Source organism: Actinomadura soli, from assembly GCF_005889715.1.
Classification (GTDB): domain Bacteria; phylum Actinomycetota; class Actinomycetes; order Streptosporangiales; family Streptosporangiaceae; genus Spirillospora; species Spirillospora soli.
In genome coordinates, this window is the sequence record NZ_VCKW01000031.1 from 1 (window position 1) to 48,001 (window position 48,001).

General features: G+C 69.3%; 44 protein-coding genes and 4 pseudogenes. 20 read left to right on the forward strand and 28 right to left on the reverse strand.

The features are described from left to right. Positions 1-263: 263 nt before the first annotated feature. From ETD83_RS08510 to ETD83_RS45880, 3 genes and pseudogenes are all read left to right on the forward strand, one after another. The gene (locus tag ETD83_RS08510; RefSeq protein ID WP_138644519.1) at positions 264-785 is read left to right on the forward strand and encodes a hypothetical protein; all 522 of its coding nucleotides are present in this window, start codon (positions 264-266) and stop codon (positions 783-785) included. Positions 786-901: 116 nt separating this feature from the next. Then, positions 902-1,222 (forward strand): hypothetical protein, encoded by a 321-nt coding sequence (locus ETD83_RS08515; protein ID WP_138644520.1) that lies wholly within the window; start codon positions 902-904, stop codon positions 1,220-1,222. Between the two features lie 38 nt (positions 1,223-1,260). Continuing rightward, positions 1,261-1,317, forward strand: a pseudogene (locus tag ETD83_RS45880) (hypothetical protein); the annotation flags it as partial. Positions 1,318-1,376: 59 nt separating this feature from the next. Here the strand turns inward: ETD83_RS45880 and ETD83_RS45885 are convergent. Beyond that, positions 1,377-1,595, reverse strand: a pseudogene (locus tag ETD83_RS45885) (nitroreductase/quinone reductase family protein); the annotation flags it as partial. A 25-nt stretch (positions 1,596-1,620) separates the two neighbouring features. Then, positions 1,621-2,199 (reverse strand): dihydrofolate reductase family protein, encoded by a 579-nt coding sequence (locus tag ETD83_RS08525; RefSeq protein WP_138644521.1) that lies wholly within the window; start codon positions 2,197-2,199, stop codon positions 1,621-1,623. 656 nt (positions 2,200-2,855) lie between these two features. On the opposite strand from ETD83_RS08525, the gene ETD83_RS08530 reads away from it, so the two are divergent. After that, positions 2,856-3,293, forward strand: a complete 438-nt coding sequence (locus ETD83_RS08530) for a hypothetical protein (RefSeq protein WP_138644522.1) — start codon at positions 2,856-2,858, stop codon at positions 3,291-3,293. A gap of 217 nt (positions 3,294-3,510) precedes the next feature. Here ETD83_RS08530 and ETD83_RS45270 read toward each other — a convergent pair whose 3' ends face one another. Beyond that, positions 3,511-3,642: a hypothetical protein gene (locus tag ETD83_RS45270; protein WP_268920426.1), complete on the reverse strand. Its 132-nt coding sequence runs from the start codon at positions 3,640-3,642 to the stop codon at positions 3,511-3,513. Between the two features lie 545 nt (positions 3,643-4,187). Here ETD83_RS45270 and ETD83_RS08535 point away from each other — a divergent pair. The 4 genes from ETD83_RS08535 (at position 4,188) to ETD83_RS08550 (ending at position 9,059) form a co-directional block, all read left to right on the forward strand. Further along, positions 4,188-6,500 (forward strand): WD40/YVTN/BNR-like repeat-containing protein, encoded by a 2,313-nt coding sequence (locus ETD83_RS08535; protein WP_171064089.1) that lies wholly within the window; start codon positions 4,188-4,190, stop codon positions 6,498-6,500. Positions 6,501-6,749: 249 nt separating this feature from the next. Next, positions 6,750-7,205 carry a hypothetical protein gene (locus ETD83_RS08540; protein ID WP_138644524.1) on the forward strand — a complete coding sequence of 152 codons (456 nt, stop codon included), beginning with the start codon at positions 6,750-6,752 and terminating at the stop codon, positions 7,203-7,205. A gap of 269 nt (positions 7,206-7,474) precedes the next feature. After that, positions 7,475-7,837, forward strand: coding sequence for a YciI family protein (locus ETD83_RS08545; RefSeq protein ID WP_138644525.1), 363 nt, complete (start codon positions 7,475-7,477; stop codon positions 7,835-7,837). Between the two features lie 7 nt (positions 7,838-7,844). Then, complete coding sequence (locus ETD83_RS08550; RefSeq protein WP_205717556.1) at positions 7,845-9,059, forward strand: RNA polymerase sigma factor; 1,215 nt, start codon at positions 7,845-7,847, stop codon at positions 9,057-9,059. A 6-nt stretch (positions 9,060-9,065) separates the two neighbouring features. Here ETD83_RS08550 and ETD83_RS42310 read toward each other — a convergent pair whose 3' ends face one another. Beyond that, positions 9,066-9,227 (reverse strand): hypothetical protein, encoded by a 162-nt coding sequence (locus tag ETD83_RS42310; protein ID WP_171064090.1) that lies wholly within the window; start codon positions 9,225-9,227, stop codon positions 9,066-9,068. Positions 9,228-9,672: 445 nt separating this feature from the next. On the opposite strand from ETD83_RS42310, the gene ETD83_RS08555 reads away from it, so the two are divergent. Beyond that, positions 9,673-9,954 carry a GtrA family protein gene (locus tag ETD83_RS08555; protein WP_171064091.1) on the forward strand — a complete coding sequence of 94 codons (282 nt, stop codon included), beginning with the start codon at positions 9,673-9,675 and terminating at the stop codon, positions 9,952-9,954. A 151-nt stretch (positions 9,955-10,105) separates the two neighbouring features. Here the strand turns inward: ETD83_RS08555 and ETD83_RS08560 are convergent, their stop codons facing one another. The 16 genes from ETD83_RS08560 to ETD83_RS08645 form a co-directional block, all read right to left on the reverse strand. Further along, positions 10,106-11,134 carry an ATP-binding cassette domain-containing protein gene (locus tag ETD83_RS08560; protein WP_138644528.1) on the reverse strand — a complete coding sequence of 343 codons (1,029 nt, stop codon included), beginning with the start codon at positions 11,132-11,134 and terminating at the stop codon, positions 10,106-10,108. Then, positions 11,115-12,107: an ABC transporter ATP-binding protein gene (locus tag ETD83_RS08565; RefSeq protein ID WP_138644529.1), complete on the reverse strand. Its 993-nt coding sequence runs from the start codon at positions 12,105-12,107 to the stop codon at positions 11,115-11,117. Before ETD83_RS08565 ends, ETD83_RS08560 begins: the two co-directional genes overlap by 20 nt. Beyond that, positions 12,104-12,868 (reverse strand): ABC transporter permease, encoded by a 765-nt coding sequence (locus ETD83_RS08570; protein ID WP_205717557.1) that lies wholly within the window; start codon positions 12,866-12,868, stop codon positions 12,104-12,106. Before ETD83_RS08570 ends, ETD83_RS08565 begins: the two co-directional genes overlap by 4 nt. A 98-nt stretch (positions 12,869-12,966) precedes the next feature. Next, positions 12,967-14,067: an ABC transporter permease gene (locus tag ETD83_RS08575; RefSeq protein ID WP_171064092.1), complete on the reverse strand. Its 1,101-nt coding sequence runs from the start codon at positions 14,065-14,067 to the stop codon at positions 12,967-12,969. 10 nt (positions 14,068-14,077) lie between these two features. After that, a complete protein-coding gene (locus tag ETD83_RS08580) occupies positions 14,078-14,812 on the reverse strand; it encodes a GntR family transcriptional regulator (protein WP_138644531.1) in 735 nt (244 codons plus the stop codon). 255 nt (positions 14,813-15,067) lie between these two features. Further along, on the reverse strand, positions 15,068-15,850 hold the full coding sequence (locus ETD83_RS08585) for a putative hydro-lyase (protein ID WP_138644532.1): 783 nt from the start codon (positions 15,848-15,850) through the stop codon (positions 15,068-15,070). A 51-nt stretch (positions 15,851-15,901) separates the two neighbouring features. Beyond that, positions 15,902-16,645: a maleate cis-trans isomerase family protein gene (locus ETD83_RS08590; RefSeq protein ID WP_138644533.1), complete on the reverse strand. Its 744-nt coding sequence runs from the start codon at positions 16,643-16,645 to the stop codon at positions 15,902-15,904. A gap of 45 nt (positions 16,646-16,690) precedes the next feature. After that, positions 16,691-17,629 carry a hydroxymethylglutaryl-CoA lyase gene (locus ETD83_RS08595; protein WP_138644557.1) on the reverse strand — a complete coding sequence of 313 codons (939 nt, stop codon included), beginning with the start codon at positions 17,627-17,629 and terminating at the stop codon, positions 16,691-16,693. After that, positions 17,629-18,246: an isochorismatase family protein gene (locus ETD83_RS08600; RefSeq protein WP_138644534.1), complete on the reverse strand. Its 618-nt coding sequence runs from the start codon at positions 18,244-18,246 to the stop codon at positions 17,629-17,631. The genes ETD83_RS08595 and ETD83_RS08600 overlap by 1 nt, the downstream gene beginning before the upstream one ends. After that, entirely contained in the window at positions 18,243-19,448 is a 1,206-nt protein-coding gene (locus ETD83_RS08605) for a CaiB/BaiF CoA transferase family protein (protein WP_138644535.1), read from the reverse strand. The genes ETD83_RS08600 and ETD83_RS08605 overlap by 4 nt, the downstream gene beginning before the upstream one ends. A gap of 86 nt (positions 19,449-19,534) precedes the next feature. Next, positions 19,535-20,509 carry a quinone oxidoreductase family protein gene (locus ETD83_RS08610; protein WP_138644536.1) on the reverse strand — a complete coding sequence of 325 codons (975 nt, stop codon included), beginning with the start codon at positions 20,507-20,509 and terminating at the stop codon, positions 19,535-19,537. Beyond that, entirely contained in the window at positions 20,506-22,143 is a 1,638-nt protein-coding gene (locus ETD83_RS08615; protein WP_138644537.1) for an ABC transporter substrate-binding protein, read from the reverse strand. The genes ETD83_RS08610 and ETD83_RS08615 overlap by 4 nt, the downstream gene beginning before the upstream one ends. Before the next feature lie 51 nt (positions 22,144-22,194). Continuing rightward, a complete protein-coding gene (locus ETD83_RS08620; protein WP_138644538.1) occupies positions 22,195-22,578 on the reverse strand; it encodes a cupin domain-containing protein in 384 nt (127 codons plus the stop codon). 28 nt (positions 22,579-22,606) lie between these two features. Further along, positions 22,607-23,785: an NAD(P)/FAD-dependent oxidoreductase gene (locus tag ETD83_RS08625; protein WP_138644539.1), complete on the reverse strand. Its 1,179-nt coding sequence runs from the start codon at positions 23,783-23,785 to the stop codon at positions 22,607-22,609. A gap of 1,515 nt (positions 23,786-25,300) precedes the next feature. Next, positions 25,301-25,972: a response regulator gene (locus tag ETD83_RS08640; protein ID WP_138644540.1), complete on the reverse strand. Its 672-nt coding sequence runs from the start codon at positions 25,970-25,972 to the stop codon at positions 25,301-25,303. Then, the gene (locus ETD83_RS08645) at positions 25,969-27,105 is read right to left on the reverse strand and encodes a sensor histidine kinase (protein ID WP_138644541.1); all 1,137 of its coding nucleotides are present in this window, start codon (positions 27,103-27,105) and stop codon (positions 25,969-25,971) included. Before ETD83_RS08645 ends, ETD83_RS08640 begins: the two co-directional genes overlap by 4 nt. A gap of 143 nt (positions 27,106-27,248) precedes the next feature. On the opposite strand from ETD83_RS08645, the gene ETD83_RS08650 reads away from it, so the two are divergent. From ETD83_RS08650 to ETD83_RS46290, 3 genes and pseudogenes are all read left to right on the forward strand, one after another. Continuing rightward, positions 27,249-28,361, forward strand: coding sequence for a serine hydrolase domain-containing protein (locus tag ETD83_RS08650; RefSeq protein WP_138644558.1), 1,113 nt, complete (start codon positions 27,249-27,251; stop codon positions 28,359-28,361). Next, positions 28,361-29,977 carry an alpha/beta hydrolase gene (locus ETD83_RS08655; RefSeq protein WP_138644542.1) on the forward strand — a complete coding sequence of 539 codons (1,617 nt, stop codon included), beginning with the start codon at positions 28,361-28,363 and terminating at the stop codon, positions 29,975-29,977. Before ETD83_RS08650 ends, ETD83_RS08655 begins: the two co-directional genes overlap by 1 nt. A gap of 87 nt (positions 29,978-30,064) precedes the next feature. Next, positions 30,065-30,256 (forward strand): annotated as a pseudogene (locus ETD83_RS46290) (IS256 family transposase); the annotation flags it as partial. 134 nt (positions 30,257-30,390) lie between these two features. Here ETD83_RS46290 and ETD83_RS08660 read toward each other — a convergent pair. The 3 genes from ETD83_RS08660 to ETD83_RS08670 form a co-directional block, all read right to left on the reverse strand. Continuing rightward, a complete protein-coding gene (locus ETD83_RS08660; protein WP_138644543.1) occupies positions 30,391-30,807 on the reverse strand; it encodes a YybH family protein in 417 nt (138 codons plus the stop codon). An 83-nt stretch (positions 30,808-30,890) separates the two neighbouring features. Beyond that, entirely contained in the window at positions 30,891-31,886 is a 996-nt protein-coding gene (locus tag ETD83_RS08665) for a sigma-70 family RNA polymerase sigma factor (RefSeq protein WP_138644544.1), read from the reverse strand. A gap of 441 nt (positions 31,887-32,327) precedes the next feature. Next, positions 32,328-32,483: a helix-turn-helix domain-containing protein gene (locus ETD83_RS08670; RefSeq protein WP_205717558.1), complete on the reverse strand. Its 156-nt coding sequence runs from the start codon at positions 32,481-32,483 to the stop codon at positions 32,328-32,330. A gap of 175 nt (positions 32,484-32,658) precedes the next feature. Between ETD83_RS08670 and ETD83_RS08675 the strand changes: the two genes are divergently transcribed. The 5 genes and pseudogenes from ETD83_RS08675 to ETD83_RS08695 all read left to right on the forward strand — a co-directional run bounded on the left by ETD83_RS08675 (position 32,659) and on the right by ETD83_RS08695 (position 37,927). Further along, positions 32,659-32,865 (forward strand): hypothetical protein, encoded by a 207-nt coding sequence (locus ETD83_RS08675; RefSeq protein ID WP_230420767.1) that lies wholly within the window; start codon positions 32,659-32,661, stop codon positions 32,863-32,865. Positions 32,866-32,976: 111 nt separating this feature from the next. Further along, a pseudogene (locus tag ETD83_RS46295) lies at positions 32,977-33,440 on the forward strand (transposase); the annotation flags it as partial. Between the two features lie 333 nt (positions 33,441-33,773). Continuing rightward, positions 33,774-35,984, forward strand: a complete 2,211-nt coding sequence (locus tag ETD83_RS08685; RefSeq protein WP_138644545.1) for an MMPL family transporter — start codon at positions 33,774-33,776, stop codon at positions 35,982-35,984. Positions 35,985-36,089: 105 nt separating this feature from the next. After that, positions 36,090-37,247, forward strand: coding sequence for a sensor histidine kinase (locus ETD83_RS08690; RefSeq protein WP_138644546.1), 1,158 nt, complete (start codon positions 36,090-36,092; stop codon positions 37,245-37,247). Between the two features lie 8 nt (positions 37,248-37,255). After that, positions 37,256-37,927: a response regulator transcription factor gene (locus tag ETD83_RS08695; RefSeq protein ID WP_138644547.1), complete on the forward strand. Its 672-nt coding sequence runs from the start codon at positions 37,256-37,258 to the stop codon at positions 37,925-37,927. Between the two features lie 253 nt (positions 37,928-38,180). Here ETD83_RS08695 and ETD83_RS08700 read toward each other — a convergent pair whose 3' ends face one another. Beyond that, positions 38,181-38,897: an FAD binding domain-containing protein gene (locus tag ETD83_RS08700; protein ID WP_138644548.1), complete on the reverse strand. Its 717-nt coding sequence runs from the start codon at positions 38,895-38,897 to the stop codon at positions 38,181-38,183. 8 nt (positions 38,898-38,905) lie between these two features. Further along, positions 38,906-39,436 (reverse strand): SDR family NAD(P)-dependent oxidoreductase, encoded by a 531-nt coding sequence (locus ETD83_RS08705; RefSeq protein WP_138644549.1) that lies wholly within the window; start codon positions 39,434-39,436, stop codon positions 38,906-38,908. Positions 39,437-39,546: 110 nt separating this feature from the next. Between ETD83_RS08705 and ETD83_RS08715 the strand changes: the two genes are divergently transcribed. Further along, positions 39,547-40,875, forward strand: a complete 1,329-nt coding sequence (locus ETD83_RS08715; RefSeq protein ID WP_138644550.1) for an FAD-dependent oxidoreductase — start codon at positions 39,547-39,549, stop codon at positions 40,873-40,875. Positions 40,876-41,012: 137 nt separating this feature from the next. On the opposite strand, the gene ETD83_RS08720 is transcribed toward ETD83_RS08715, so the two are convergent. Then, complete coding sequence (locus tag ETD83_RS08720; protein ID WP_138644551.1) at positions 41,013-41,252, reverse strand: hypothetical protein; 240 nt, start codon at positions 41,250-41,252, stop codon at positions 41,013-41,015. 173 nt (positions 41,253-41,425) lie between these two features. Here ETD83_RS08720 and ETD83_RS08725 point away from each other — a divergent pair, with 173 nt between their 5' ends. Continuing rightward, entirely contained in the window at positions 41,426-42,706 is a 1,281-nt protein-coding gene (locus ETD83_RS08725) for a sensor histidine kinase (protein ID WP_138644552.1), read from the forward strand. Continuing rightward, the gene (locus ETD83_RS08730; RefSeq protein ID WP_138644553.1) at positions 42,694-43,350 is read left to right on the forward strand and encodes a response regulator; all 657 of its coding nucleotides are present in this window, start codon (positions 42,694-42,696) and stop codon (positions 43,348-43,350) included. The genes ETD83_RS08725 and ETD83_RS08730 overlap by 13 nt, the downstream gene beginning before the upstream one ends. 128 nt (positions 43,351-43,478) lie before the next feature. Here ETD83_RS08730 and ETD83_RS08735 read toward each other — a convergent pair whose 3' ends face one another. Further along, complete coding sequence (locus ETD83_RS08735) at positions 43,479-45,665, reverse strand: GDSL-type esterase/lipase family protein (protein ID WP_138644554.1); 2,187 nt, start codon at positions 45,663-45,665, stop codon at positions 43,479-43,481. A 359-nt stretch (positions 45,666-46,024) separates the two neighbouring features. After that, the gene (gene rox / locus ETD83_RS08740) at positions 46,025-47,449 is read right to left on the reverse strand and encodes a rifampin monooxygenase (RefSeq protein WP_205717562.1); all 1,425 of its coding nucleotides are present in this window, start codon (positions 47,447-47,449) and stop codon (positions 46,025-46,027) included. Positions 47,450-48,001: the final 552 nt, after the last annotated feature.

Here is a 48,001-nt window from a genome sequence, read left to right on the forward strand (position 1 = left end):
GTCGCGGGCGGCGGTCGCCGATATGTCACTCGGCCAATCCTTGCACTGTGTGACTGACTAGATACTTTCCGCATCCATCTTCGGAGCGTAGTGTTTCGATCACAATGCGACACGCCCGGTCGTGTCTGTGAAGGGGGAAGGCACCGATGCCGAGAAACGTGCGGAAGACCGCGCTGGTTTGGGCGCGGGCAGGGGCCGTGATGTCCACCGTGGGGCTGTGCGCCGCCGTGGCGGCACCGGCGAGCGCTCTAGCGGAACGGGGGGTGGTGACCGCCGCGCCGGTCCGCGCGCCGGAACGCCACTGCGTGGTGCCAGTGTCCGATCGTGAGGCGCGATGTTTCACCAGTTTCCGGAGGGCGCTCGCCGAAGCCACGACCGGGCGGATCACCGATGCCCCCGGCAACGCCGCGGCCGCGGCGGCTGATCGCGCGCTCGAACGTCGCATCAACACGCTGGCCGCCGAGCGGCAGCGCGGCGATGCTCCCCGGGAGGGGTACGTCCTGTCGATCGAGTACCAACACGAGAACTTCGGCGGCTCCTCGGTCATCTTCACGGGGTTCCAGGGATGCGACGGGATCGACAACGGCACCATCGAGTTCGAATTCGCCGACCTGGCCCCGATCGGATGGAACGACACGATCTCCTCGTTCAGGACCTACAGCAACTGCCGGGTGAGCCACTTCGAGCACCCGCACTTCGTCACCCCGCGGACCCTGTTCCAAACGACTCTGAGCTACATCGGTAGCCTGATGAACGACAGGGCCTCCTCCCTCCAATGGACCTGACCCGCGAGACCGTCGGCCGGCGGCCATCTCACGGGTCAGGTTGCCGAGGGCCCCCGACCCAGGCAGCCTGGGCAATGCGCGCACACCGCCCCCCGCAGCCAGGCCAAGGTGAGCCGGTGGGTACGTTCGTCGAGGTGGACAAGGTGCCGGACCATCGCGCCATGCTGCTGGCCGTTGGCGATCTGCAGGTTCTCGGCCAGAGTATCGACGACCAGCAGCCCACGGCCGTGCTCGGCAGTGCCGGCGGCATCCGCCCGCACCTTCTCCAGCATGGCCGCATCAATCCGCGGCTGGCGTCGAGCACCTCGATCCGGCAGCGCGGATCGCGCCTGTTCCTGCCGTCCGCGATGTTCGACCAGGTCGCCTCCGGGATCGCCGACATGGCCAAGGCCACCCGGCCGCTACGCGGCCTCGACCCGGCGAGCACCCTGGCCTAGTCGTCTCCAGGGAGCAGTTCGACCGCGTCAACGGCTACATCGCGAAAGGGCAGGAAGCGGGCGCCGAACTGGTCGCCGGTGGGGTCACGACCGGCGGCGACAAAGGCTGGCTCGTCGCACCCACCCTGTTCGCCAGCACGAACGACGACCTCTCGACGGTGACCCGGGGATGGGCCTTGAGGTTGTGGTACCAGGCCGGATGGGTGGGCGAGCCCCCGCTCGAGGCGATGAGGACGATGCCGCCGTCCGGCCGGGGTGAGCAGGCCAGCGGCGTGACCCGCTCGATCCCCGACCGGGCCCCGATGTGGTGCGGGAGAAGTATCGGCGTGCCCGTCAGCGAGCCGCCGACGCGTCCCGCGTTCGCCCGAACTCCTCGATGACCCTGGCGTTGAGGTCGTTCACCTGGCCGAACCGTAGATGAGGCTCACCAGGCCGTCCGGCAACTGCTCGACCTTCAGGAGTTCCAGTCCGTGCCGCTGCTGCGTCCCCGGGAAGAGGGCCGTTCCCTGCCCGGCGATGAGCGGGTAGACGATGAGGCGGAGTTCGTCCACCAGCCCGGCGTCGATCAGGCTGGCGGTGAGCTGAGCGCCGCCCATCAGGTAGATGTCCTTGCCGGGCTGTTCCTTGAGCGCGGCGATCTCGTCGAGGCCGCGCAGGAACGAGGTGTTCGGCCACTGCGCGGACTCCATGGTGCTCGACAGCACGTAGTGCGGGGTCCGCGCGGCGAAGCGCGCCCACTCCAGTTCACCCGGTGTGGGCGGCTGGCCGGTGATCCAGTGGTCCCCCTCGGGCTCGTTCTGGATCGCGGTCCAGTACGACTCGTAGCCCTCGTACATCCTCGCGCCGAGCAGGCACGCGTCCACCTGGGCGGTCAGATCGTAGTCCTCGGACCAGGCCGCCACCCAGTCCGCGTAGCCTTCCGGGCCTTCCGTCTTGCCGTCGACGGAGATCTTCATCGCTGCGATGAGCTTGCGCATGTCACGCCTCCCGGCGTTCGTTGGTAGGTCGCCCCACCGACGAACGGGCGCCGGCGAAATCGACAGCCCACCGGAGAGACTGCAACGTGCCCCAAGCTCAGCCAGCCGGCAACGCCACCGAGGAGTACCTGATCACCGCGTGGCCTGGTGTGATGAACCAGACCAGGTGATCAAACAGGAGAGCCTCCAGGGGGCGCGCATCCGCCAGTACCGTCAGAAGCACGACACAAAGGCCGCCGGAGACAGGAGCTGACCGGCCGGCCCTCCAGGAGCCCCTCGACATACCGGCGGTGCGCTCGCAACCCCGAGCCGCTCCCCCGAACCTCCCGGGCAAAGCCTCGTCCCCGCAGCCCTGGACGGCGCCGGATGAGGCCGGCCGGCTCGTGTTCGGGCGGCTGAGCCCGCGGGAGCTCCATGCGCTCGGCCTGCTGGCGACGGTACTTTACGCCTCAGTCAACTTCGCTGCTGGCCGCGTCCGTGGTCGGGGGGGCGAGCCCGCGGCACGCCCGTTATCTTCTTCGCGTCCCCGGTGATCGGGGATCTTGGTCACCAGGCCGGGCATGACTGATTGCCCCTGTCGTTGATGATCCGGGGGGTGTGGTCACCCGGTCTTGGTGGCGTGGATGGACCGCTGATAGGGACCCCATAGGGACACGTTGTCCGGCAGTCCCTGGCCGCAGCGGCTGGCGCCCCTGGCCGCGCTGTCGATCCAGCAGGTCAAGGAGACCGACGACGCTTTCCTGCTGCCGTGGGCGGGCCGTCCCTGGACCGGGCCCGCGACGCGGGCGGCCGGCGGAACCCTCCTCTACCTCGCCCTCATCGCGCTGTTCAGCCTCGGTCTAGCCGCCGCCCTACGCGACACCGCCACAGCTCTTTCGACCGTCTTGGCGCTGCTCTACATGCCCGGGATCCTCACCCGGTTCATCGCCGACGAACGCTGGAACACGCTGGTGGACAGGTACGCGCCCATGTCCGCCGGACTCGCCGTCCAGAGCACCGCCGGCCCGTCCGCCCAGTCCATCGGCCCATGGGCCGGCCTGGGCGTCCTCGCCGCGTATGCCACCGCCGCGATGGCCGCCGTTGGTGCTGATTGACCTGCCTCTCCTGGCATGCCGGGACCGGTCCATCACATCAGTTTTATCGGGTGTACGTCTTCGGTTCCCGATGGCACTCCTCGGCACCTGGCCGGCAGAGCCACTCAAAGACGAGGTCGTCGCGCCAGACGCGCATCTGCACGTCATTGCCCACCGCGCCACAAACCCTCAAAGGAGGCATTCACAAGGCTCTCTTGTCATGGCGGCTGGCGGCCGCTCAAAACTGTTTGAGTTTGCTGGTGCAGCGCTCGACGACGTTGCGGTCCTTGTAACCGCGTGAGTCGGAGCGTTGTTCCTGGGACGGGATCCAGGCGGTGCCGCGTTGGCCGGTGCCGGTGAGGACCACCATGGCCAGGCCGCCTTCATGCCGGAGATGTGCTCCAGGGCGAGCTGGGCGAACTCATCTTCGGGGCGGGCGGCGGCGTGCGGGGCGATGGTGGCGGTGACGATCTGCCTGGTCCGGTTGAACTCCGTACCCTGCACGGGCAATCTCGTGGGTGATCCAGTCGGCCGGGTTCACCGGAAACTGGTAGCCGTCCCACCGCCCAGCTCCCCGGCCCCGTCGGTCCGGGCACCCAAGTCATCGGCCCCTTGTCGCGGCCAGACGAGCGCCCGAATGACGGGACACGTATCTCCTCGCCACGCTTGCCACGCGGACGGTCCATGGCACTACGTCGAACCCGGAAACCGGAATGGCGGATATGGGCATGGCCGTGCCGTCACGCGCGCGGGCGTCGTCCTGAACGGCGAGGTCATGGGGTGAAAGGCGGCGAGGAAGAGACTCACCCGCGATTGACCGGCTTAGGCCGGGCGCCCTGTGCTATTTACTCGGTTCGCGGCCTGGGATACGAGAGGGGGCGGAAATGATCAATGCCGATCCCCCGGAGGTACGGGATGCCGCGCTCTCCGCTCCGGCCAAGGCGCGCGACCCGCGTCCTGGCACTCATCGTGATCCTGGCTCCGGTGGCCGTCCTGGCCGCCGTGCCGGCCGACGCGAACACCGCGACGCCAGCCGCACCGCCACGGCCGCGGGGGCCGATGGCTCCGGGAGAGTTCAAGGCCCGGCAGGACACCTCCGGCGGTCTCGGGCTGCCGGAGCGCGCGCTGGTCAGGGCTTCGGAAGCGGCCGCGAAGGGGCCGAGGCTGCCGGTCGACTGGCGCTCCGAGGGGCCCACCAACATCGGCGGCCGGGTCACCGGGATCGCCGTCGATCCCAACCGGCGTGACACCGTCTACGTCGGCGCCGCCAGTGGCGGGGTCTGGAAGAGCACGGACCGGGCCGCCACCTTGAGCTCCGTGTGGCCGCGGCGCAACCCGCAGGCCATCGGCGCGATGGCGGCCGGCTCCGATGGGGCGATCTACGCCGGGACCGGCGAGGCCAACCCCGGAGGCGGCTCCATCACCTACGAGGGCGACGGCGTCTACAAGTCGACCGACGGCGGGCGCTCGTGGAAGCGGCTCGGCCTGCAGAACTCCGCCACCATCTCGCTGATCGCCGTCGACCCGGACAACCCGCGGCGGATCTTCGTGGCCGCGACCGGGTCGCTGTTCCGGCCGGGCGGCGAGCGCGGCGTCTACCGCTCGGAGGACGGCGGCCGTACCTGGACGCTGGTGCTGGCCGGGACCAACGACACCACCGGCGCCAACAGCGTGGTGATCGACCCGGGGAATCCGCAGCGCGTGTGGGCGTCGATGTGGGACCGCCAGAGGGAGCCCGAGCTGCGGCGCTACGGCGGCGTCGGCTCCGGGCTGTTCCGCTCCGACGACGGCGGGAGCACCTGGCGGCGGCTGGAGAACATCGTCACGCCGACGCCCGGCGACGACATCGGACTGCGGTCCGACCCGCGGCTCGGGCGCATCGGCATCGGCGTGGCGCCCGGCGATCCGGACCGAGTGTACGTGCTGACCTCTACGTTCAGCCAGTTCGGTGACGTGAAGGGATTCTATGTCTCCGACGACGGCGGGGGCTCGTTCAGGACCGGCACGCTGCCGGTCAGCGACGTCCCCTTCTGGTGGACCGGCCACCTCTGGGTGGACCCCGCGGACCGCGACCACCTCTACATGCCCTCGGCCAACCTGCGCGAGTCGGTCGACGCCGGGCGGACGTGGAAGGTCAACCAAGGCATGCACGTCGACCACCACGCGATGGTCTGGGACGCGAAGGTGCCCGGACGGGTGTACGAGGGCAACGACGGCGGCGTCTACCGTTCCGACGCCAATGGCGCCACGCAGACATGGATCAAGGCGGCCAACGAGCCGTACACCCAGTTCTACAGCGTGACCGTCAGCGCGCAGGACGTCACCCGGATGGCAGGCGGCACCCAGGACAACGGCTCGGTGCGCACCTGGAACGGCCCGCGCTGGAACGGGTTCCTCGGCGGCGACGGTGAGGCCAACGTCATCCACCCGCACAACCACGACATCCTCTACAGCTGTTACCAGTTCGGCGCCTGCTTCCGCTCGGACGACGCCGGCGACACCCTCACCGAGTTGCGCGGCGCGGTGGCCGACCGCTTCAACTGGTTCAGCCCGATCGAGCTGCACCCGGCCGATCCGAGCGTCGTCTACTTCGGCGGCGACCGGCTCAACCGGTCCGCCAACGGGCTCGACTTCACCCCGATCAGCCCCGACCTCACCGGCGGCCCCGGCCGCGACGAGGTGTACCCGTTCGGCACCCTCACCACCGTGGCCGCCGCCAAGACCGCCCCCGGCACCGTCGTCGTCGGCTCTGACGACGGCCGCATCTCCCTCACCCGCGACGACGGCGCCCACTGGTCGCTGGAACTGAAGGACCAGCCCTGGGTCACCCGAGTCGAAATCGATCCGCGGAACGCCCGCCGGATGTTCGCCACCCTTTCCGGCTACCGGGCCAGCGGCACCGGCGGGCACGTCCTGTACTCCGATGACGGCGGCGACACCTGGCGCGACATCAGCGGCAACCTCCCCGGGGCACCGGTGAACGACATCGTCATCGGCCCGCACGGGATACTGCTGATCGCCACCGATGCCGGCGTCTACGCCGGGCCGCCGTCCGGCCGCTTCTGGTTCCGCCTCGGCGACCTCCCGCTGGCCGCGGTCACCGACATCGAATTCCAGGCGTCCTCCAGCCACCTCATCGCCGCCACTTTCGGCCGCGGCATCTACAGCACCCGAATTCCGCGCGAACTGGCCAGCAGCGTCCATGCCGCCGGCCGTCAGACGCCGTAAGGCCGCCGTGAGCAAGCGGCACAGGGGTTTCCACCGGCCGCAGGACACACTCACCGAGACACTGACCACAGGGTCCGGGCATTGGGCCCACGGCAATCACGGTGCAGGCAATCACGTTCGCGGCCCCCACTTGGGACGGCTGAGGAGCCGGGTGGACCAGACGGTGGCCGAGGCGGTGCGGGAGACCATCGGGGACGCCAGGAGCGATGCGGGCGAGCATCTGCGCCTCGCGTGGAACGCGGCCTAGGGGTGCAGCCGGACACGACGCGGGCCTACAGCGAGGCGATCAAGGGCGTCGAAGCGATCGCCATCCCGGCGGCTCTTCCCAAGGACAAGACGGCGACCCTTGGGATTGCTCAATCATCTGAAGGACACCGCGGCACGGTGGACGGTTTCCATCGACGGCCGGGACGGCCAGCCGGCTTCACCACCGCGGTGATCGCCATGATCGACCTGCTGTGGTCGGGGCAGCGCGACCGCCACGCTGGCCCGGAGATGAAGGTCGTCTCCCCGGAATCTGCCCGGAGGGCCGTGCACACGGCGGCCACCCTGGTGCAGTGGTTCACCAACGGTCACGTCCACAAGAAGAGTGACCTTTGGGCAAGCTGGAGCGGGGGAAGAGTCAGGCGCCGCCACCGAGCAGGTCGGCGATCGCGGATCGTGTTGCGGACGAGGTCGCGCCTCGACCGGCGAGCGCCGCACTGATGGCGATGCTGCCGAGGCGGCGTAGCCTGAGGCTGAGCACGGCCGGGCACGTCGAACCGTTCTGCATCGGCCGGGGTGGGTGGTCCGGGAAGTGAGTGGCCGCCGTTCTCCAGCCGTCGTGGACGCTTCGCCGGGACTGCTGATCGAGACTCGCGACCATGCCGGGCGACCGCTGGGAAGGTAATTCTGGTCCGGACGTCCATAACAGCGTGGCGGCTTCGACCAGGAGCCGCGCCCCGGATGGGGTCGCCGGACGGAGAGGACGCGGCATGAAATACATGATCATGATGTTCGGCGGGGTCGGCGAGACGCTTGCGAACCGGTCTCCGGCGTGGATCAGCGGCATGCAGAAGCTCATGATGGAGATCGATGGCGAGCTTCGGGAGAACGGCGAACTGGTGGCCAGCGACGCGCTCGTCGACCCGTCCCAGGCGACCACGGTGCGCTTCCGCAACGGCGCGCCGCTGCCGACCGATGGGCCGTTCGCCGAGGTGAAGGAGTCCCTTGCGGGCTTTTGGATCGTCGACGTGAGCGAGGAGCGGGCCGTCGAGATCGCATCGCGGGCGGTCGCCTACATCGAGTTCCCGATGGAGATCCGCCGCCTCATGGACCACCAGCCGGACCACTCGTGACCGAGTGGTGAACGAGGAGTCCGTCGGGGACCTGCTGCGCGAACTCGCGCCGCGGGTCCTCGGCACGCTGGTGCGCCGGCACGGGCAGTTCGATGCGTGTGAGGACGCGGTGCAGGAGGCGTTGCTCGCGGCAGCCCAGCGCTGGCCGGTCGACGGCGTGCCGGATCGGCCGCACGCATGGCTGCTGACTGTCGCGACCCGGACGCTGGTCGACTTCTGGCGCCGCGACAGTGCCCGGCGACGACGCGAACTGGAAGCCTCCGCGCTCAAGCCGACCGGGACGGCGGAGACGACGGACGTCGACGACACGCTCGTCCTGCTGTTCCTGTGCTGCCACCCCGACCTGACACCCTCGTCCCAGCTCGCCCTGACGCTGCGCGCCGTCGGCGGGCTCACCACCGCCGAGATCGCCGCCGCGTTCCTGATGCCAGAGGCGGCGATCGCGAAGCGGATCGTCCGGGCCAAGCAGCGCATCCGCGCGTCGGGAGCCCGGTTCGAGCTGCCCGCTGCACAACAGCGGCAGGCGCGGCTCGACGTCGTCCTCCACGTGATCTACCTGGTCTTCAACGAGGGCTACACCGCCAGCGCCGGACCCGTCCTGCACCGCACCGACCTCACCGTTGAGGCGATCCGGCTGGCCCGCCTGCTGCACCGGCTGCTGCCCGCCGAGGGCGAGGTCGCCGGGCTCCTGGCGCTGTTGCTGCTCATCGACGCGCGTCGAGCCGCCCGCACCGACGCCGCCGGCGCGATCGTGCCCCTCGCCGAGCAGCGACGCGACCTGTGGGACGCCTCCGCGATCGCCGAGGGTGCCGCGCTGGTGAATCGGACGTTGGGGACCGGGCCGGTCGGGCCGTACCAGATCCAGGCCGCCATCGCCGCTTTGCACGACGAGGCCGCGACCGCCGACGCCACCGACTGGCCGCAGATCCTCGCCCTTTACGACGTCCTCGACCACGTCGCGCCCGGCCCGCTCGTCACACTGAGCCGTGCCGTCGCCCTCGCGATGGTGCACGGCCCCAGCGCCGGGCTGGCACTCCTCGGCACACTCGACGGCGACGACCGGATGGCACACACCCACCGCCTCGAAGCGGTCCGCGCCCACCTGCTCGACCAGGCCGGCGACGTGGCCGCGGCCCGCGAAAGCTACCTGCGCGCGGCCCGGATGACCGCGAGCCGTCCCGAACGCGACTACCTCACGCTGCGCGCCGCCCGTCTCGCCTGAGCACACCTACCGGCACCCACACCCGTTCACCGCCATCGCCGACCCGTTCCTGGCCTGCGCGGACCGGTACCGAGCGACCAGTTCCATGCCCGGCCGGCCCGCGGTGTGGTTGAGCATCGCCCGCTGGGGCGTCTCGGTGACGGTGACGCGTTCGCGTAGGTCCAGCACCCATCACACACCACTCTGGAGGAGCCGCCGCTCAGCGCCGACGCCCCAGAACTCGTACTCGCTCGACAAATCCACAGGCCGGCCCGCCAGCGGGGGTGACGTTCTCTGTGCGGCACAGCGGGCCAGTGCCCGCCTAGTGGTGTTGCTGCTTCCCGTCGCGGACGCATTGCTCCACACTAAAATTCGCTGATCGGCATCCCGGTCGTCGGACTAGGCCTTGTTTACGTTCTGCTCACCGGGCTGACGCTAGTGAACTCGTCGACCGCGCCCCGGTGACCGGATCAGGTAGTCAGACGACCTCCGATGCTCAACTCTCGTTGGGTGACCGATCTTCGGGAAGCAGTGCCCGCATCATGGCGATGGAGTCCTTGATGATGTTGCGAGCAGCGGTTGTTGCGTTTGATGATTTGCCGCCGCCGTTGTCGCGGCCGGAGCGGATGTGCCCGTGGGTACGGGACCCGTCAGGACGGTGACGTTCACCTGCAAGCGCCTGAAGACCTGGCGGGACCGCGCGAGAACGGGGCTGGCCCGTGAGTATCTCTTGTTCTTCGTTTTCAACGTGGTCGGCATCGCTATCTCGCTGCTGGTCATCCGCTTCGTCACTATGCGCTCGGACGAACGATCCCCCAGCTACAACGCCCCCGTTATCGGCGCGGGTCTGGCCACCCTCTTCCGATTCACCTGCTACCAGAAATGGGTATTTGTATCGAAGCAGTGGGCCGGATAGCGGCGCCCCACGGCGGGCCCACCGGCACCGCCGCCTATCTCGGCGTGCCGGGCCAGTGGTCATACGGCCGGGTCCTCTTGGTCAACGGAGGCGCGGCCCCGATTCGAAACCGGATTCCGTCCGGATCGCCACGGTGGTCATGGGCCTTGTCCTAGCGCTCTTGACGGTCGGGTGGCGGGCAGGTCGGGTCTGCGCCACTGCGCGGGACATCATCAGGGGCCGGGGCGAGTTCGTCATGTCGGACGCACCGCACCTGTCGCAACATCTTGGTATCGCCGACCGGAGACAGGGACAAGTCGGTACCTGAGCACTCCTCCGCGACGTGGACACAACGTGCGCGGAACACGCAACCCGGCTCGTTCAGGTCCACGCCCGGCCGAGCCGGTGCGCTCTGCAGCGGCGCCGGCGCCTCGCGCGGATCCACGCTGAGGAAGCCGGACATCAGCAGCCTCGTGTAGGGGTCACGCGGATCGGACGTGATCGCGGCGACTGGGCCGACCTCGCGGAACTCGCCGCGGTACATGACCGCCACATCGTCGGCGATCTCTCGAACGGTGGCCAGATCGTGCGAGATGTACAGGTAGGCCAGACCGTGCCGCTCTTGCACCTGGGAAAGCACGTCGAGCACCTGTGCCTGGACCGACAGGTCCAGGGATGAGGTGGGTTCGTCGAGCACCACGAAACTGGGGTTGGTGATCAGAGCACGGGCGATGCCGATCCGCTGTTGCTGGCCGCCGCTGAGCCCTTGCGGATAGCGATCGCCGTAGTCGACCAGTCCCACTTCGTCGAGCACGTCACGCACGCGTTGCCGCCGTTGGTCCTTGGTCAGCCCACGCTCGTGGATGACGAGCGGTTCGGCGACGATGTCAGCCACTCGCATCCGCGGATTGAGGGACTCGAACGGCTCCTGAAAGACGATCTGCATCTCGCGACGCTGCGCGCGGACCCGGTGCGGCGGCAGCGAGAGCACATCGACGTCTCCCAGATGGACCCGGCCGGCGTCGGCGTCGACGAGTCGAAGCACGAGCCTGCCCACCGTCGACTTCCCCGAGCCGCTCTCGCCGATCAGCGCCAGGGTCTTGCCACGTTCGATGGTGAACGACACGCCCCCCACCGCCCGGACCGGCTCGCCACCGGCGTGGAAGGTCTTGGTCAGGTTCTCAACCCGCAGGTGCGCCATGGGTCGCCTCCTCAATTTCCACGAAGTGGCAGCGGACCCGCCGGTCCCCGCCCAGGCTCGACACGGTGGGCGGCGGCTCGACGCTGCACAGCGTTTCGGCTCTGCTGCACCTGGGCGCGAACTGGCAGCCGCGCGCCGGCTCGAACCGCGCGGGGGGCCCGCCCGGTGGGAGCGTCTCGCCGCGCCCGCCGCCCGGCACCGACGCGAGCAGACCGCGGGTGTAGGGGTGCTCCGGGTGCGTGAAGACCTCGGCGACCTTCCCGCTCTCCACGACACTGCCGGAGTACATGACGATGACCGAGTCGCAGAACTGCGCGACCACGCCCAGGTCGTGGGTGACGAGGATCATCGAGCGGTTCCCGAGACGGACGACATCGCGCATCAGCTCGAGAACCTGTCGCTGGATCGTCACGTCGAGGGCGGTGGTCGGCTCGTCCGAGATGAGCAACCGCGGGTCGAGGATCGTAGCCATCGCGATCACGACGCGCTGGGCCATGCCGCCACTGAGCTGGTGGGCGTAGCCGTGCAGGACCCGGTCCGGTTCGTGGATCCCGGTGCGAAGCAGTGCTTCGCGCGCCATGGACGCACACTCGGCCTTGCCCAGGCCGCCACGGTGCGCCCTGATCAAGGTCCGGAACTGCTTTGCGATCGGCAACACGGGGTTGAGCAGCCCGAAGGGGTTCTGGGCGACGAAGCCGATCTGGTCACCGCGGATCGCACGCAGCGAGGCCGGGCGCTGGGCGAACAGGTCGACCCCGTCGAACAGCGCGGAGCCGCCGGTGACCCGGCCTCCTCGGGGCAGCAGACCGATGAGGGACCGGACGGTCGTCGATTTTCCGCATCCGCTCTCTCCCACCACACCTAGGATCTCGCCCTCGCCAAGCGAGAAGGACACATCTTCCACCACGTGCAGGTCGCCGCGCGGCGTGTCGATGTTGACCGAGAGGTTGCTCGCCTCAAGCAGGACCGTCATCGCTGCGCCTCCTGTAGACCGCGGCCGATCGCATTGAAGGCGCTGACGGCGACGACGACCGCCAGCCCCGGGAACAGCACGACCCACCACTGTCCCGTACTGATCTGCTGTGAGCCGCTCTGGATCATGAGCCCCCAGGTGGGGTCGGGCGGTGAGACGCCGACGCCCAGGAAGCTCAGCGCCGCCACGACGACGATCGCCTGCGCCGCCGCGAGCGCCGTCTGCGCGATCATGATCTCGGTGACGTTCGGGAGAATGTGGCGGAACAGCACCCTGCTACGGGACGCGCCGATCGCATGGGCCGCCTCAACGAAACGACGACTGCGCAGCACCAGCGCCTCCGTGCGGACAAGCCGGATCATCCGTGGCGCGTTGATGATGATGATGGCGATGACGACGTTCTGGAGATCGTTGCCCGTCAGCGTTACCAGGGCCACGGCCAAGATGACGAGAGGAAAGGCCTGGAACAGGTCGAGCGCGCGCATGACCCAGTCGGCCAGGCGCGTGGGAAAGCTGACCAGCAGCCCGATCGGAGCCCCGATGAGGAGGGACACCAACGCCCCGCCCAGAGCCAGGGGAACGTCCCTGGAGGCGGACGCGATCGTGCGGGAAAAGACGTCGAGCCCATCGCGGTCCGTCCCGAAGATGTGGTCCCAGCTCGGAGGCCGCAACACGCTCAGGGCGTCCGGTCTCACCGGGTCGTGAGGCAATGGCGCGAAGAGCGAGGCCAGCAGCAGACCCAGGAGGACCAGCGAACCCACGATGACCGGAGCCGAAGTCCAGATGGGGAGCCCTCGGCGTCTGGGCCGTCTCATCCGCGACGGCTGGTGGTCAAGGACGCGCGGGACGGCCTCGGGAATCATCGGTCGTCCCTCACTCTCGGGTCCAGCAGTGTGGACGCGACGTCACATGCCAGGTAGGCAAGGATGGTCAGCGCGCCGGCGGCCAGGATGAAGCCTTGGATCACGGGCGCGTCCAGCTTGAGGATGCCGTCCAGGGCCCACGCGCCTGCGCCCTGCCACGAGAAGAGCCTGTCGAGGATGGATGCTCCTCCGATCAGAGTGCCGAAGAGGATCGCCACATAGGTGAGCAGCGCGCCCCGGACGTCGAGCACGGCGTAGCGGAGGACGTCACGCTCCCGCAGTCCGCAGGCTCGCGCGAACTCGACCTGCGGTGCTCGCAACGCCTTGCTCAACAACGACTCCGTGAGCCGGGCCATAAAGGCGCCGTACACGAGTCCCAAGGTGACGACCGGCAGGACCAAGTGCTGCACATGGCTTGCGAACAGGCCGGCGCGACCCGCGAGCAACGTGTCGACCAGCATGAAACCGGTCTTGGGGGCCACGCTCTCATCTGCCAGCCCCAGCTGCCCCACCGGCGACGGCACCCAGCCGAGCTTGAAGAAGACGAGGTAGATGAGCAAGAGCCCAAGAAGGAAGTCGGGGGCGGACTGCAGCACCGAGGTCAGCCAGTTGGACAGCCGCGCCGCAAACCCCCGGGCCCGATAGGCCATCAGCGTCCCCAGACCGAGTCCGATGCCGCTGGCGAGCGCCAGGCCCAGCACGATCAGCTCCAGGGTTGCCGGCATGCGGTGCCTGAGCTCGGTCGCAACGCTTTGTCCGCTGAAGTACGACTTGCCGAGGTCTCCGCGCACCGTGTCGCCCAGGTAGTCCAGGTACCGCTCGGCGAGGGGGCGGTCCAGACCCAGTTGGGTGGAGATCCTCTGAACCTCGGCGTGCGTCGCTCCCGACCCTGCGATGGCAACCGCGGGGTTCCCGGGGATGAGCTCGATGAGGCCGAAGCTCAGGGTCACCAAGATGAACAGCGAGGGCGGCAGGATCAGCAGGCGCCTGACGATCAACCTCAGCGCCCAGCGCGAACGCGGCGTGCGCGCCTGCTGGCCCGAGGTCTGCGGCGGGGCGGCTGCCACCTGTTCGCGGAGTCCGTCAACGCTGGTCACGGGTACTCCCTCACTCGCCGGGGCTTTGCTCGACACCGTTGCTCGCCGTGGTCGGCGATATCGGGGACTCGACTGCCGATCTGGACGGTGCGCCCGTCGCATCGGCAGGGAGCCGGCTTTCGGCGTACCGGTTGAGCAGCCAATTTCCTGCGGACAGGACATGTGTGCTCATCGCCGCCTCGGCCCAGGCTGTGCTGCCTGAGGCGAGAGCGGCCACCAGCTCCCGGTGCTGTGTCATGGTGTGCGCCATCCGCTCCGGGTTGTAGCTACGGAAGGTCCGTGCCACGACCGGGACCTGGATGAGCCCGGCGAGCAAGCCGGGCACGACCGGGTCTCCCGATGCCTCCCTGATCGCCGTGTGGAATTCGTCGTTGAGCGCGGTCACGCTCGCCAGGTCCCGGTGCTGGGCCGCCTCCATCGCGTCGCACAGTGCGCTCAGGTGCCGGACCTCGTCTTTGGTGATCCGCGGTGCCGCAAGCCGTGCGGCGTAGCCCTCGAGGAGCGCTCGGGCGGAGAAGAGCGATCTCAGCTCGTCGTCGCTCCAGGTCCGCACCCACGACCCCCGGTTGGGGGCCGTTTCGATCAGTCCCTCGGAAGCGATACGACGCAGCGCCTCACGCACAGGTGTGCGGCTGACGCCCAAGGAGGCGGCCAGTTCCTCCTCGCCCAGCTTGGCGCCCGGGGGCAGAACGCCGCTGATGATCTGCTCTCGGAGAGTCTCGTAGACGAGGTCTACAGCTGCCATGACGTCAACTCCTCGGGACCTGGGCGCAGACCCGGGCGGGCCGGGCCGGCGCACCTCCGCGAACGGGTGCACCCTGGGGGGATCGCCGTGCGGGGCATTGGTTTAGCTCCACATTCATTATCTCATGTTGTATGCAATCAGAGGTCATGGACAGGCACTGCGCTGCGTTTCTTGGCGAGATCTGGCGCTACTGCATGCAACTCGACGGCAGGCTCGCCGAACATGTACTCCTGCGCAGCCGGCTGCCCATCATCTTCAGATGCGTTGACTGGTGACGAACATGTGACCGGCGTAGTGGGTGATCATCAACTCTGCACACGACTCGATCGCCGCCTGCTGCGGAGTGATCCCGCACCCCCAGAACACCGGGACGTCCCCCGGCGCCAAGTGGACGACATCTCCCCACTGCGGTTGTGCGAGATCATGGATCCCCAACTGCTCGGGCGCGCCGATGTGGACCGGTCCCCCATGGACTTCCGGGTGCGCGGTAGTGATCTCCACCGCCTTCTCCACGAGGCCCGCGGGAATCGGTTGCATCGAGACCACCATCTTTCCGCGGAACTTCCCGGCGGGCACGCACTCGATGTTGCTGAGGAACACCGAGCCGTTGACTCCCTGCTCAAGGTGCCGCGCCGGGAGGCCCTCCGCCACGAGAAGGTGCTCGAACGAGTAGCTGCACCCGATCAGGAAGGCGACCATGTCGTCGGTCCACAGGCCGACGATGTCCGTGGGGGTGTCGACGAGTTGCCCGGATCGGTAGACGGCGTACCTCGGCAGGTCGGTGCGGAGGTCGGCGCCCGGGGCGGTCAGCTTGGGCTCCGGGTCTCCGGGGTCGGTCACCTCCAGGATCGGACAGGGCCGAGGGTTGCGCTGGGCGAACCTCATGAAGTCGAAGGCGTCCCGCTTCGGGAGGATGGCCAGATTGGCCTGGACGTACCCGGGACAGATGCCGCCGGTGTTGGTGACGCGTTCGTTGAGCCTGTTGGCCGACCAGGCCTCCTCCGGCAGCGAGGGGGCGCTGGGGAGCGCTGCTGTCATGGGTCCTCCTGTGGGCGTGGGTAGGGACGGTGGAAAGTGCGGTCGACCGGCTCAGTGGTCGCGGAGCAGCGTGCCGAAGCCGTCGAACTGATCGTTGAACCCGTTGGACCGCAGCGCCTGCCAGAGGGTGGCCGCGTTGATCGCCACGACGGGGACACCGAGCCACCTCTCGGCGTACGGCGCCAGACGCAGCATCGAAAGGTTCGTGCCGACCTGGACCACGGCGTCGATGCCGTCCATGTCGAAGGACTTCATCGCTGCGATCAGCTCGTCCTCGGTCACGGCCGCGATGGCGGTGGCACTCGGGCACTTGAGCCCCTTCACCGCGACCACGTCGAATCCGGACTCGGTGTAGAACCGCTCGACCTCCGCGTCGGCGATGGGCTGGTACGGCGTGACGCAGGCGATCCGCCGCACCCCGAGGGTCTTCAGGGCGTGGCACGTGGCGGTGGCACCCGTGGTCACCGCCAGCCCCGAAGCGGCACGGACGGCGTCCTCGAACTGCTGGTTCCCCTCCACGCCACCCCAGAACGTCTCGGCCGACATCCCCATGACGAGGTGGTCCGGCTGGGCCGTCATGACGTCGCGGATAGCGGTGTTGATCGAGGCGCGGATCTGGACCAGCAACCCCTCGAAGTCCTGGTCGGACGCGAGCGCCGGCTGCTCGATGTACATCCGGCCGGCGTGGAAGGTGACTCCGCGGGGCGAGACCGCGTTGTAGTCGTGCTCCACGACCGTGTTGGTCGACGGGACGATCACGCCGAACTTGGCCCGATGGCCGACGGCATCCGGCATGCCTGCTCCTCTCCTGGAGATTGTTAACGGAAGGACGAGCCGGGTTCACCCGGCTTGCGGCATGCACCAGTCGTCCGAGCCTGGTTGCGGAAAGGGACCCGCTTTTACCAAAGCGCTCGCGCGGGAGCTGCCAAGGTTCGCTAGAAGCCACCGTGCGGACTCCAGGGCCGATGTCAGGTCGATGCCGGTGCGCACGCCCATCCGGTCGAGCATGTAGACCAGGTCCTCAGTCGCGACGTTGCCGGTCGCGGCCGGCGCGAAGGGACAGCCTCCGGTCCCGCCCAGGCTCGCGTCGAGGACCTCGACACCGGCCTCCAACCCCGCGATCGAGTTCGCCGTGGCGGTGTTCCTGGTGTCGTGCAGGTGCAGGCGGTGGGTGACGTCGTCGCCCAGGACATCGCGCGCCAGACGGACCCGGGCCGAGACCTGTCCGGGGACGGCGCACCCGATCGTGTCGGCGAGCGCCACCTCGTCCGCATGAGCACCTGCGATCTTCGCCAGCACGTGCTCCAGCCGCGCCTCGGACACGTCTCCCTCGAACGGGCACCCGAAGGCCGCGGCGATCGTGATGGTCGTGAAGAGGCCTGCCCGCCGCGCGGTGTCCACCAGCCGTACGGCGTTCCGCGCAGCCTCGCTCGTGTCGACGCCTTGGTTGCGGCGGCAGAAGGTGTCCGTCGCCACGACGACGATGTTGACTTCGTCGGCGCCGGCGGCGACGGCTCGCTCCACCCCGCGGTCGTTCATCGCCAGGGCGGCGTAGCTGACGCCCGGCTCCCGCCGCAGGCCGGCGAAGACGGCATCGGCGTCGGCCAGCTGGGGCACCCGCGCCGGGTTGACGAAGCTGCTGACCTCTACGCGCCGGGCGCCCATGGCGACAGCGCGGTGGACCAAGGCCACCTTCCCCGCCGTTGACAACTGCGTCTGCTCATTCTGCAGGCCGTCCCGAGGCGACACCTCGAGGATCGTCGCACGGTCGATGACCATCACCCACCCACTTGTCCGAGGTAGTCCAGAACGGCCGAAGATGACACCACTTCGCCGTACTTGGCCTGGATGTCGCTCAGCGCCGCCTGGTGCGGCGCCGTGGCCCGGTCGGCAACGCCGTCTTCCACGACCAGGGGCACGAGTCCGGAGGAGACGGCGTCGACGGCGGTGGCCCGGACACACCCGCTGGTGCTGACACCCAAGATCACCACGGTGTCACAGCCGAGGACGCGCAGCGTCGTGCCGAGCGAGGTGCCGAAGAACGCACTCGCGTATTGCTTGACCACGACGAGCTCGTCGCCCAGAGGCGCCACGGCGTCGACGATCGCGCCGGCGGCCGCACCGGGGCTGAACTGGCGCAGCGCCGGGACCTTGGCGACGAACAGCCCTCCGTCCGCAGCGCCGGGCCCGTATTCGACCCGGGTGTGGATGACAGGTACGCCGTTCGCACGAGCCGAGTCGAGCACCGCACGGGCCGTTTCGAGAACCGGCGAGACCGGGAGACAAAAGGCGTTCCCCGGCTCGAAGTACGCGCGAACCATGTCGATCCCGAGCACGACCGGCGACCGCCCTGGCTGAAGTCGGCCGCCGAAGCCCGCCACCACGTCATCCGTCATATGATCCCGGCTTCCCGGAGCTTCCCGATCTCCGGAGCGGACAGGCCGAGCTCGCTCCCCCACACGTCCAGGTTGTGCTGCCCCAGCTCCGGCCCGATGGAACGAACGGTCCCGGGACTCCCCGAGAGGAGCGGCACGACGCTCTGCATCGCGAACTCACCGAAGTCAGGGTGCATGAGGGTGACGATCGACTTCCGAGCCACGAACTGCGGGTCGGCCAACATCTCCTGTGCCCGGTAGATCCGACCGGCCGGGACACCACCATCGTGCAGCTTGTCGAGCAGTTCGCCGGCACCGAACCGCAGCGTCCATGCGCTGATGATCTCGTCGAGCACGTCCATGTGAGCGCCTCGGGCGGCGTGAGTGCTGAACCGTGCGTCGGTGGCGAGATCGTCGCGACCCATGCACGCGGCCAGGCGCCTGAACACCGTGTCCTGGTTGGCGGCGATCAGGATGGACTGATCATCGGCGGTCGGGTAGACGTTGCTGGGCGACACGTTCGGCAGGACCGAGCCGGTGCGCTCGCGTTGGTAGCCTCCGACCTGCCACTCCGGCACCAACGACTCCATCATGGCGAGCACCGCTTCGTAGATGGCCGCGTCGACCACCTGTCCACGCCCGGTCGTGTCTCGCGCCCGCAGCGCTACGAGGGTCCCGATGCACGCGAATACCGCGGCAAGGCCGTCGCCGAGCGAGATGCCCGTGCGCGCGGGCGGGTGATCCGGGTCGCCGGTCGTGTAGCGGATACCGCCCATCGCCTCGCCGATCGACCCGTAGCCCGCCCGGGCGGCGTACGGACCGGTCTGCCCGAACCCGGTCACCCGGGTGATCACCAGGCCGGGGTTGATCTCCCACAGCCGCTCCGGTGAGAGCCCCCACTTCTCCAGCGTGCCAGGGCGGAAGTTCTCGATGAGCACGTCGGCGTCGTGCAACAGTTTCCGGACCAGCTCCTGGCCCTCGGCCACGCGCAGATTGGCGGTGACTGAGCGCTTGTTGCGGGCTACCACCGGCCACCACAGCGACTTGCCGTAGGGCCGCTCCCTGCCCCATTGGCGCATGGGATCACCGTGCTTCGGGTCCTCGACCTTGATGACGTCGGCACCGAAGTCGCCGAGAAGCTGCCCGCAGAACGGGCCGGCTAGGAGCTGTCCGAGCTCGATGACTCGGAGGCCCTCCAATGGCAGCGGCGAGGAGTGGGTCACGTGGTGTCCTTTCGGTGGCCGGGCCGGGCCGGGCCGGGCGGCAGGTCACGCGCTCGGCACGAGCGCCTGTGGTGCCGCCGCGGGTCTCAGCGGGTGGAGTCGTGCGGAATGAGCAGCAGCTTGCCGATGGTCGACCTGGACTCCAGGTCTCTGTGGGCCTGAGCGGCCTCGTCGAGCGAGTACCGGCGCGCGATGTTCACCCGCAGCCGGCCGCGGGCGATCCAGTCGAACAGGTCCCCCGTCCGCGCGTCACGCTCTCCGGGACGGCTCGTGTACTCCATGACGGTCGGCCTGGTCACGTAGAGGGAACCCTGGGCGTTGAGTCGCTGCAGGTCCAAGGGCTCTGGGAGTCCACCTGCGGCGCCGTAGACCACGAGCGTCCCGCGCGGGCGCAGCGCGTCCAGGCTCCGGCTCGCCGTGGCCGCACCGATCCCGTCGTACGCCGCAGCGACACCGCGTTCGGTGTTCTTCCGCACACCGTCGAGGAAGTCGTCGTAGTCGTAGACGAAGGTGGCTCCAGCGTCGGTTGCGGCCTGCGCCTTGCTGTTGCTGGACGCCGTCGCGTGGACGACGCCGCCACGCATACACGCCATCTGCGTCAGCATCTGCCCGACACCTCCTGCGGCAGCATGGACCAGCACGGGGTCGTCCTTTCCGATCGGGTAGACGGACGTTGCCAGCGCGTGGGCGGTGAGTCCCTGAAGGAGGACGCCCGCTGCCAGCTCGGGATCCGTGCCCGTGGGCAGGGGGATGAGTTCGCTCTCGGCGAGGAGGCAGTACTCGGCGTAGCTGGCCTTGCCTCCGATCCACCCCACGAGCTGGCCGGTCGAGAAGGCGGTCACGTCGTGCCCGGTCTGCACGACCTCCCCTGCCCCCTCCAGCCCGAGACCTTGGCTCACGTCCTTCGGGTAGAGGCCGGTCCGGTGGTAGACGTCGATGTAGTTGACGCCTGCGGCGAGGACTCGGACCAGCACCTCCCCGGGGCCGGCCTCCGGCACGGGCACGTCACGCACCTGCAGGACCTCCGGCCCTCCGTCCTTGTCGGCCACGACTGCTCTCATGGTCGGCCGTCGTTCTTCAGTCGGTAGACCATGGGCGCCCCGTTGGGTGCGTTCATGAAGCCGCTGACCGAGCTCTGCATCGCGTAGATGAAACGGTTGTCGGTCAGATAGACCTGCGGGACCGTCTCGTCGACGACCTTGGCCACCTGACCCATTACCTGTTCGCGCCGGGTCGGGTCCACGGTCTGCTGAAGGCTCGTGACGGCCGCCTCGTAGGCGGCGTTCTTGTATCCGAAGGTCTTGATCCCTCGCTCGGAGTTGTAGAGCGCCGCGGAATAGAAGGGGTCGGCGATCGCCGGCGCCTCGTTATAGAGGATGGCCTGGTACGTCCCCTTGTAGTAGGCGTCGCTGAACTGCGTGGCGCCGGCGACCACGTCGATGTTGGCGGTGATGCCGACGTCGGCCAGCATCCCCTTCAACTGGACCGCGAGAGACTCGGCGTACGCACCGGGCCGGCTCGGCGAGACCAGGATCTTGAAGCTGAGGTTGCCATGGCCCGAGTCGTTCAACAGCTGCTTGGCCCGACCGGGGTCGTAGTCGAAGCTGGGCGCGTCGGTGCCGGACTTGAAGTAGAACGAGCCGAGGCCCTGGTCCGCCGGAGTCGCGTAACCGCCGTAGACGCCGGAGCTGAGCTTCTGACGGTCGATCGCCTTCGAGATCGCCAGGCGGACGTCCTGGTTGGCGAAGGGCGCGAACGACTCGTTGAGCATCAGGGTGTCACGGTTGGCGGACACGCAGTTCTGCACCTGGACCGGCCCCCTCTGCGACTTGAGGGACTTGTACTGGTCGAAGGTGAGCTTCTCCGCGTAGTCCGCCCCGCCGGTCTTGAGGAGCTGGAACCTCGTGCTCGGGTCGGGCACGCTCTTGAAGATCAGCTTGTTGTAGTGACCCAGAGCCTTCGGGTCCCAGTAGGCGGAGTTGCGTTCGTAGACCACCTCGCTTCCGGGGCCGAATGACTTCAGCTTCCAGGGACCGAACGAGGCCACGTTCGTCTTGAGCCACTCCGTCGCCCACGGGTCCTTTGTGGTCGCATGCTTCTTCGCTTCCCGGGAGTCGATGATGGCCAGCTGGGGAAAGGTGAAGATGACCGCATCGAGGGCCGTGTGACGATCCAGGCTGATGGCGACGGTGCGGTCGTCAACCGCCGTGAAGGCGTTCTTGGTCTTGACCGCCGCGGCCGAGGAGAGGACGAAACGGGCATTGCTAGCCAGTTCCTGAGCACGTTGGAGACTCCACACCACGTCCTCTGCGGTCAGTTTGTTGCCGTGGGTGGAGACGGCGTCGTCGCGCAGCGTCAACACAAGCCGGTTGCCGTCGTAGGTCCACGATTTCGCCAGGTGCGGACGCACGCCGTCCGAAGATGTCAGGCGGTCACACCCGTTGGACCCGGTCTTGGAAGGGTCGTACTCGACGAGCGTGGATCCCCACTCAACGCCCATGTAACGGCTGGCGTCACCCTCGAAGGTCTTCCAGATGTCCAGGCTGGACGGGACCCCCGCGGCCGCCCACATGAAGGTCCTGTCGGCTGACGCCGACTTCCCTCCGGACCCGCCACCTCCACACGCGCCCAGGGCGAGTGTCAGGGTGATCACGGACCCCAGGAACAGGTTTGATCTACGGGAGAACTTCGACATGTCGTGCTACCTCTCGCTGATGTTCCGAGGCGGGACGTTGTGGAGCCGGGATCAGACCCAGGTCTTCCTGGGCGGAGACTTGATCTCCAGATGGACCGAGTCCTCGAGGGCCACACTCGAGTGGGGAACACCCGGGTAGTGGATCCACGAGTCGCCGGCATTGGCGACGAAGGACTCGCCATCGATCTCGATCTCCATCCGCCCGCTCAGCAGCAGGGCGATGCTTTCGTGGTCGTCGTGGGTGTGCCGCTGGTCCACGTTGCCCTTGGCCTTGTGCACCTCGATGAGGACCATGTCGCGGCCGGCGACGAGGATCCTGGCCGCGAGCCCGTCAGGCCGCTCGACGCCCTCGAGGGCACCGATCTGTTCCAGTGAGTTGCTGTCCTTGGGAATGAAGGTCGCCGTCGTCGGGGTCAGGCTGCGTGCGGTGTCCACAGGGTGTCGTCCTTCTGCAGAGAGCAGGTCAGAGCACTGCCGGGGTGAATCGGGCCGGGGACAGGGTCTCCGGCCCGTCGATCAGGTCGGTCGAGCCACGGAGCATCAGGTCCGCGATGAGCTTTCCGGTGCCGGCGGACAGATGGATGCCCTTGCGTCCGTGGCCGGTCGACATGAACACGTTGCTGTAGGTGGGGATCCGACCGATCATGGGCATGAGGTCGGGCGACATCGGCCGGACCCCGCTGAGGTCGCGCACGATCTCGGCGTCCTTGAGGAACGGGAATCGCTCGATGCCCACCCGCATGAGCATTTCGGTGTCCTCAGGGATGGGTTCGCTGTCCTTCAGCGGGCGGATGTAGTCGATCGGCGCCTTGAGACCACCGCCGGGGGCCGGGTCCGGTGTCGCACCCAGCAGAAAGAGGCCGTTGGGATATTGCATGACGACGACTCGCTCGATGATGTGGTGCTTGAGCTGCACGCCCGGGACCTTGAGGATGTGCAGTTGGCCCTTGAGGCTGCATATCGGCATCGGGAAACCGGTCCAGATGGACGCAAGGGGGGTCCAGTTCCCCATCGCGAGCACGACGTCGTCGCACGGTAGGTGCGTGCCGTCGCTCAGTTGGACCCCGGTGGCCCGGTCACCGCGAATGTCGAGGCCCTGGACCGGGCTGTACAACAGCCTGGCCCCTCGCTTCTGGGCGGCTCGTGTGTAGAGGTTGGCGAGCCGCAGCCCGTCGATCTGCACCACCGACTCCGCGAAGTAGCCGCCCCTTACCTCCGGACTGATCAACGGTTCCTTCTTGAGGACCTCCTCGCCGGTCAGCCACTCTCGCGCCTCGATGCCGGTTCCGAACGCGGTGGGCGCTTCCCCGTGAAGAGCCTTCAGGCGAGCAGCACCTTCATCGGTGAACGAAATCGTCAGATCAGGTTTGTCGTTGAACCAGTCCTGCGAGTCAGCGACCTCCGCCAAGTTCTCGCGGTGCTCATGGATGAGACGGACGCTCTCGACCCCGAGCGCGAGGTGGGCCCCGGGTACGAAGTCGCCGCCGAACGTGTTGAAGAAGCCGGGCCCGTGCCCCGACGAACCTGCGGCGATCGCCGTCGCTTCGACGAGCGTGACGTCGACGCCCTCCAGCGACAGGAAGTAGGACACGGCCGCGCCCACCACTCCACCACCGACCACGACTACCTGAGACTCCGACACCCTGTGCCCACCTCTCCGCTATCACTCATCACTCGGCGCTCGATCCGCGCACGATCTGTTCCGCCCTCCGCTCAGGAAGGACGAGGACTCTGGCTGCCCACTCCGAGGTGCCTCGGGTAGCGCCGCCACCTTCCAGATGAGGCGTGTTGCATACAATGCGGGAACGATATGCCAACGGAAGCTAGTCGACAAGGGAAGATGCCGAAAATCTTTTCGAGATTGTATGCGACCTTGCCTGGACGACGCGAACCTCGCGGAGCGTCCTGTTCCAGCCCGTCCCCCGTCGCGGTGGGCTGCTCGAGGCAACCGCTCGGGTGTCGATCGCCGTGACGGTCTCGGCATGCGGGCGGCCCCAGGTCGCCGGGTCACCGAAGACGAACTCACCGCCGTGCTTGGGTGGTCTGCCTCCCTCGGGGTCGGCCTCCCTCGGGGTCGGCCTCGGCGAACTCGCGGCGCGAGGGTGCCGGGCGCCGCATCGCCCGGTCCGAACGAGTCCGGCCCAGCACCTCGACCGGCAGATCCCGCAGCAGGAACCATGACCACGCCGATGCTCGGGCGCCAGCGACAGATCCACCAGCGTCCGCACCGGCCCATCGGTGCACAACACCGCATCCGCAAGCTCGAACAGCGCGTCCGCCCGCGCGGCCAGGCACCCATGGAACTCGGTCCGGAAACTGGACAACACCCTCAGCTTCTCGACACGCACCCGCGCATTCCAGAAGAATCAACCCCCTCAGCGGCCTTCGTCGTGATCAGGCATTCTTCGCCGGAGCACATGATCACGCGGAGGCCGTTGCACTCTCTGAGGAAGCCCCTCAACCCGCACGCAAATAGTGACCTTCCGATCACGTGCGGGACCCAAGATCATTCTCGGCGCTATCGGCTGTCCTCAGGTTCCTCAACCCCGGAGAAGTTCGGACGCGGACTCCACGCCGTCAACGAAGATCCCCTGCGAACGAAGATCATCGCGGTTGCCATTGCTTGGGTTCTAAGCCGCGGGACCGGTCCCCGTGCAGCGCCCTTATCGTCGGCATCTCACTATCGGCGAGGAGACGACGATGGCGGCCGAACAGGACCTCGGCACGGTGGTCGAAAGCCACGAGACCGACAATTCGCGCCGGAGATGGATATTCGCCATCGCTGCGCCGCTGGGTGCGGGTGATCACCGGCATCACGGACAACGCGACGTCGCTCTGCGAGACGGTCCGGCGGGCGGCGGAGGACGGCGGTCGGCCCAGTCGGGGCCCCACCTGAGCTTGATGGATCACACACAGCAACCGTCTGTTTCGGCAGGCTTGGCCACGCACGCGAAGATCAGAGGTCGTCAAGCTGAGACACCGTCTCCCAACTTTGTCGTCGTTTCCCATGAGTGGGGCCGGTGCGTTCTGAACTACGGTTGCGACGTGTTCGCCAGCCTTCGCAACAACGGTGGCTACGGAAATGCGGTCGCGACATTCTTTCTGCTCAATGAACTCAGGTCCGGATGGGTGTCCAAGTGCTCTGGCGCGACCCCTATTAGGGTGCCGGGCCGTCGTGGTCCAGGAGGCCCGCACGGTGGGCGAGCAGCGCGGCCTGGACGCGGTTGGTGACGCCGAGGCGGGCGAAGATCCGGTTCGCGCGGCTCTTCACGGCCGGGGCGGACAGGCCGAGTTCCGCGCCGATCTCGGCGTTCGATCGGCCCCGGGCGATCAGCAGCAGGACGTCGGTCTCGCGGTCGGTGAGCAGTTCCAGCGGGTCGTCCTCGACGGGTGGCGGGAACGCGACGTAGCTGCGGACCAGCCGGTCGGTGATCGAGGGCGCGAGCGTGGTCTCGCCCCGGACGACCGCGCGGACGGCGTCCGCGAGGTGGTCGGGCGAGGTGTTCTTGAGCAGGAAGCCGCTCGCGCCCGCGCGCAGCGCCGCGTGAACGTACGCGTCCAGGTCGAAGGTCGTCAGCACGATCACGCGTGGCGGCGTCCCGGGGTGCGGCCAGTCGCGCAGCAGGCGGCCGGTGGCCTCGACGCCGGACAGGCCCGGCATCCGCACGTCCATGACGACCACGTCCGGGCGGTGTGCGAAGGCGGCGGCGACGGCCCGCTCGCCGTCGGCGGCGAGCGCGACCACGCGCAGGTCGTCGTGGCGGTCGACGACCATCCGCAGGCCGCTGCGGACCATCTCCTGGTCGTCGGCGATCAGCACCCGGATCATCGCGCGCCCGCCGCGGGCAGGACGGCCCGGACGCGCCAGCCGCCTTGGTGCGGGCCCGCCTCCAGCGTCCCGCCGTAGAGCGCCGCCCGCTCCCTCAGCCCGATGAGCCCCAGCCCTGAGCCGTGCGCAGAGTCGGACCCGGGCCGGTGGCCGGGGACCTCGGGGCCGTTGGTGACGGTGACGGTGAGCGGGGATTCGGTCATCGTGATCTCCACGTCGGTGGGGCCCGCGTGCTTGACGACGTTGGTGAGCGCCTCCTGGAGGATCCGGTAGACGGAGGTCTCCGTCGCCGGACCGAGGCCGGTCGGCAGGCTCGGCGGTCCGGCGACCCGGCATCCGGACGCTTCCACGACCTTGATCAGCCGGTCCAGGTCGGCGAGCGAGGCGGCCGGTTCGGTCCGCTCCGCGCCGTCCGTGAGCAAGCCGATCATGCGCCGCATCTCTGCGAGGGCCTGGTCGGCGGTGGTCGCGATCAGCCGGGCGTGCTCGCCGGGCGGGCCGGTACGGGCAGCGATCGCGATCGCGCTGACCTGGCTCGCGACGACGTCGTGCAGATCACCGGCGATGCGGGCGCGCTCGACGCGCACCGCGTGCCGCGCGCTGCGCTCCTGCTCGGCTCGCAGCCGGGCCGCCAGCTCACGCAGCCTCGCGGCGTCCTCTCGGGCGCGCCGCCGCCCGTCCCCGGCCAGCCAGACGCAGAGCGGGATGCCGATCAGGAAGAGCGTGAGGACCGCGCCTTCCACGGCGTCCCGGTCGCGCCCGACCGTCCGGGCGAGTTCCGGGACGGCCAGCACGGCCGCGGCGACCCCGGCGGCGGCCCGGCCGCGCCGCGGGACCGCCCAGCGGGAGACCGAGTACAGCGAGATCAGTACGAAGACCGCCGCGATCTGGACGGACGTGCGGTGCCCGACGGTCGGCAGCCACACGCAGTACGCGGCGGCGACACCGCAGAACGACGCCCATGGCCGTGAGCGCCGCCACGCCAGCGGGGCGGCGGGCAGGAACATGGCCGCGGCGACCGGCAGGGCCCACCAGCCGACCGGGACCGATCCGGACGCCGTCCAGCCCACGATCTGCCAGGCCGAGCAGGCTACGGCCAGCGCGGCGTCAGTCCGAAGATGGTGGCTCGTCATCACTGGTGATCTATCACGGGACGGACGGGCGGGTGCGACCAAAGTCGCGCGCTGGTTGGTCCTCGCGCTCGACGCCCCGGGCGAGGGTGCGTCCCTAGCGTCGGCAAGGCCCGATCTTGCTTGGATGACCACAGGGAGGCGTCTTGCGCACACCTCTGATCGAACGGCGGCGGTTCCTCGCCGCCACGGCGGCCTTGCCGGTCGTCGCGGTGTCCGGCGTACCGGCGTGGGCCGCTGACGGCGCCGCGACGCGGACGACCGACGACGAGCGGAGAGCCCGGCGCGTTCTGGACGACCTGATCGCACGCGACGGCCTGCCCGGCGCTCAGGCCGTTGTCACCCGTCCCGGGGGGCGGACCACGCAGGTCCTCGCCGGAGCCGGGGACCTGCGCACCGGACGGCCGTACCCGCATGACGCGAGGCTCCGGACCGCCAGCAACACCAAGACGTTCACCGCGACCACCGTCCTGCAACTCGTCGCCGAGGGACGCCTCGCCCTGGACGAGCCGATCTCCCGCCGCCTTCCGTGGGTGCCGGGAAAGGCGACGGTCCGGCAGGTCCTGCGGCACGAGAGCGGCTTCCACGACTTCACCGAGGACGTCAACGAGCACGCGCGCGGCCACTACCGCGCCCGTGACCTCGCCCGTGGCGCCCTGCGCCGTCCGTCCCGGTTCGAGCCTGGGGAGCGCTGGGAGTACTGCAACACCAACTACGTCCTCGCCGGATTGCTCATCGAGGCCGTGACCGGCCGGCCGGCCGAAAACGAGATCACCCGGCGGGTCATCCGCCCGCTCGGGCTGAGGCACACCTTCTGGCCGCGCTACCCGGAGCAGGGCCTGCGCGGCCCGCACGCCCGCGCGTACATGCCGCCCGGCCACACCGAGGTCAACTGGATCAACACCTCGGTCGTCGGGACCGCCGGAGCGCTGGTCTCCACCGGCCGCGAGCTGAACACGTTCTTCCGGGCCCTGCTCGGCGGACGCCTTCTGCCGCCCGCAATGCTCGCCGAGATGCGCCGTACCGTTCCCGCCGACATCGCCGAAGGCGCACGATACGGCCTCGGCCTGGCCAGCTTCCCCCTGCCCGGAGGCGGAGTCTTCTGGGGCCACGGCGGGACGATCGAGGGCACCCGCACACGGGGCGGCGTCACCGGCGCGGGACTGGCCGTCACCGTCGCGGTCAACGAGATCGCCGCCGATCCGCATGGATCGCAGCACCTCATGGACGCGGCGGCCGCCATCTTGAGGAGCCACTGATGCACGACGCCCACCACAACGTGGCCCGCAACGCGACTCCCAGCGCCGCACGTGCCACCGCCCGCAAGGCGACGCGCGGCCTCGCCCGCTCCACTGCCCGCAGTGCCGCGCTGACCGCCGCGCTCATCCCCGCGCTCGCCCTGGGCGCGCTCGCAGCCGCGCCCGCGCCCGGTCCGTCCGCCGATGCCGCAGGCTCCGCCGACTCGGCGGCGATGGCGCGCTTCACCCACCAGCCCGTCCACTGGGCGGCCTGCCCGGACCAGGATCTCGCCAAGGCGGGCCTGAGCTGCGCCGACATCACTGTCCCACTCGACTACCGGCACCCCGGCGGCCGGACGATCAAGGTGGCGATCTCGCGGCTCGCGGCCACCCGCCCGGACCGGCTCGGCGTGCTCCTGCACGGCACCGGCGGCGGTCCCGGCGGCCGCGGGCTCAACGGCCCGCTGCTCACCTCCGCCGCGATGGGCCCCGCGCTCGCCGGACGCTTCGACCTGATCGGCATGGACCCGCGCGGCGTCGGCCGCAGCACGCGCATCAACTGCGGCCTCACCGGCGAATGGTTCAGATCGGCCGGGCTCGACCGCGCGGGCTTCGACGAAACGGTCGCCTACGAGAAGCAACAGGTCGAGCGCTGCCAGCGGAAGTACCCCGACCTGCTGCCGTACTTCACCACCCGGAACACCGCCCGCGACATGGACCTGATCAGAACGCTCCTGAAGACCCCGAAGATCTCCTACATCGGGATCTCCTACGGCACCTACCTGGGCGCGGTGTACACCCAGATGTTCCCCGGCAAGGTCGACCGGGTCGTGCTCGACAGCGCGCTCGACCCTGCCCGGACCCCCGCACGGACCTTCCCCGCCCTCGGCGCGGCCAATGAGCGCTACCTCGACGCCTGGGCGCGCTGGACGGCCGGGCACGACGCCGAGTACGGCCTCGGCCGCACCGGACGCGAGGTCCGCGCCACCGTACAGCGGATCATCGCGCGGGCGGCCCGGCGGCCGCTCCAGATCGGAAGGTACCAGGCGGACGAGCACATCATCCCGTCACTGCTGGCCGGGATCCTCGCCGACGACCGCTACTTCGCCGAACAGGCCGGAATCGTGCGCGAGTTGCACCGGGCCGCGCGGGGCGAACGGTTCGAGCCGTCCGAACTGCTGCGCGAGTACCTCAGCCCGCCCGACGGCGACCTCGACAACGCGCTGTCGATGAACATCGCCATCTTCTGCGGCGACGCGTCCGCGCCCCGCGACCTCGGCTGGTACTGGCGGAACGTCCGGCGCAGCCGGGCGACGCAGCCGGTCTACGGCCCGCTCGCCAACACCGTGTTCCCCTGCGCGTTCTGGCCGGGAAAGCCTCTGGAGGCTCCGACCAGGGTCGGCAACGGCCACCCGGCGCTGATCGTCCAGTCGACCGGCGACACCCGGACCGTGTACGAGGGAGCCATGGCCCTGCACCGCGCATTGCCCGCCTCCCGCATGGTCACGCTCCGGAACGTCCGGCGCCACGGCCTCTACGGGATGTACCCGAACCGCTGCGTCACCGACGCCGTCAACGCCTACCTAGCGACCGGCAGGCAGCCCGACACGGACGTGACCTGCGACCGGGAACCCTGACCGGGTCAGCGCCCTCGTGGCTGCTTCGAGCCGACTGGTGGGAGCCGTACGAGGCCACCGTGGAGGCGGTGTTCGATGCGATCGAGGAGCCTCAACGCCCGGTTCCGTCAGGCCACCGCCACGCGGGAACCTCCCCACCGAGCAGGCCGGGCTCAAGGTGCTCTACCTGGTCATCCGCACCCACGCAAGAACCAGCCGAACAGCACCGGCAAACCCCGCTGGAAGGCCGCCCTCAACGCGCTGCCGCTGCACTACGGTGACCGCATCACCCTGAACTGAAAGCCGATCACTGCCTCACCCGCAGACCTTCAGACAGTCCCCGATGCCTGCCGAGGGAGGCGTCGGTCCACGGACGATCCGGAGTGCCGGAGGACGTGTACGGCCTCGTCGGCGACGTCGTGCCTGGCCCGTGCCTACTCGGTGCTCGGCTGATCGGTGATGGGGAACGAATGGTGCTCGTGCGTGACGACCCACCGGTTGTCCTCGATCCGCAAGCCGAGTGTCAGCCGCAGGCGGTTGGCCGGGTTGGCGGCCAGTTCTTCGGCGGTGCCGCAACGCAGCAGGGCGTGCGCGAACGCGACGTCGCCGCCGGCGGTGACGTCCAGCGACTCGATCTCGAACGAGGCGCCGTTCGCCTGCCACTCGAAGAACGGGGGCCAGGTCTCGCGGTAGGCCTCGATGCCGCGGACGCCCTCGAACGGCGGCGGCACATCGAACATCACGATGTCCTTGGCGTGGTCGGCGAGCACTCCGTCCATGTCCCCTGAGTGCACGGCCTCGGCCCAGCGCTCTATCAGGGCGCGGATCTGGTCTTCGGCTGCTGCGGTCATCGGTTTCCGTCCTCTCGGGTCGAAGCTCTGTCAGAACTACAACCCGCGCCGGTCCGCGAAATCATCGCGGCGCGCCGAATTCGCTATCCGGCCAGCTCAGCCGGCAGCCCGTACATCGGGAAGCTCGCGTCAAGGAATGAGATCACCTCGGCGACCAGCCCGTCTCGCAGCATCAGCACGTCCAGTCCCGCCGGGACGTAGACGCCCTTGTCCGCGCTCCACAAGTACGTGCCGAACGCCAACTGCCCGCCGGCCCGCGTCGGCAGGAAGCGCCAACGCTCGCGCATCGGCCCCACCTCCAGGAAGCCGCGGATGCCGTCGTGTCCCTCGTACCAGGCCGTCTGCGGCGGCATCGAGAATTTCGCGTCCGCCGTCAACATCGCCACCACGGCGTCGACGTCCCCTGCCTCCCATGCCGCCGCGTATCGCTGGGCGAGGTCGCGCACGCTCGTCTCTCCGAGCGAGGTCAAGGTCTGACTCTGGGTGTTGTCGGGGAGCAGCCCGGCGGCGGTTTTACGGGCACGCTGAAGGGAGCTGTTGACCGCCGCGACCGAGGTCTCCAGCAGGCTCGCCGTCTCGCCGGCGCCATAGCCGAGCACGTCGCGTAGGAGCAGGACGGCGCGTTGCGAGGCCGGCAGGTGCTGGAGAGCGGCGACGAAGGCGATCTCCACGCTCTCGCGCGCCACCGCCTGCTCCTCCGGGGTGAGCCGCGCCGCCCAGTTCATGAGCCGATCCGGGTACGGCTCGAGCCAGACCGTCTCGGCCAGCGGCGCGTGTTCCGGGCTCAGGTCGACGGGCAGCTCACGCCGCCCCCTCCGCTCGATCAGCGTCAACGAACGATTCGTCGCGATCTTGTAGAGCCACGGCCGCACCGACCCGCGGTTCTCGAACCGCTCCAAGCCGCGCCAGGCCCGGTCGAGCGTGTCCTGCACCACGTCTTCGGCATCATGGACCGACCCCAGCATCCGGTAGCAGTGCGCCCGCAGTTCCCCGAGGAACGGCGCCACCAGCCGTCCGAAGGCCGCCCCGTCCCCATCGCGCGCCGCCGCCAGCAGCTCCTCCGATGTGCCGTCGTCCATGCCGCCGAACCTAACCCACGCTCCCGCAATTTCCGGGAGGCGCGGTCCAGCCAGCGACCGAGACCGGTAAGCCGATCGCAAAGCGTCGCGTGAGGGGGTCTTCGGCGCGCTCGACGAACAGACCGTCGTCCGGCACCGGCACCCCTCTTTCCAAGCCCTGGCGTCACTGCCCGGCGTCGGCGTTAGGACCGCCGCCGGCCTGCTGGCCACTGTCGGCACCTCCCGCACCTAACTACGACCACTGCCGGGCCCGCGGAGAGACCCGCGCACAGGCCCCTACTCCACCTCGCCCCGCAGCGCATCAGCGTGCACCTACTCGGCCCACTGGCGGACCGGAGCCGCCCGATCAGGCCGACTGACCTGGTGTCCGACTTTGTGTGCGTGATGTCTGCAGCTCAGACAGTCGCGACCGGCCAGGCGATCCCTTGGCGCCACCCCGACTCAGCCGCCTTCGCGCCATTGGCGCCGCCAGCGTTCCACCGACCGCTTCGAGACCCGCGACGCGGCAGCGATCTCCCGGTTCTTCTCGCCGACCTCGAAGCGAGCCACGGCCTGGAGCCGCACCCGCTCCCGCGCTGTCCGCTCGGCCTCGGTCAAGCCGCCACCCTGCGGATATCTCACCGCGCCAGGACTACCGAAGCCATCCGCCCGCCGTCCGACCAACAGCCCGACATCCCCCATTCAAGTTCAGCAGCGACGTCCCACGTCAGCACACTCGCGCATGGAATGTCCCGTATGGGGCACATGGCCGTACGCTGCGGAAGGAGCGGACATGGGACTGCTGAAGCGTTTCTGGCGACGGGGGACGGGACAGCGGGGCGCGAAGCCGTCGCCGCCGGCGCGACGCCGCGTGCCGACCTTCCGGGAGATGCACGCGAGGATGCGGACCGAGCGCGCCGAGGCCACGCTCCTGGCGACCGAGGCGAAGATCCATCAGGAAGCCGAACAGTACCGCCGTGGGCGCCGCCGCACCGGCTGAGGAGCTTTCAACGGCGGCGCCAGAGGGGCGGACAACCGCATGGGTCTGTTCGAGAAGCTGAAGAACAGAGCACACGCCGAGTCCGACGAGTCGGCCCTCACGGTGGCCGGGGTGGACCAGGAGTTGGTCGGCCGGTTGGTGGCGCAGGCCCGTGAGCGGCGTTGGAGCTGACCGGGCAGGCGGGTTGCTGCAGCGGCTGGCCAAGCGGGTGCTGGAGTCGGCGCTGGAGGGCGAGATCACCGATCACCTCGGCCGGGACCGGCACGAATGCGCCGCGGACGGGCAGGGCAGGAACGTCCGTAGCGGGCACCGGTCCACACCGAGGTCGGGCCGGTGGAGATCGATGTGCCGCGAGACCGGGGACGCCGGCTTGAGCCGAAGATCGTCCGCAAACGGCGCTCCGGGGGTGGATGAGTTGGTGCTGTCGCTGAGCGCTAAGGGCCTCAACCACGGCGACATCTCCGGCGCACCTGGCCGAGGTCTACGGCGCGCAAGTGTCCAAGCAGACCATCTCCACCATCACCGACAAGGTGATCGAGGGCATGAGCGAATGGCAGAACCGGCCGCTCGACCCCGGGCAGTCTCTAGCGAACGTCGCGAATCCTGACCAGGGGAGATCGCGACCGCTCAGAGTGGAGATCCGCGATAACTCCTCCGACCCTGCCCAAGCCCCAGCGGCGGGGTGGCGGCCAACTCGCGGCTCCGGGGCTCGCACTGCGTGCTGACTCGAGCCTTCCGATCGAGTCGATCCTCCTCTGAGGCGGGCCCTCTCCTCCTTCTGGCCCAGGCCGAGGGCGTCCCAGCGTACGCGTTTTTCAGTACCCGAATGCCTTGCCACGCACGACTACGGGCCGGGGTGCGCTCGGAGAGCCTTGTGGGGTTCCCACCACCACATACGGAGACTTTCCATGGCCACCTTCCTGTACCGGTTGGGGCGCGGGGCATTCAGATGGCGCTACCTGGTGGCGCTGCTATGGCTCGCCGCCCTCGCCGTCGCCTTCCTCGGCTCTCAGAACGCGGGCAAGGCCCCGTCCGACTCGTTCACGATGCCGGGGATCGAGTCCCAGAAAGCGTTCGACCACATCAACGAGAAGTTCCCCGGCGCCGCGGCCGACGGCGCCGACGCCCGGGTCGTGTTCATCGCCCCGGACGGGCAGAAGATCACCGCGCCGGAGAACCGCGCGCCGATCGACGCGCTGGTGGCGCAGGCGGCCAAGGGGCCGCAGGTCGCCGGCGTGGAGAGCCCCTTCGAGGAGGGGGCCGTGAGCAAGGACGGGTCCACGGCGTTCGCCACGGTCACCTACAAGGTCACCACCGACGACCTCACCGAGGCGAGCAAGGACCTGCTGAGGGACGCGGTCAAGCAGGCCAAGGGCACCGGGATGACCGTCGAGGTCGGCGGGTCCGCGCTGGAGACCGACCCGGCCCAGGGAGTCGGCGAGATCCTCGGCATCGCCGTCGCCGCCGTGGTCCTGCTGATCACCTTCGGGTCGCTGGCCGCGGCCGGGATGTCGCTGGTCACCGCCGCCATCGGGGTGATCGTCAGCCTGATGTCGATCACCGCGCTGCAGAACGTCTTCGACCTGTCCCCGACGACGGGCGAGCTGGCGATGATGCTCGGGGTGGCGGTCGCCATCGACTACTCCCTGTTCGTGATCTCCCGTTACCGGGAGGAGCGGACCAAGGGCCACGAACCCCGGGAGGCGGCCGGGCTGGCCGTGGGCACCGCCGGTACCGCGGTCGTGTTCGCCGGGCTCACCGTCGTCATCGCGCTGGCCGGGCTGTCGGTGGTCGGCGTCCCGATGCTGACGAGGATCGGGATGGGCGCCGCCGGCGCGGTCGCCGTCGGCGTGCTGGTCGCGTTGACCCTGGTCCCGGCGCTGCTCGGTTTCCTGCCGAACTCCGTCCTGTCGCGCCGCACCCGCAAGAACCGTCCGGCCAGGGGCGGCGCGGGCGGGGGCGTCGGAGCCCGCTGGGCGCGGTTCGTCGTGCGGCGGCCGGTGCCGGTGCTGCTCGTCGCGGTCGCCGCCCTGGGCGCCATCGCCGTTCCGTCGCTGTCCATGCGGCTCGGCATGCCGGGCGACGAGGCCAAGCCCACCTCGACCAGCGAGCGGCGCGCCTACGACGCGCTCGCGGAGGGCTTCGGCCCCGGGTTCAACGGACCGCTGACCGTCGTGGTGGACGCCGGCCGCGCCGACGACCCCAAGGCCGCGGTCGGGACGATCGCGCAGAGGATCGCCGGAACCGAGGGCGTGGTCTCGGTCTCCCCGCCCCAGTTCGACAAGGCCGGGACGACCGCGGTGCTGTCGGCGACACCGGCCACGGCGCCCACCAGCCAGGAGACGAAGGACCTCGTCCGGGAGATCCGGGACGAGCGTCCCGCGATCGAGTCCGCCACCGGAGCGTCCTTCGACGTCACGGGCACTACCGCGTTGAACATCGACGTCGGGGTGAAGATGCAGAAGGCGCTGCTCCCCTACCTCGCGACCATCGTCGGATTCGCGTTCCTGCTCCTGCTGCTGGTGTTCCGTTCCGTACTGGTGCCCCTCAAGGCCACGCTCGGCTACCTGCTGTCGATCGGGGCGGCGTTCGGCGCGCTCGTCACGGTCTTCCAGAACGGCCACGGAGCCGGGGTCTTCGGCGTCGACCAAGCCGGACCGATCATGAGCATCCTGCCGATCTTCCTGGTGGGGATCAGCTTCGGCCTGGCCATGGACTACCAGCTCTTCCTGGTCACCCGGATGCGGGAGGCGCACGTCCACGGGGAGACACCGGGGCAGGCCGTCGTCACCGGGTTCCGGTACAGCGGCCGGGTCGTGCTGGCCGCCTCGCTGATCATGATGTCGGTGTTCGCGGGGTTCATGACCGGCGCCGGAATGATGATCAAGATGGTGGGCTTCGGCCTCGCCGTCGCCGTCCTGTTCGACGCCATCGTCGTGCGCATGGTGATCGTGCCCGCCGTCCTCGTCCTGCTCGGCACGTGGGCCTGGTGGCTGCCGCGCCGGCTGGGCCGGCTCCTGCCGCGCGTCGACGTCGAGAGCGAGTCCCTGCGCGACCGGGTGCCGCCCCCGCTCACGGTGGCGCCGGACCACCCCGGGTCGCGCACGGCGCGCGTCTGATCCGCCGCGCCGCCGGACCGGTGAGGGCCGCCCGTGCCACGTACGGACGGCCCTCACCGATCCGTGCCCCACCATGGGTTACAGGCATCCGGAAGAGAGGAGCTCATGATCACTGCTTGGCGGAGGTTCGCCGACGACCACCCCCGCATCGTCGAGGCGGGCTTCCTGCTGCTGCTGTCCATGATCACCATCGCGCAGTACATCGACACCGAGTCGGGCTGGTGGCCCGGGACCCTCCCCGCGAGCGCGGCCTGCCTCTCCCTGGTGTGGCGCGGCCGCTATCCGGGCGCCGTCGCCGCGTTCGTCGTCTTCTGCACCCTCGTCACCGGCGCCACGGGCTATCCGATCAGCCACGAGCACATGATTCCGCTCGTCGTCGCGTTCTACGCATTGGGCGTCCGCATCTCCGAGCGGTCCGCGCGTGTGTACGGACTGATCGCCATCGTGGCGTTCCTCGTCGCGGCACAGTGGTCCATCGAGGACGACGAGGCCCAGAAGCTGGCGACGTTCGCTCCGGCGTTCTGGATCATCGTGGCGCTCGTCTCGGGTGCGGCGGTCCAGGGCAGGCGCGCCTACCTGGACGCCGTGCACGCCCGCGCCGAGCACGCCGAACGCACCCGCGAGGAGGAGGCGCGGCACCGTGTCGCCGAGGAACGCGTCCGCATCGCCCGCGAGCTGCATGACGTCGTCGCCCACCACATGGCCCTCGCCAACGCGCAGGCCGGCACCGCCGCGCACATCGTGCGCACCGACCCCGGGCAGGCCGGGGAGATCCTCGACGAGCTGAGCCGCACCACCGCGTCGGCGCTGCGCGAACTCCAGGCCGCGGTCGGGCTGCTGCGCAGGTCCGACGATCCCGAGTCGCTGGAGCCGTCACCCGGGCTCGGCCGCCTGGACGAGCTGGTCTCCGCGTTCGGCTCGGCGGGGCTCGACACCACCGTCGCGGTCGAAGGAGAGCGGCGGCAGCTCTCACCCGGGGTCGACCTGGCCGCGTTCCGTATCGTGCAGGAGTCGCTCACCAACGTCGTCAAGCACGCCGGGGCCGGCGCCGCGGAGGTGAAGCTCGCCTACGGGGGCGACACGCTGACGCTCACGGTCAGCGACGACGGCGGCTCCGGCCCGCGCCCGCCGGCTCCGGGCAGCGGCGGGTTCGGTCTCATCGGGATGCGAGAACGCGCACAGTCCGCCGGCGGGAAGCTCAGGGCGGGCCGGCGCCCCGAAGGCGGCTTCGCTGTCACCGCAGAACTGCCCATCCACTCCTGAAGGCCCTGATGACCATTCGTGTTCTGCTCGCCGACGACCAGGCCCTGCTGCGGGCGACGTTCCGGATCCTGATCGACTCCTGCGAGGACATGGAGGTGGTCGCCGAGGCCGCGGACGGCGCGCAGGCCATCGAGCTCGCCCGCGAGCACCGTCCCGACATCGTCCTCATGGACATCCGGATGCCCGGCACCGACGGCCTCGCCGCGACCGAGGCCGTCTGCGCCGACCCGAACCTGCGGGACGCCCGCGTCCTCATCCTCACCACGTTCCAGACCGACGAGCACGTCGCCCGCGCCCTGCGCGCCGGGGCGAGCGGGTTCCTCGGCAAGGACGTCTCCGCCGACGGGCTCCTCGACGGCATCCGCACCGTGGCGTCGGGTGACGCGCTGCTGTCCGGCGCCGCGACGCGCTCCCTCATCGGCCGCTTCCTCGCCGCTCCCGAGCCCGGCGCGGAGCTCGCGGTCCCGGACGACCTGGCCGCCCTGACCGCGCGCGAACGCGAGGTGACGCTGCTGGTCGCGGACGGGAAGTCCGACACGGAGATCGCGGAGGAGCTGTTCGTGAGCCCGCTGACCGTGCGCACCCACGTCCAGCGGGCGAAGATGAAGCTCGGCGCCCGCGACCGCGCGCAGCTGGTCGTGATCGCCTACCGGACCGGTCTCGCCCGGCCGCCGGTATGACCGCCGGGGCCCGGCGGGGTCAGCAGTCGGCCAGGAGCCGGGACAGGTAGTTCTCGTACAGGGAGACTTCGCGGGGCGGGCCGGGCCGAGATCTCGTGCTGCGCTACGAAGAGAGCTCCTGGACGGCCGCACTTGTTAGGTGTGCTGGGCCCGGGTCCTTGCGGTTTGCAGGGTATTGCGGGCTAGGGGGTTAGGACGCGGAGGCGGTGGGCGCGGGTGCCTCTTACGTCGTCTATTGGGGTGGCGGCGGCGATTATTTGTTCGCAGGCGTGGGCGATTGCTTTGTCGTCGCAGGGGGTGCCGATGAGAGTTTCGGCGGCGACTGAGGGGTGGGTGCGGCGGCGCCTATGGCGATTGTTGCGTCTACGCAGGTGCCGTTCTTGATGGATAGGCGGGCTGCTATGCCGACTATCGCCAGGTCCATTGAACGGCGGTAGGTGAAGCGGTGGTAGGCCGAACCGGCGTGCCTTGTCGGGAGGCGGATGGAGACCAGTACCTCTGAGGGGGTAGCGACGTTGCGGCCTGGGCCGGTGAAGAAGTCCCGGACTGGGACGTGGCGGACGCCGTTGAGGGAGTGCAGTTCCGCGATCGCGTCCAGGACTAGGAGGCCGCACAGGGTGTCGCCCGCTGGGGATGAGCGGCAGAGGTTGCCGCCTAGGGTGGCCCGGTTGCGGGTTTGGGGGGCTCCGACGATTCTCGCTCCGTCGAGGATCGCGTCCAGGGAGCGGTCGTGGTGCTCGGCCAAGTCGGCCAGCGTGGTCGCGGCGCCGATTCGGGTCGTGCCGGCTTCGGTTGTGATGCCGTTGAGTTCGCTGACGTGCTTGACGTCGACCAGAAGGGTGGGAGACACCGCGCCGGCGGTGCGGAGGGGAATGAGGTCGGTGCCGCCGGCGAGTGCGAACGCTCCCGGTTCGGCCATGTCGGTGAGCAGCTCGGGCAGCGTGGACGGCCGTCGGTACTCGGCTGTCATGAGGGCGCCTAGTGGAGGAATGACGCGCCGCCGGCGTCGATTGTCGCGCCGGTCGAGTACCGGGCCCGGCCGGTCGAGAGGAAGAGGATCAGTTCTGAGATGTCCTTGGGCGTGCCGAACTCTCCCATCGGGATGTCGGCCAGGTACTGGTCGGTGCCGCCGTGGCTGTCGAACTGTGCCCGGGCCTGGTCGGTCTCGATGATTCCCGCCGAGATCAGGTAGGTGAGGATGTCGTTCTTCGCGAAGCCGCGGGCCACGCCGCGGAGCAGGGAGTTCATGCCGCCCTTCGCGGCGCCGTCCTGCAGGTAGTCCGGGTAGTCGCCGCGCACCGCGATGCGTGCCGTCAGGCCGATGATGACGCCCTGGCAGTCGCGTTCGAGGAAGTGGTTGATGGCGAATCGGGACAGGTGTGCGGGGGCCAGGAGGTTGACTCGCAGCGCGGTCATCCAGTGGCGGTCCCAGTCGGGGGTTGGCGCGTCCAGGCCGATGGGTTCGCGGATCGAGGCGTTGTTGGCGTCGCCGAAATCCGCGCCGCGCAGTTCAGGGCCACCGGGCTGACCCCGGCGCGCACGGGATTCTACGGCGCGCGCCCGCCCCGTCCCCTGGTCGACGCCGCCCGCGACTTCTACGGAACGTCGAGAACCCTGGGATGACCGGCTGGGACGCCGAGGTGGACGTCGCCGTCGTCGGAGGCGGGGCCTGCGGCGTGATGACCGCCCTCCGCGCGGCGCGCGACCCCGGCCTCGTCGTCGGCGTCTTCGAGAAGTCCGCCCGCGGGGGATGCAACGCCGCCATCTCCTCGGGCTCCCTCGCCGCCGGGGCCACCCGCTGGCAGGCCGCCGCGGGCATCGAGGACTCGCCGCAGCGGCACGCCGAGGACATCCTTCGCGCCAGCGGCGACGAGGAACGGCGCCCGGTGGTGGAGGCGCTCTGCGCGGCGGCCCCGGAGATCGTGGAGTGGATCGCCGGCACCGCTTACCCCATCGAGCTCGGCGCCGACATGCCCCGGGCCGGAATGACGGCCTGGCGCCTGCACACCGACACCGGACGCCTGGGCGGCGGCCGCCTCATGCGTCACCTGCGCGCCCTTCTCGACGGGCACGACAACACCGCCTTCGTCGACGAGGCGCCCGTCATCGACCTCGCCGCGCATGGGAGCGAGGTCGCCGGCGTCGTCGTCTCCCAGAACGGCTCCCCGCAGCGGATCCGGGCCGGCGCCGTCGTGCTCGCCGCCGACGGCTTCGCCGGAAACCGCGCACTGGTCGAAGAGCACCTCCCCCAGCTCGGCACGCCCTTCTACGGCGGAGTCTCCACCTCTACCGGCGACGCACTCGGCTGGGCGCTACGGATGGGCGCGCGGTTGCGGAACATGGGCGCCGCGCTGCGCTCCGGCCTGGTCGTCGTCGACCACGGCACCCGCGTGTCCCCGGCGCTGCCGTTCAATGGCGCCGTCCTGGTCAACCTGGACGGAGAGCGCTTCGTCGACGAGGAGTCGAAGGGCTACTCGTCCCTGGCGGGCGTCCTGCGGCGGCAACCGGGCGAACGCGCCGCGATGATCTGGGACGCCACCGCGATGGCCGCCACCCGCGAGTCGGAGATGATGCGCGAATGCCTCGCCGCGCGCGCCATCCACGACGTGCCCGCCATCGAGGACCTGGCCACTGCCCTGCACCGGACACCGGAGGAGGCCGAGCGGGCACTGGCCCCCCTCCCAGGTCGCCGCCGCCTCACCGCGCCGTACCACCTCGCGTGGGTCACCCATGGCCTCCTCGCCACCCAGGGCGGCCTTGTGATCGACCCGTCCGGCCGCGTCCTGGGCACCACCGGCGAGCCGATCCCCGGCCTGTACGCGGGCGGCGGCACCGCCTGCGGCCTCGCAGGCCCCCATTCCGACGGCTACCTGTCCGGCAACGGCCTGCTCTCAGCCTTCGGAATGGGCTGGCTCATTGGCAACAACCTCGCCATCGAGCAGCGATGAGGCACGCCGAAGAGGTCTCGGCCAGGTTGACGAGAATGCCGTCCGTGACGACGCAGCGTTGAGTGCAGGCAGCTCAGGGCCCGGATCCGGGAGCTGGAGGCCGAGCGGGACTCGCCCGTTGTGTCCGGTAGCCGTGTTCAGCCGGGACGGTTTCGGTAGTGGTGGACGATCAGCCCGGCGGCGCAGGCCAGGGCGGCCAGCCCGAGCGACACGCCGGCGACCGCGCCCACGCCGGTCCGCCACGCCACCATGTCACCCGCCACACAGACCACCAAAAACACCCACAGCACCGGCCGGACGGCTCCACCACGCACGTCCGCGGCCGCGGCGGCCCGGGACGGGGTCGGCGGCTCCGGTCCACTGTGAGAGTCGTTCATCGTGCGCTCCGGGGTGCGGGGTTCCGGTTTCCGCACATCACTTTAGGAACCACAAGATCCGCGCACGATCCAGCCCGCCCGTCCTCCGCGGTATAGCAGGCTGTACTCCCGCGGCGCCCGCGAGGCGATGTGCGACCGTTCGTCCTAGAGTGGTCGGCGCGAGAAGGAGGCCGATGGTGGCGGGCAGACCCGAACCGGCGATCCCCCGGCGGACCGCAGGCGGCTTCTCCGAACGCGCCCGGGCCGTCCTGGACGCCCTGGAGCATCTGGTCGGCGGGCTCGGCACCGCCCTGCTGGCCTTCGTCGCGATGGCCTGGGTCACCGCGGTCACCCTGTTATGCGCCGCCGGCATCGGGCTGCTGCTGGCGCCCAGCGTGCCGCACGCCGTGCGGGCCGTGGCCGCCCGCGAACGCGCCCGGCTGTCACGCTGGGGCCCAGAGATCATCGGCCCCGGACCCCCACCAGCCCGCGCCCGCGACGCCCTGGCCGACACCGCCGTCCGCCGCGAGCTGTGCTGGGTGTTCACCCACGGCACCGCCGGCCTGGCCTTCAGCGCGTTCGCGATCACCCTCCCGATCTCAGCCGTGCAAGACATCACCTACCCCCTGTGGTGGCGGCTGCTGCCCCCACCCGACACCGAACTCACCGGCGTGTCCTGGACGGTCACCAACACCTCCGACGCCCTGCTGGTCACCCTCCTGGGCCTCGCACTGGCCGCGGTGTTCGTGCTGCTCGCACCCGCCATGGCCCGGCTGCAGGCATGGCCGGGACGCCACCTGCTGGCCGCCACCGCCGACACCGACCTGTCCCTGCGGATCGCGCAACTGTCGGCCACCCGCGCCGCCGCCCTGGACGCCCACGCCACCGAACTGCGCCGCATCGAACGCTCCCTGCACGACGGCGCCCAAAACCGGCTGGTCGGCGTCACCGTACTGCTCGGCGCCACCCACCGCGCACTCACCCGCGACCCCGCCCACGCCCTGGCCATACTGGAGCGCGCCCAGGACGCCGCCGAACAGGCACTGGCCGAACTCCGCACCGTCGTGCGCAGCATCCTGCCACCCGTCCTGGACGACCACGGCCTGCCCGGCGCACTCGCCGGACTCGCCGCCAACTGCGCCGTCCCCTGCCAGATCGACATCGACCTGCCCGGCCGCTGCGCCGCCTCCGTCGAGGCCACCGCCTACTTCGTCACCGCCGAAGCACTCACCAACATCTCCCGCCACAGCCGGGCCCGGCACGCCCAGGTGACCGTACGCCGCCACGGCCCCCACCTGCACCTGCAGATCCAAGACGACGGCACCGGCGGCGCCGAGGCCGGCGGCAAGGCCGGCGGCGGCACCGGGATCGCCGGGATCCGCAGCCGCATCCACGCCCACGACGGCCACCTCACCCTCACCAGCCCACCCGGCGGACCGACCACCCTGAAGGTGCAGCTGCCATGCGGATCGTGATCGCCGAGGACGACCCCCTCCTGCGCGAAGGCCTGGCCCTGCTGCTGCGCGCCGAATCACTGGACGTGGTCGCCACCACCGACAACGCCGACGCCTTCCTGGCAGCCGTCGACCAGCACCGGCCCGACACCGCCATCGTCGACGTCCGGATGCCCCCCACCCACACCGACGAAGGCATCAAAGCCGCGGTCGAAGCACGGCGCCGCCACCCCGACCTGGCCGTCCTCGTACTGTCGGCCTACGTCGAGCAAGCGTTCGCGACCGTACTGCTCCACGCCGGCGGCCACCGCATCGGCTACCTGCTCAAAGAACGCGTCGGCCGCGTCGAGCAATTCCTCGACGCGCTGCACCGAGTCGCCGGCGGCGGCACCGCCATCGACCCCGTAGTCGTCGCCGAACTCCTCAAACGCTCCCACGCCGGCAACACACTCCACGCCCTCACCCCCCGGGAACTGGAAGTACTCGCCCTGATGGCCGAAGGACTGGGCAACACCGCCATCGCCCAACAACTCGTCGTCACCCACGGAGCCGTCCACAAACACATCCGCAACATCTTCGCCAAACTCGACCTCGACCCCGCCAGCACCGCCGACCGGCGCGTCACCGCCGTCCTGCACTACCTCAACGCCAACTGCAAGTCCTGACGTTCCGGCCCGCGCGCCGGCCGGGCACTGGCACGAGGTCCCCGGTTTCCTGGCCCTTCTGGTCGAAGGACGGAATCCGGGGACCTCATGTGATTGTTCGGCGTTGTGTCGTTATCCCGGTTTCCGGCTCATTCGGCGTACCAGAAATGTTGGGTCGGTTGTCGTTGGCCGATGGCGAAGACGTGCTGCTGGTCTCCGGTGGCGAACCCGTTCACGGTGCCCTCGATGCCGCAACCCCACCGGTCGCGGCGGACGGGCCGGCCGGGTTCCCACCAGAAGTGCTCCAGGCAGTTGTCCTTAGTGGCGAAGGCATGTTGCTGTTCGCCGGATGCGAACGCGACCGGAGGGCCGTCGATGCCGCAACCCCATGAGTCGCGCTTGACTTCACTGCCCGGCTCCCACCAGAAGTGTTCCAGGCACTCACCGTTCTTGGCGAAGGCGTGTTGCTGCTTGCCGTGGACGAAAACGGTCGGGGGGCTGTCGATGCCGCAACCCCAGCGATTGTGCTGGACGTCATTTCTCGGACGGCCCGGCTCCCACCAATAGTGCTCCAGGCACCGCCCGTTCTTGGCGAACGCGTGCTGCTGCTCGCCGTCAACGAAGACGGCCGGGGGACTATCGATGCCACAGCCCCAGCGGTTGTGCTGAATGTCGTTGTTCGGACGGCCCGGCTCCCACCAATAGTGCTCCAGGCACCTCCCGCTCTTGGCGAACGCGTGCTGCTGCTCGCCGTAGAGGAACCCGGCCGGCGCGCTGTCGATGCCGCAGCCCCACCGGTTCCGTTTGATCTCGGTGCCGCCCTCCCACCAGAAATGCTCGAGGCACCTCCGGCTCGTGGCGAAGACGTGCTGCTGCCCGCCGCCGGCGTACGCGGCCGGGTTGCTGTTGATGCCGCAACCCCACTGGTCCCGGCGTACGCCGCCGGCCGCCGACCACCACATGTGCTCCAGGCAGTTGCCGTCCCTGACGAAGGCGTGCTGCTGACCGCCGTCGGTGAACACGGCCGGGCGGCCGCCTTGACCGTTGAGCCTGCGTCCCCAGGACTCCTGGTGCACGATCTCCCTCTGGACCTGCACGTCCTCAGGCTCGAACCCAGCAGCCCCCTTGCACCGGAACGCCTGTCCCGGCGCGGGGGACGCGGCGACCATCTTGGTCAGACAGGCGCTCAGTGCCACCTGCCCGAAGGCGTTGGGATGAATGGCCTCCTGCTGGTGGCCCTGGCTCTCCCAGGGGGCCGAGCGCCAGATCAGATAGGGCACCCAGCGGACCCATTCCGCGTCCTTCGCCTCCAGCGGATTGGACCGGCTGTTCCGGCTGCCGGCCTGGTCGGCCTCTTTCGTGCACAACTCGTGACCGGCGAACGCTTCGGACAGGTCCAGGAACGAGGCGTCGCCGGAGAACGCGGCGTCGCGCAGCATGTCCCTGATGCCAGGAACCAGGGACTTGTTGGCCCAGTCGGTGTCGGTGTTCATGAACGGGCAGCCGCCCCGCAGGTATCTCTCCCAGAGCCTGCCCCGCTCGCTCCAGCGGTACTTGTCGGACGTCGGAATGGGTGTCGGATATGACTGCAGAATCAACCGGTAGCTGCTGCGGTCCTGCCCACGGGCCCGCATCACCCGATGGATCTCCCGCAGCGTCTCGACGACCTTGCCCCGGACCTCGGGAAGCCGTCTCTCAAGGTCCCGCGCTTCGCTGACGCTGCACAGGGGTTTTCCGCGCATGTAGGCATCGGCGCATTTCGCGATGATGTCGCTGAATCGCAGGTCGTTGCCGCTGATGGACACCACGATCGTGGTGATGTGGTGCTCCCTGGCGGTGGTGTCCAGTTGCTGGATCTGCGGTGCCTGCCCCTTGAAGGTGTCATGCAGAATGCTGCCTGTGGTCGCCCCCGAGCAGGCGAGGTTGAACCGCCGGTGCTTCTCCACACCGTCGATCTCGGCGCCCTTGATCTCCGCCATTCTCGACTTGTGGCACCCGTTGCCCTTGTCGACGTCGGAGCCGTCGAGGTAGACCAGGCTCGGCTCGTGGTCGCAGTCGTCCTCCCGGCCCCGCTGGCAGGAGATCGCGGCAAGGTCAGTGCCCCACGCGGTACCCCCGGCCCCGGTGCTGGCGTTTCCGGCCCACCGTCCCGCCTCACCCGAGATGTAACTGTCCCCGATCGCCACGATCGCCTTCGGCTTGTCCGGAGCCTTGGCCGACGCCGGCGCGGTGGTGAGCGCTGTCGAGACGACGACGGGTAAGAGAACCGCCGCCATCGCAACGGCCAGGCCCATCACCGTTCCGGTGCGTCTCAGCCCGACCCGATGTTTCGCCATCCACTGACCTCCCTTTGGACATGCTTGTCATCACCCGGCGGTGAAGGGTGTGGAAGGAACTTCGTGTCGGCCACTGGTTGTCGGGTGATGACAAGCTGGAAATCGATGTCCGGTGGCCTGCCTTCACGAGGGAGTTTGGTGCCACGAGGGAGAATGATCCACCCAGCCTGCGGGGAGTGTGATGGTACAGCCAGCACTACCGCCGTGACTCCCGCCCTGACCAGAAGGGGTAAAGCTGGTGAGCGCCCATCTTTCGGGATAGGCGAGCGCCAATGGCGGTATTAAGTGAGCCCTTTTCGCTTGCGAACGGAAGGCCGCCGACCATCTAAGACTGGCGGTCTTCCGTTGCTAGAGTGAAATCAGTTTGCGGGCTTGCCGAACCAGCGGGAGAGATGGTCGTCCAGGTGCTGCTGGTCGTCGCCGATCCAGGCGACGTGGCCGTCGGGGCGTAGCAGGACGCACGGAGCGTCCAGTTCCGCGGTGGGGTCCGCGAGGTGATCGACCCGGTCCGCCCAGCCGCCGACGGTCAGGCGTTCGGTGCGGTCCAGCAGCAGACCACGACCGCGATGCAGCAGATCGTAGAGGCGGCCCTGTTTCACGTCGATGTCGCGCAGGCGGCGGCCGACCAGGTCGGGGCCTTCGCCGAAGTCGTAGCGGATGCCGATCGCGGTGATCTTCTCGATGAGATGGCGGTTCACCTCGTCGAAGTCCATCAGCTCGGTGAGCAGCCTGCGCACGGCCTGCGGGCCCGGTCCGGTGGACAGCAGTTCCGTCTGGGCGCGGGTGTTGTCCAGCACGTCCTCGGCGACCGGACGGCGTTCGGCCTGATAGGTGTCCAGCAATGGCTCCGGCGCCCAGCCGCGGATCTGTGCGGCCAGTTTCCAGCCGAGGTTGAACGCGTCCTGCACACCGAGGTTGAGGCCCTGCCCGCCGGTGGGCGGGTGGATGTGCGCCGCGTCACCGGCCAGCAGCACCCGCCCGACCCGGTAACGCTCGGCCAGCCGGGTGGCGTCGCCGAAGCGGGACAGCCAGCGCGGGGAGTGCACGCCGAAATCGGTTCCGGCGATGGCGCGCAATTGCTGTTTGAAATCCTCAAGGGTGGGCGGTTCCGCGCGATCGCTGACTCCCGCGGCGGGGACGAGGACGCTGTGGACCCCCTCGCCGAAGGGCCTGAGCCAGAATCGTTTGTGGGTCTCGTGGACTTCGGCCGCTTTGGCGGCGATCTCCTCCTGCGGCGCGCCCACCTGCATCTCGCCCATCAGCGTCTCGGTCCGCGAGGGCTCGCCGGGAAAACCGACGCCGAGCAGTTTGCGCACCGTGCTGCGCCCGCCGTCGCAGCCGACGAGGTAGCGCGACCGCAGCCGTTGCCCGCCTGCCAGCTCGACGGTCACACCCTCGCCGTCCTGCTCGAGACCTGCCACCGCGCAACCGCGCCGGACCTGCGCGCCCAGTTCGATCGCATGCTCTTCGAGCAGGTGAACGATGACCGGCTGCGGGATGCCCAGCAGATAGGCGTGCGCGGAATCCAGGCCCCTGGGCACGGGTTTGTCGATGGCGGCGAAGAAGCCGCCGGCCGGACGCCGTCTTCCGTGTTCGAGAACGCGGTCCAGCAGCCCGCGCATTGCCATCAGCTCGAGACTGCGGATGTGCAGACCGACGATGCGGACGAACGACACCGGCTCGGTTTCCTTCTCCAGAACCAGTACCCGCACGTCGTGCAGCCGCAGTTCGGCGGCCAGCATCGCACCGGTCGGCCCGCACCCGGCAATGATCACGTCGAACATGAGGGGCGCGGGATCGGCCGTGTCGTTCGACGACGACTCGGCGGTGACCTGCGGAGATTGCATGATGTTGCCTTTCGGGAGTGCCTTGTTGGCGAGGCGCTCCCGGCGACACCTACATCAATCGCCCGACCGAGACTGGGAGGGGGAGCACCCACATCGATACAGCGTTCATGGGTCTCACCTCCTCGGGCGGTGTCGCGGTCAACTGCAAGCTATGGGCCCGTGCATCACTGCGTCCAATCCTTTTTTCGGCCACGTGATCGCGACACGCGGGGCCCGTCCGGCCCCGGTCCCGGTCGACGGCCTGATCGCCCGTTGCGGCCATGATCGGCCGCGAGCTGGGCGATGGGGCGGTCGGACTCCAACGCCAGCCGGACGGCCCGGTCCCGGAGCTCCTGGGGGTATTTGCGTGGTGCTGCCATCGCACTGACGTTTTCTCAGCGAAATGATCTGCGCGAAGTAGCCACGAAGCGCGCTCAGGGGACGGGCCCGGTGTCGAGCCGTAGATGCACACAGACGTGAAGCCTCTGGTAGGACAGGTCTCACCACAAG

What these genes read in the sequence shown, in the direction of transcription:
- ETD83_RS45270 (WP_268920426.1), bottom strand. Translation starts at nt 3,642, where the DNA reads ATGGTGGTCCTCACCGGCACCGGCCAACGCGGCACCGCCTGGATCCCG.
- ETD83_RS08545 (WP_138644525.1), top strand. Translation starts at nt 7,475, where the DNA reads ATGAAATACATGATCATGATGTTCGGCGGGGTCGGCGAGACGCTTGCG.
- ETD83_RS08600 (WP_138644534.1), bottom strand. Translation starts at nt 18,246, where the DNA reads ATGACGGATGACGTGGTGGCGGGCTTCGGCGGCCGACTTCAGCCAGGG.
- ETD83_RS08535 (WP_171064089.1), top strand. Translation starts at nt 4,188, where the DNA reads ATGCCGCGCTCTCCGCTCCGGCCAAGGCGCGCGACCCGCGTCCTGGCA.
- ETD83_RS08590 (WP_138644533.1), bottom strand. Translation starts at nt 16,645, where the DNA reads ATGCCGGATGCCGTCGGCCATCGGGCCAAGTTCGGCGTGATCGTCCCG.
- ETD83_RS08690 (WP_138644546.1), top strand. Translation starts at nt 36,090, where the DNA reads ATGATCACTGCTTGGCGGAGGTTCGCCGACGACCACCCCCGCATCGTC.
- ETD83_RS08685 (WP_138644545.1), top strand. Translation starts at nt 33,774, where the DNA reads ATGGCCACCTTCCTGTACCGGTTGGGGCGCGGGGCATTCAGATGGCGC.
- ETD83_RS08660 (WP_138644543.1), bottom strand. Translation starts at nt 30,807, where the DNA reads ATGACCGCAGCAGCCGAAGACCAGATCCGCGCCCTGATAGAGCGCTGG.
- ETD83_RS08645 (WP_138644541.1), bottom strand. Translation starts at nt 27,105, where the DNA reads ATGACGAGCCACCATCTTCGGACTGACGCCGCGCTGGCCGTAGCCTGC.
- ETD83_RS08655 (WP_138644542.1), top strand. Translation starts at nt 28,361, where the DNA reads ATGCACGACGCCCACCACAACGTGGCCCGCAACGCGACTCCCAGCGCC.
- ETD83_RS08615 (WP_138644537.1), bottom strand. Translation starts at nt 22,143, where the DNA reads ATGTCGAAGTTCTCCCGTAGATCAAACCTGTTCCTGGGGTCCGTGATC.
- ETD83_RS08725 (WP_138644552.1), top strand. Translation starts at nt 41,426, where the DNA reads ATGGTGGCGGGCAGACCCGAACCGGCGATCCCCCGGCGGACCGCAGGC.
- ETD83_RS08565 (WP_138644529.1), bottom strand. Translation starts at nt 12,107, where the DNA reads ATGACGGTCCTGCTTGAGGCGAGCAACCTCTCGGTCAACATCGACACG.
- ETD83_RS08720 (WP_138644551.1), bottom strand. Translation starts at nt 41,252, where the DNA reads ATGAACGACTCTCACAGTGGACCGGAGCCGCCGACCCCGTCCCGGGCC.
- ETD83_RS08665 (WP_138644544.1), bottom strand. Translation starts at nt 31,886, where the DNA reads ATGGACGACGGCACATCGGAGGAGCTGCTGGCGGCGGCGCGCGATGGG.
- ETD83_RS08675 (WP_230420767.1), top strand. Translation starts at nt 32,659, where the DNA reads ATGGGACTGCTGAAGCGTTTCTGGCGACGGGGGACGGGACAGCGGGGC.
- ETD83_RS08580 (WP_138644531.1), bottom strand. Translation starts at nt 14,812, where the DNA reads ATGGCAGCTGTAGACCTCGTCTACGAGACTCTCCGAGAGCAGATCATC.
- ETD83_RS08560 (WP_138644528.1), bottom strand. Translation starts at nt 11,134, where the DNA reads ATGGCGCACCTGCGGGTTGAGAACCTGACCAAGACCTTCCACGCCGGT.
- ETD83_RS08715 (WP_138644550.1), top strand. Translation starts at nt 39,547, where the DNA reads ATGACCGGCTGGGACGCCGAGGTGGACGTCGCCGTCGTCGGAGGCGGG.
- ETD83_RS08700 (WP_138644548.1), bottom strand. Translation starts at nt 38,897, where the DNA reads ATGACAGCCGAGTACCGACGGCCGTCCACGCTGCCCGAGCTGCTCACC.
- ETD83_RS08640 (WP_138644540.1), bottom strand. Translation starts at nt 25,972, where the DNA reads ATGATCCGGGTGCTGATCGCCGACGACCAGGAGATGGTCCGCAGCGGC.
- rox (WP_205717562.1), bottom strand. Translation starts at nt 47,449, where the DNA reads ATGTTCGACGTGATCATTGCCGGGTGCGGGCCGACCGGTGCGATGCTG.
- ETD83_RS08610 (WP_138644536.1), bottom strand. Translation starts at nt 20,509, where the DNA reads ATGAGAGCAGTCGTGGCCGACAAGGACGGAGGGCCGGAGGTCCTGCAG.
- ETD83_RS08730 (WP_138644553.1), top strand. Translation starts at nt 42,694, where the DNA reads ATGCGGATCGTGATCGCCGAGGACGACCCCCTCCTGCGCGAAGGCCTG.
- ETD83_RS08585 (WP_138644532.1), bottom strand. Translation starts at nt 15,850, where the DNA reads ATGACAGCAGCGCTCCCCAGCGCCCCCTCGCTGCCGGAGGAGGCCTGG.
- ETD83_RS08735 (WP_138644554.1), bottom strand. Translation starts at nt 45,665, where the DNA reads ATGGCGAAACATCGGGTCGGGCTGAGACGCACCGGAACGGTGATGGGC.
- ETD83_RS08695 (WP_138644547.1), top strand. Translation starts at nt 37,256, where the DNA reads ATGACCATTCGTGTTCTGCTCGCCGACGACCAGGCCCTGCTGCGGGCG.
- ETD83_RS08595 (WP_138644557.1), bottom strand. Translation starts at nt 17,629, where the DNA reads ATGGTCATCGACCGTGCGACGATCCTCGAGGTGTCGCCTCGGGACGGC.
- ETD83_RS08525 (WP_138644521.1), bottom strand. Translation starts at nt 2,199, where the DNA reads ATGCGCAAGCTCATCGCAGCGATGAAGATCTCCGTCGACGGCAAGACG.